The following is a 57,123-nucleotide window of genomic DNA, read 5'->3' on the forward strand; positions in this document are numbered from 1 at the left end:
CACATAGTCTTCAAACAACACGATTCCCGGCCAAAACAACGAGCAGAAACCCAAAGCATGATCTGCTCGGCCTTCGATCCATATCCAATCAGAAGGCGCGATGCCTTGCCCATCGTTCCATTCGGCGAGTTCAGGGATCAAATGTGATACATCCGTCATGAGGCCAGCGTAGCGGCATTGCGAATGTCCGCAAGCGGGCAGACCGATTGCTCCGCGCGCCGTCTAATAATGGTCGATGGCCGACCGGCAGCTTTCCTTTGCCAGATAGGCCGGTCGAATCTGAACGAATGGCCGCTTCTGAGAGATGACGATGGGCCGGTGAGTGACGACAAATGGCGCAGAGCGGACTTCCATGGCCTTTAGTTTGTTTCCGCTGGTCGCCACCACCATCGTAATCGACCCAGCACGGAAGCGCCGACCTGCGCCACCCCACACCCCCTACCAATGTAGGATTATTTCTGATCTACCCTTGCGGATGACGCATTTGCCCGCCCGCGCCAACGCTTTCCGGACGCCTCAATGGCCGCCCGTCCGCCCGGCGCAGAGTGTCGCTTCGTGGTCGCCTCATGGTCGCTTCGTGGTCGCGTCGGGGTCGCTTCGGGCGGAAAATCGCCGACGACACTGTGAACTTCGCCCTGCCGTCAAACTCACCCGGCGACTCGGCAATGCGCCGCCGGGCGACAGGGGGTCAGGCCTTGCCGAACACCCGCTCGAAAATCGTATCAACCTGGCGGAAATGATAATCGAGGTTGAATTTTTCCTCGATCTGGTCGGGCGACAGGGCGGCGGCGACGTCGGCGTCGGCCTTGAGCAATTCCATCAGCGACAATTGCCCGTCCGATTCCCACACTTTCATCGCGTTGCGCTGGACGTAGCGGTAGCTATCCTCGCGGCTCACGCCGGCCTGCGTCAGCGCCAGCAGCACGCGCTGCGAGTGGACCAGGCCGCCCATCTTGTCGAGATTCTTCATCATCCGCTCAGGGTAGACCAGCAGCTTGTCGATCACCCCGGTCAGGCGGCCGAGCGCGAAGTCCAGCGTGATGGTCGCGTCCGGGCCGATATAGCGTTCGACCGACGAATGGCTGATGTCCCGCTCATGCCACAGCGCGACATTCTCCATCGCGGGCAGGGCATAGGCGCGCACCATGCGGGCAAGGCCGGTCAGGTTCTCGGTCAGAACCGGGTTGCGCTTGTGCGGCATCGCGCTCGACCCCTTCTGGCCGGGCGAGAAATATTCCTCCGCCTCCAGCACTTCGGTGCGTTGCAGGTGGCGCACCTCGACCGCCAGCCGCTCGATGGACGATGCGATGACGCCCAGCGTCGCGAAGAACATCGCGTGGCGATCGCGCGGGATGACCTGCGTCGATACCGGCTCGATGGCCAGGCCCAGCTGCTCCGCGACATGCTCCTCGACGCGCGGGTCGATATTGGCAAAGGTGCCGACCGCGCCGGAAATGGCGCAGGTGGCGACTTCGGCCCGCGCCGCGATCAGCCGGGTGCGGCAGCGGCTGAATTCGGCATAGGCTTCCGCCATTTTGAGGCCGAACGTCACCGGCTCGGCATGGATGCCGTGGCTGCGGCCGATGGTCGGGGTCAGCTTATGTTCGAACGCGCGGCGCTTGATGACGTCCAGCAGCCGGTCGAGATCCTCGATCAATATGTCGGCGGCACGGGTCAGTTGCACCGCCAGGCACGTGTCGAGCACGTCCGAACTGGTCATGCCCTGGTGCATGAAGCGCGCCTCGTCGCCCACCTGCTCGGCGACCCAGGTGAGGAAGGCGATGACGTCATGCTTGGTCACGGCCTCGATCGCGTCGATCGCGTCCACGTCGATCGCCGGGTTGGTCGCCCACCAGTCCCACAACGCCTTGGCGGCCGACGGCGGCACCACGCCCAGCTCGCCCAGCTTCTCTGTCGCATGCGCCTCGATCTCGAACCAGATTTTGAAGCGGGCTTCCGGCTCCCAGAGGGCGGTCATCTGCGGGCGGGAATAGCGGGGGATCATGGGCGAATCCTGTCTGGCTGGAAACGGAAAGTCGATGTGCCGCGCCCCCTAGCAGCGTCGCCCGCCGCGGGCAAATCGGCGCGCTTTTTCTCCCGCCTGTGTGGACGGGCGTGCGGACCCATGACGAAGAAGGGACGAATCGAACGATTTTACTGGTCGAATGACGCAAGATGAACGGGGGTTCAGGAACATCCGGGCGGATTAATCTATTCTATCTTCACTAATGGGCAGGCTGGCGTCTTCGCCTTTGCTGGCCCAAGAAGATTAGAAACAGGAGATCATGATGATCCGCGCATTTTTATTGGCAACCGTTCTGACGGCCGCGACCCCGGCTCTGGCGCAGCAGGCCATGACCCCCGGCGCCGCGACGCAGCCCGCCCAGCCGTCGGCCGCCATGCCGGCGCAGCCGTCCGCCGCTACCCCGGCGCAATCGACCCCCGCGCAATCGACTCCGGGCGCATCGGTGGCCTCGATCGTCGACAGCGAATTTCCGGCCTACGACGCCAATGGCGATGGCCAGCTCGACCAGTCGGAATTTTCCCGCTGGATGCTGGCGCTCAAGAATCAAGAGATGAAGGCGACCGGCCAGCAACTCCCCGCCGATCAGGTGACGGCCTGGGCTAACGGCGCGTTCAGCACGGCGGACGCGGACAAGAGCCTGATGGTCAGCAAGCCTGAACTCATCACTTATCTCAGCGCCGGCGCCTGAGCCAAATCATATCCCCGCCAGTCACGAAGGGCGGAAAAAGAACCCGAACGGGTCGCACCAGGGGGCGGCATGGAACGAAGGCCATGCCGCCCTTTGGCATTTCCGCTTATTTCCTGCGCCGCGCATAAAGCAGCGCCGCCACGATCGCGGCAGACCCGATGCCCACCGCCGTGCCCATCCACACGGATTTCCCCGCCGCGGTCCCCGCCGCACCAGCCAGATCCTCGCTGGCCTTGCCATCCTTTTTCGGCGCGCTCTCTCGTTCCAAAATCCCGTTTCCCGGCTCTTTCAATTTGACGCAACGACAATGCCGCAACCCGCGCACCTCGAAAAGAGGCTTTTTGCAGACAGCCTCCCGCATACGCCAAACGTCTCATTCGCATGACAACACTTGACACCAGCCCCGGAAATGTGGTGGTAGCGCTATCAAGAATGGCGCGGTTTTTTTGGAGAGGTAATGATGTCGGGGGCTGTTTCCTTGCTCGATTTTCTGCCGAGCGATTGGCGTAAGGGCCTGTTCCTTGGCCGCGTGCAAACCTCCGACGGCCCAAGCCCGATCCTGGTGCGCGACGGCATCGCCTATGACATGAGCGGCGTCGCCCCGACGGTCGCGCAACTGGCGGACATGCTGCCTCTTGCAGCCGAAACCGGTCAGAGCATGGGGCCGCTGGATAGCCTGTCTGCCCCCCTTCTCAGCCCGATCGACCTGCAATGTGTGAAGGCCTGCGGCGTCACCTTTGCGGTATCCGCGCTGGAACGCGTGATCGAGGAACGCGCGCGGGGCGACGCTGCTGCCGCCAGCGAAATCCGCGCAAGACTGGAGGACAGGGTCGGCGGTTCGATCCGCAACGTTGTCCCCGGAACATCAGAGGCTGCCGCGCTCAAGGCGGCGCTGATCGAGGACGGGCTTTGGTCGCAATATCTGGAAGTCGCCATCGGCCCTGATGCAGAGGTCTTCACCAAGGCCCCGATCCTGTCGTCCGTGGGGCCGGGCGCCCAAATCGGTATCCGATCGGATTCCACTTGGAACAATCCCGAGCCGGAAATCGTGCTGCTCGTCAACGCAGTCGGCATCACCATCGGCGCCACGCTGGGCAACGACGTCAACCTGCGGGATTTTGAGGGGCGGTCAGCGTTGCTGCTGGGCAAGGCAAAGGACAATAACGCCTCCTGTTCGCTCGGCCCGCTGGTGCGCCTGTTCGATGATGATTTCACCATCGACGATGTCCGCAATGCCGAAGTCGCTCTCACCATTGACGGGCCCGAAGGCTATCGGCTGGAGGGCGTCAGCAGCATGAACCAGATCAGCCGCGACCCGCTCGAACTGGTCCGGCAGACCCTGTCGGAACATCACTATCCCGATGGCTTTGCGCTGTTCCTCGGCACGCTGTTCGCGCCGGTTCAGGATCGGGATGAACCCGGTCGCGGCTTTACCCACAGGGTGGGCGACCGCGTCGCCATTTCCACACCGCGCTTGGGCACGCTCGTGAATGAGGTCGTGACATCGAAGGATGCTGCCGCCTGGGATTTCGGTGTCGTTGCCCTGATGACCAATCTTGCCGCTCGCGGCTTGCTGAACACGCAACAGAAAGATCCTGCATGAGCCGCGCCATCTACCCTAGCCTCAAGGGGAAACGGGTTTTCATTTCCGGCGGTGGCAGCGGCATCGGTGAAGGGCTGGTCGAAGCCTTCGCCGGTCAGGGCGCGCATGTCGCATTTTGCGATATTGCAAGGGATGAAAGTCAGGCTTTGGTCGCGCGTCTGGCCGGGAGCGACTTTGCGCCCCTGTTTCACGAGGTCGATCTGCGTGATATCGGCAAGGTGCAGGCGATGATGGCTGAGGTCGAGCAACAGCTTGGCGGCATCGACATCCTCATCAACAATGCCGCCAATGACGACCGTCATGGCATAGAAGAGGTCACGCCGGACTATTGGGACGATCGCATGGCGGTCAATCTGCGGCATCTCTTTTTTGCCGCACAGGCTGCTGCGCCGGCGATGAAGCGCGCGGGCGGCGGCGTAATCCTCAATTTCGGGTCCATCAGCTGGCATCTCGCGCTTCCGGAATTGACGCTATATCAGACGGCGAAGGCCGCCATCGAGGGATTGACCCGCAGCCTGGCGCGCGACCTTGGTCGCGATAACATCCGCGTCAACACGATCATCCCGGGCAATGTGAAGACGCCGCGTCAGGAAAAATGGTATACGCCCGAAGGGGAGGCGGAAATCGTCGCGGCGCAGTGTCTGGATGGCCGCATCCTTCCCGTCGATGTCGCCGCGTTGGCCATGTTCCTCGCTTCGGATGATGCGCGTTATTGCACGGGACACGACTATTTCATCGACGCCGGCTGGCGCTGACATGGGCGTGGCGGAGCCGCAGAGCATTGTCTCCCTAGGCGCGACGCTGGGCGAAGGACCTGTCTGGGTGGCGCGCGACGCGGCGCTCTGGTTCGTGGATATCAAGACGCATCGCATCCACCGCTACGACCCGGTTCAGGACATGGCGCGCAGGTGGACAGCACCCGGGCAAGTGGGATGGATAGTGCCCACCGCGGATGGCAAATTTGCCGTTGGCCTTCAGTCTGGCGTGCATCGCTTCGATCCTGACAGTTCTCGCTTCGATCTGCTGCATGCGCCCGAGACGCATTTGCCCGGCAATCGTCAGAATGACGCCTGCGTGGCGCCTGACGGCGCGCTGTGGTTTGGAACCATGGACGATGCGGAAGTGGACGCCAGCGGGCATTTCTATCGCGTCGACGGCGGTGGATGCGCGGAAAGCGGCCTGCCGCCGGTGTCGATCACCAACGGCCCTGCTTTTTCTCCCGATGGCCGCATCCTCTATCATACCGATACGCTGGGCAAACGGATATGGCGCACCGACGTCGAACCGGACGGCAGTGTGGGCAACACCATGCTCTTTGCCCGGATCGAGGACGATGCCGGCTATCCAGATGGTCCCACCGTGGATGCCGAGGGTTGCGTCTGGACCGGGCTGTTCGGAGGTTGGGCCGTGCGCCGCTACGATCCGGCCGGCAAGCTGATGCGTGAAGTTCGCTTCCCAGTGGCGAATGTGACGAAGATTGCTTTTGGCGGCGAGGATCTTCGCACTGCTTATGCGACCACGGCTCGCAAGGGGCTGGACATGACAGCGTTGACAAAGCAGCCTCTGGCGGGCGATCTCTTCACCTTCGACCCCGGCGTGGCCGGGCTGCCGGGCCAGATAGCAACGATATAGAAGAGCGGGAAGGACAGGATAATGCGTGAGGGGACTGCTGCGAAGGTCAATATGGCCTTCATTGTCGCGATTGTCGCTGTTGCGACGATCGGCGGGTTCATGTTCGGCTATGACAGCGGCGTCATCAACGGGACCCAGAAGGGGCTGGAAAGCGCCTTTGACCTAGGCAGTCTGGGCATCGGCGTCAACGTCGGCGCGATCCTCGTAGGATCGTCGATCGGTGCTTTTGGCGCTGGGCGCATGGCTGACATCATCGGTCGGCGCGGCGTCATGATGCTCTCGGCCATTCTGTTCCTGGCGAGCGCACTGCTGGCTGGCGCGGCCGGCTCCTCGGCGGTGTTCATCATCGCGCGGATCATCGGCGGCCTGGGCGTGGGCGCAGCCAGCGTCATATCTCCCGTCTATATTTCCGAAGTCACGCCAGCGGCCATTCGCGGTCGTTTGTCCTCGGTCCAGCAGGTCATGATCATTTCCGGTCTGACCGGCGCGTTCGTCGCCAATTTCGTGCTCGCCCGCTATGCTGGCGGATCGACGGCCGAACTGTGGATGGGCTTTCCCGCCTGGCGCTGGATGTTCTGGTTGCAGGCGATTCCCGCCGCCATCTACTTCCTGGCTCTGCTCATCATTCCCGAAAGCCCCCGCTACCTCGTCGCGCGCGGACAGGATGAGCGTGCGCATGCCGTGCTGACCCGCCTGTTCGGAGAAGCCGAAGCCACGCGCAAGGTCGCAGACATTCGCGCCAGTCTCGCCGCGGACCATCATCGGCCCAAGCTTAGCGACCTCATCGACAATACCAGTGGCAAGGTGCGTCCGATCGTGTGGACCGGCATCGGCCTTGCCGTCTTTCAGCAGCTGGTCGGTATCAACGTGGTGTTCTATTATGGCGCGACCCTTTGGGAAGCGGTCGGCTTTTCCGAAGATTACGCGCTTCAGACCAACATCCTGTCGGGCGTGCTGTCGATCGGCGCTTGCCTTGCCACCATCGCCATGGTCGACCGCATCGGCCGCAAGCCGTTGCTGCTGATCGGATCGGCCGGGATGGCGGTCACGCTGGCAACAGTCGCCTATGCCTTTTCGACGGCCGTCACCGGCGCGGATGGCGCGGTGTCGCTGCCCGGCAATAATGGCGTCCTGGCGCTGGTCGCGGCCAATCTCTACGTGATCTTCTTCAACATGAGCTGGGGTCCGATCATGTGGGTCATGCTGGGCGAGATGTTCCCGAACCAGATCCGCGGGTCTGGACTGGCGGTCGCCGGCTTCGCGCAGTGGATCGCCAATGCGCTGGTGTCGGTCAGCTTCCCCTCGCTGGTCGTATGGCCGGGTCTGGCCGTGGCCTATGTCGGCTATGCCTTCTTCGCGCTCATCTCCTTCTTCTTCGTACGGGCGATGGTCAACGAAACCAAGGGCCGTGAGCTAGAGGACATGGTCGGCTGAGCGCGCAGATCATCACATTGCGGGCGGGGGCGCTGGAGGCAGCGCTGTCGCCCGCGATCGGCGGATCGCTGACGGGCCTGACGCTGGATGGCGTCGACCTGCTGCGCCAGGCGCCGGAAGGGGCGACCGACCCGCTGGCGATGGCGTGCTTCCCGCTCGTGCCCTATGCAAACCGGATTGCCGAAGGACGCTTCACCTTCGATGGGGAGGAGCATCGGCTTCCCCTGAACTTTGGTGACCATCCGCACAGCATCCACGGTTTTGGCTGGCAGACCAACTGGACAGTGAAGACGACAGCTGTCGACCATATCCTGTTGGAGCATGACCATGGCGGAGACGCCGGCTGGCCTTGGCGCTATCGGGCGCAACAGGATGTTCGGCTCACCCCTGCGCAAGTGTCGCTTTCGCTATCGCTCTTCAACGCGAGCGACCGCCCGATGCCTGCCGGCCTTGGCTTTCATCCTTATTTTGTGGCCGACGAAGACACGAGGCTCAGCTTTGCCGCGCATACGCTGTGGCTTTCGTCCCCTGACATGCTGCCACAGCAAGAGGTGGCGGCAGACAGTCTTGGCGATTGGTCCAGACCAAGCCCGGTGTCGGGCGACAGCCTGATCGACAATGTCTATGGCGGATGGGATGGCGCGGCGACCGTCGTGCGGGGGGATGGCGTGCAGTTGACCGTCACCGCCGCTGGTGCCCAATGGCTTCATGTCTATCGGCCACCGGGGGCCGCGTTCTTCTGCCTGGAGCCTGTGAGCCACATCCCCGACGCGATCCATCGCGGCGGGATGGCGGTGCTGCAATCGGGCGAGACAGCTAGGCTGCATATGACCATCGCGATCGACAGACGCGATCAGGCGCTTCCGAAATCCGGCAGGATCGCCTAAGCTGCCCCAAACGGGCAGTGAGGGTAAACGCCAATGCAATTTCTGCGGACCGCTTTCTGGGTCGTCATCGCCGTGGCGCTCGCCTTCTTCTGCATGGCGAATTACGTCCCGGTCACTGTGCGACTATGGGGCGATCTGGTGATGGAAACCAAGCTGCCGGTGCTGCTGATCGGGGCATTCCTGTTGGGCGCCTTGCCCTTCTGGGTGATGGCGCGGGCCACCCGCTGGCGCCTCAAACGGCGTCTTGATAATACCGAACGGGCACTGGCCGCGGCGACCGCGCCTTCCGCTCCGCCGAGCATCACGCCAGCGCCCGGCATGGCTCCAGTTTCGCTCGAACCCGACGCGCCTGCGCCGACAGCAGCGCAGGCGGATCCCTTGCCCTCCACCTCCAGTTCTACAGGCCCTGCATGACCAGTCCCATTTACGTTGCCATCGACACGCCCGATCTTGCCAAGGCGCAGCATCTGGCGGGGCAGGTGCGGCATCACGTGGGCGGATTGAAGCTCGGTCTCGAATTTTTCTGTGCCAACGGGCACCATGGCGTGCACGAAATGACGAAGTTCGGCCTGCCGATCTTCCTTGACCTCAAGTTGCATGATATTCCCAACACCGTCGCCAAGGCGGTGCAGGCGTTGCACCTGCTCGAGCCGGCTATCCTGACTGTCCATGCCGCAGGCGGCCGGGCCATGCTGGAGGATGCCAAGGCGGCGGCAGGCATTCATACCAAGGTCGTGGCCGTGACCGTGCTGACCAGCCTGGATGATGGCGACCTGAATGATGTCGGCGTGGCTGCCAAAGCGTCTGATCAGGTCCGCCGACTGGCTGATCTGGCGCAGGACGCCGGACTGGACGGCATCGTCTGCTCGGGCGAGGAAGTGGCGATGGCGAAGAAGGCCTGGACGGATGGCTTCTTTGTCGTGCCGGGCGTGCGGCCTGCTGGCGGCGCGATGGGCGACCAGAAGCGCGCTGTGACCCCACGCCAAGCGTTGGACAATGGCGCGTCGATCCTGGTCGTCGGTCGCCCGATCAGCCTTGCCGACGATCCTGATTTTGCGGCGCGCGCGATCGAAGCAACGCTCTAAGGCTGCTTCAATCTACCAGCCCCCGTGGTGACCCGTCAGGCGCGGCCCGCTTCAGGGGGCCAGGCGTTGGCGCGGGCGCGAACGGGGCGCGGCGTCCGACTGACGGCGGATCAGCGCATGATCGCATACCAGATGCGTGGCCTTCTCCACCTGCTGGCTCCGCCTGGTTCTGAGCTGCTTGACCAGCACTTCCACCGCTGCCCGCGCCATAGCGCTGATCGGCTGGCGGATCGTCGTCAATTCTGGCCAGATGGTAGTGGCGAGCGACGTATCGTCGAACCCGCAGACGGTCAGGTCGCCCGGCACGTCCAGACCGGATCGATGCGCGATCGCCACCGTCGCGGCAGCCATATCGTCGTTGCTGGCAAAAATAGCGGTCGGCGGCTCGGCCAGCGACAGGATATGTTCGGCTGCATCCAGGCCCGACCGATAGGTGAAATAGCCTTGCGCGATGAGTTCGTCCTCAACCGGCAAGCCGGCCTCGCCCAGCGCCTGGACATAGCCTTCGAAACGGCGTGCGCTGGCGCTTTGATTGGGATTGCCTTTGACAAATCCGATCCGCGCATGACCCAAGGCAATGAGATGGCAGGTCATTTCATAAGCGGCCTGACGATCGTCGATGCTGACGGCCGCAAGGTCCGAGGGCGGTCGACCCGTGGCAACCGCGATCGCCGGAATGCCGGCACGACCAAGCGCCTGCACCAATTCTTCATGATCGCACAAGGGAGGCGGCAGGACGACGCCGTCGATGCGGCCACGCTCCAGATGGGCGACGACCGAGGCAATGGTCGTTTCCTCGTCCCATTTTTCCACTACCAGGTCGACGCCGCTGCGGCTGGCCTGGTCGAGGCTGCCGACCAGAAATTCGCTCAGATAGGATGATGACGGGTTGGAATAGAGCAGTCCGACACGGGTTTCGTCTCCCCCCGCCAACGTCCTTGCCGCAGCGCTGGGGGCATAATTCAGCGCGGCGATGGCCGCTTCCACCTTTGCGCGCGTTTCGGGCCGAACCACCTGCTCGCTGTTGATGACGCGTGACACCGTCATTGGGGAAACGCCCGCCTGGCGCGCGACATCATTGATCGTAGGGGCATTACGCTGGCGGCGGGAGGAACGGGTGTCGGTCAACGGCGGCGGCTTTCGTGAAACGCTATGGTGAGCCTAGGTAACGACAACCGCTCCCTTTGTAGAATCGAAAATTCAGTTGTGGCCCGGCGCGTAGGGGAAACTGCGCGCCTTGTACCAGTTCAGGTCATGCGCGGGGGCCTGCGCGCCCGCCGGCAGCGGCAGATGATTGATCGATTGAAAATAGGCGATGCTCGCGTCACGCCACCACTGGGCTTCGCGATGCTGGATCGCCAGGAAGGCTTTGGTCTGGGCAAAGCGTTCAGGGTCGACAAGCGGGCGAAGGCTTTCCCAGGTCCGCTGCATGTCCGCGACATAGGCGACGCCGCGATCATAACGATGGACCAGCCCGTCCCAGAGCGTCTCACCGGATTTCAGGCGATAGTCCCAGGGCAAATGGTGAAACCAGAGCAATTCGCTTTCCGGCGTAGTAGCTGGGTCCGCGAGTCGCCGCGCGATGGCGGGCGCATATTTAGAAATCGCATTGCTGCCGCTTTTGGTCCGGTCGAAGCCGATCCCGTCCGCATCGGCCTTGTGATAATACACAGGGTTCCATTCCGGTCGGGCCAATTCCGAAACCCAGGGCGCCGGGCCATAATGATGGCCGGTCGCCATGAGGTGGGCCAGGCCGAGCGGCGTCATATAATCCACCGCCGCTTCGCGCGAACCCATCATCATGGCGACGACCGGATCGATTACGCGCGGGTCGGGCGAGAATGTCATGGCCGTCCATTCGCGGGCGATGGCTTCTGCGGACAGGTCCGGGTTCCATGCGAGGCGGCCAAAGGCATACCAGTCCGCCTGATTAAAGATCGACCCGCTCCAGTCGCGATCGATCCCGATATTGGCGACGCCGGCGATGCCGGTGAGCCTGTGCCCATCCAGCGAGCCATCGATTATTTTGGCGACGGTCGATCCTGTCCCCTTGGCATAGGTGTCAGCGTCGAGCGTTTCTTCAAAAAGAGGGCCGAGATAGGTGAGGTGCGTCGATTGGCCCAGATATTCCTTGGTGATCTGAAATTCCATCATCAACGGGGTCTTGGGCATGGCGCCAAATAAGGGGTGGAATGGCTCGCGCGGCTGAAAGTCGATCGCGCCATTCTTGACCTGCACCATCACATTGTCGGCGAACTTGCCGTCGAGCGGCTTGAAATCATCATAGGCCTGTTTGGCGCGATCGTCCGGATTGTCATGCGCGTAGACGAAGGCGCGCCACATCACGATACCGCCGTGGGGCTTCACGGCGGCTGCCAGCATATTGGCCCCGTCTGCATGGGTGCGTTGATAATCCTGCGGGCCAGGCTGGCCTTCGCTGTTTGCCTTGACGAGGAAGCCGCCGAAATCGGGGATAGCCCGATATATCTCATCGGCCTTGGCCTTCCACCAAGCGGCGACCTTCGGGTCCAGCGGATCGGCCGTCTTGAGACCGTCCAGTTCCATCGGCGCCGTCCACTTGACTGACAGATAGACCTTGATCCCATAGGGCCGGAATATGTCGGCCAGTGCCGCCGCCTTGGCGATATAAGGGGCGCTCAGGCTCTCTGCTTTCGCATTCACATTGTTGAGCACCGTGCCGTTGATTCCGATGGAGGCGTTGGCGCGCGCATAGTCGGTATAGCGCGGTCCTTTATAGTCTGGCAGGCGCCACCAGTCCCAGATCGACTGGCCTGCATAGCCGCGCTCTACAGTGCCATCCAGATTGTCCCAATGGTTGAGCAGGCGCAGGCCGATCCGCGGCGCGCTGCGAATGTCGAGCCGGTCAAGCGACGCGCCGGTTTGCGCAAGGCGAAGCCAATGGAAGACGCCGTGCAGGATACCGATGTCGCTATTGGCAGCGATCAGCGTGACTGGCTGCCCTGCGCGGTCGATGGAGCGGATCGCATAGCCCTCCGCGCCAAGTCCCTTCAGCGGTACAGGGATAGCGGGTGTGGATCCGGGCGTTGCAAGCCAGAGCGATCCCGCAGCCGGTTCGGTAGTGAGGGCTGGCGCGTGGCCCGTCATGCTCGTCACCGCGCGTTGCAATTCCTGCTTTGCGGATGCCATCGTCGCGCTGTCGCCTCGTGCGGAAATGGCGCGGGCGTGCGCGCTGATGTCCGCCCCACGGGCTTGGCCCGCTGGCGCATAGCGCAGCCAAAGATCATAGCCGTCTTCCGCCCGAACGGGCAGGGCCAGTATCGTCAGGGCCATGGCCGTCAGATAGCAGAACAAGCGCGCCATCACTTTTCCTCTCCTCATGGACGTCGGCGGGTCACTGGCAGGAACTGCATTGACAAGCCCGTCTTCTGTCGCGATGGTAGCGTTATCAGTTGACAAGCTGCAAGCGAAAATCGCCTCGAGCGGTAAAAAGGGGAGGGCCAGGTGATCCGTAACTGCAAGATCTTGGGTGCGGCATCCTTGTTGGCAATTGCGATGGTATTACCGCTCACGCCGGTGGAAGTCGCGCGCGCGGCGCAGGATCAGCGGCCAATATATAAGGATGCTTCCCAACCGATTGAGGCGCGGGTCGACGATTTGATCGGTCGGATGACGCTGGATGAAAAGATCGCTCAGATCACGACCGTTTGGGAAAGCAAGACCCAGATTTTTGATGATCGACTGCAGATCGACCCGGCGAAGTTAGCGGCGCGCTATCCACATGGTCTGGGCCATTTTACACGGCCGTCCGACGCCAAGGGCGCGGTCAGCCCTCGCGTCGCCCGCGGGCGCGACCCTCGCCAGACCGTCGCGTTGGTCAATGCCTTGCAGAAATGGGCAGTGACGCAGACGCGCCTTGGCATTCCCATCCTGTTTCATGAAGAGGGCCTGCATGGTTACGCGGCGGTCGGCGCCACGAGCTTTCCGCAGTCGATAGCGCTGGCGTCCTCCTGGGATCCAGGTCTCGTCAGGCAGGTGAACAGCGTGATCGCGCGCGAGATACGCGTGCGCGGCGTGCCGATGGTCCTTTCCCCTGTGGTCGATATCGCTCGCGACCCGCGCTGGGGGCGGATCGAGGAAACCTATGGGGAGGACCCCTATCTGGTGAGCGAAATGGGCGTCGCCGCGGTGGAAGGCTTGCAGGGCGAGGGGCGATCGCATGACCTGCGCCCCGGCAAGGTGTTTGCGACGCTCAAGCATCTTACCGGCCACGGCCAGCCCGAAAGCGGCACCAATGTCGGGCCTGCGCCGATTTCGGAACGCGAACTGCGCGAAAATTTCTTTCCGCCGTTCGAGCAGGTCGTGAAGCGCACCGGCATAAACGCGGTCATGGCCAGCTATAACGAGATTGACGGCGTGCCCAGCCACATGAACCGCTGGCTGTTGGGTGACGTGTTGCGCGGGGAGTGGGGATTTCGCGGTGCGGTCGTGTCCGACTATTCCGGCGTCGATCAGCTTATGAGCATTCATCATGTCGCCGGCAGCCTGGATGAGGCCGCGCGGCGGGCTTTGGATGCGGGCGTGGACGCGGATCTGCCCGATGGCCTGTCCTATGGCACGCTGGGAGAGCAAGTACGCGCGGGCAAGGTAAGCGAGGCTGAGGTTGATCAGGCGGTGCGGCGCATGCTGGCCCTGAAATTTCAAGCTGGGCTGTTCGAACATCCCTATGCCGATGCCGCGCAGGCGGTGGCGCTGACCAATGATGCGGAGGCGCGCGCGCTCGCGCGACGGGCGGCGCAGCGGTCGATCACGCTGCTGAAGAATGACGGCATCCTGCCGTTGAAGCCCGAAGGATCGATCGCGGTAATCGGGCCAAGTGCGGCAGTGGCGCGTCTCGGCGGCTATTATGGCCAGCCGCCGCACGTCGTTTCCATTCTGGATGGTATCAAGGCCAAGGTCGGCGATCGCGCACGGATCGTCTTCGCGCAGGGCGTGAAGATTACGGAAGATGACGACTGGTGGGCGGACAAGGTCGACAAGGCTGATCCGGCGGAAAATCGCCGCTTGATTGCGCAGGCGGTGGAGGCGGCCCGGAACGTGGATCGCATCGTGCTGACGCTTGGCGATACCGAACAATCGAGTCGGGAGGGCTGGGCGGCCAACCATCTGGGCGACCGGCCAAGCCTGGACCTTGTCGGCGAGCAACAGGAGCTTTTTGACGCCCTCAAGGCGCTGGGCAAGCCGATCACCGTCGTCCTCATCAATGGCCGGCCCGCCTCGACCGTCAAGGTGAGCGAAGAGGCCAATGCCTTACTGGAGGGCTGGTATCTGGGCGAGCAGGGCGGCCATGCCGTTGCCGACGTGCTGTTTGGCGATGTCAACCCGGGCGGCAAGTTGCCAGTCACCGTGCCGCGATCGGTCGGGCAATTGCCGGCCTTCTACAATGTGAAGCCCAGCGCGCATCGCGGCTATCTGTTCGATACGAATGCGCCGCTCTATCCCTTTGGTTATGGCCTGAGCTATACAAGCTTCACCTTGTCTCCGCCGCGTCTGGCGCAGGCCAGGATCGGGCCGGGCGGCACGACCAGCGTGACCGTAAGTGTCCGCAACGATGGCGCACGCGAAGGCGACGAGGTCGTCCAGCTTTATATCCATGACAAGGTGAGTTCGGTCACCCGGCCAATCAAGGAATTGAAGGGATTTGAGCGCGTGTCGCTCAAACCCGGCGAAACCCGCACGGTTCAGTTCACCATCACGCCTGAAAGCCTGCAAATGTGGAATGACAAGATGCACCGCGTCGTCGAACCGGGCGAGTTTGAAATCATGACCGGCAACAGTTCGGTCGCGTTGCAGTCGACGACGCTGACGGTGACGCCATGAGCGTCGGTTTTGCGCGCCGACAGGCGCTGGGGCTGATGGCGTCGACATCGCTGGCTGCGGCGGTCCCGGCGGCGGCCAAAAAGTCCGGGCCGCTGTACAAGGACGCAAGCGCACCGGTCGACCTACGCGTGAATGATCTTTTGAGCCGGATGACGCTGGAGGAGAAGGTCGGCCAGATCATCGCGCTCTGGGCGACGAAGGCGGAGATCATGGATGATCTGACTTTCTCACCGGCGAAAGCGAGTGCCGCCTATCCCGCAAGCTTTGGCCAGATCACGCGACCGTCCGACCGGCGCGGCGCGCCCAACGGATCGACGCAGGCCGGGGGCGTGGGCGCGCGCTGGCGCACGCCGAAGGATACGGTCGATTTTATCGAAGCGGTCCAAACCTGGGCGATCAGGGAAACCCGGCTGGGCATCCCGGTCCTGTTTCACGAAGAATCGCTGCATGGCTATATGGCGACCGACGCCACCATGTTCCCCATGGCCATTGGCATGGCGGGCAGCTTTGACCGCGAGCTGATGCGGGACGTCCAATCCGTGATTGCGCGCGAAGTGCGGGCGCGCGGTGTCCATCTGGCGCTGTCGCCAGTGGTGGACATTGCGCGTGATCCGCGTTGGGGGCGGATCGAGGAGACATTTGGCGAGGACCCCTATCTGTGCGGCGAGATGGGCGTGGCCGCGGTGCTGGGCCTGCAAGGTGAGAGCAAGCAGATCGGGCCCGACAAGGTGATGGCCACGCTCAAGCATATGACGGGCCATGGTCAGCCGCAAAGTGGCGAGAATATCGCGCCGGCGCCGATCAGCCAGCGCGAGTTGCGAGAAAATTTCTTCCCGCCTTTCCGCGCGGTGGTGAGGCGCACCGGCATTGCCGCGGTGATGCCCAGCTATAACGAGATAGACGGTGTGCCCTCGCACCAGAACAGGTGGCTGCTAGGCGACATATTGCGCGGCGAGTGGCATTTCGACGGGGCCGTGGTGAGCGACTATGGCGCCGTGCCGGAACTCGACACCATCCATCATGTCCAGCCTGATCTGGAAGCAGCGGCGCGGGCTGCGCTGCGCGCCGGCGTCGATTGCGAATTGCCCGACGGCATCGGTTTTCGCACACTGGTCGAGCAGGTTCGCAGCGGTAAAGTGCCGCTTGAGGCCGTCGATCTTGCCGCGCGGCGCATGTTGACGCTCAAGGTGCGCGCAGGCTTGTTCGAAAATCCCTGGCCGCGGCGGGACTGGGACGCATTGACCGGCAACGCAGAAGCGCGCGCGCTGGCGCTGAAGGCTGCACATCGGTCCATTGCCCTCCTGAAGAATGACGGGACATTGCCGCTGACCGCCGGAGCGCATCGGCGGGTTGCCGTCATCGGGCCGAATGCGGCCATTGCCCGTCTGGGCGGCTATTCCTCCATCCCGCGGCAAACGGTGTCGCTGCTGGATGGCGTGAGAGCCAAGCTCTCTGGCAGGGCAGAGGTGGTCCACGCCCAGGGCGTTTTCATCACGCAAAGCGAGGACCGGTCCGTGGACGAGGTGCTGCTGGCGGATCCGCAGAAGAACCGCGATCTGATTGCCGAGGCGGTCGAGGTCGCCAAGAGCTCGGATGTCATTATCCTGGCGATCGGCGACACCGAACAGACCAGCCGCGAAGGGTTTGCGAAGAACCATCTGGGTGATCGCACCAGCCTGGACCTGGTGGGCGAGCAGAATGACCTGTTCGCCGCCATGAAGGCCACCGGCAAACCCGTGATCGTCTGCGCGATCAATGGCCGCCCGCCAAGCTACCCGGCAGTCGTGGATGGCTGCAATGCCTTGCTGGAATGCTGGTATCCGGGACAAGAGGGCGGCACCGCGATGGCGGACATCCTGTTCGGGGACGTCAATCCCGGCGCGAAGCTGCCCGTGACAGTGGCGCGCGATGCGGGACAGGTGCCTATTTTCTACAACCGCAAGCCAAGCGCCCGGCGCGGCTACGTGTTCGAGGATATATCGCCGCTTTTCCCCTTCGGTTTCGGACTGAGCTATACCCGCTTCACCATTGGAAAGCCCAGGCTTTCGTCGGAGCGGATCGGCACGGGGGGAAGCGTGGTGGTCGAGGTCGATGTGCAAAATGTCGGCGATCGACAGGGCAATGAAGTCGTGCAGGCCTATGTCCATGACCAGACCGCCAGCGTGACGCGTCCGATCAAGGAATTGAAGGGATTTGAGCGCGTCACCCTCGCGCCGGGCGAAAGCAGGACGGTGCGTATCCCCCTAGGCCCCGACGCCTTCGCGCTTTGGAATCTCGACATGGAGGAAGTGGTCGAACCCGGCCTTTTCGACATCATGGTCGGACCTGACAGCGAAACCCTTCAATCCGTAACGCTCGAAATCATCTGAACAGGACTGCCCGCATGCCCAAGATTATCGATGCCAAGGTTATCATCACCTGCCCTGGTCGCAACTTCGTCACGCTCAAGATCATCACGGATGAGGGCATCTACGGCCTTGGCGACGCCACGCTCAACGGCCGTGAACTGGCGGTTGCCAGCTATCTGACCGATCATGTCATTCCCTGCCTGATCGGGCGCGATGCCCACCGGATCGAGGATATATGGCAATATCTCTACAAGGGCGCCTATTGGCGGCGTGGTCCCGTCACCATGACCGCGATCGCGGCGGTCGACATGGCCTTGTGGGATATCAAGGGCAAGATTGCGGGCCTGCCGGTGTATCAATTGCTGGGCGGGGCGAGCCGCGAAGGCGTGATGGTCTATGGTCACGCCAACGGCACCACGGTCGAGGATACCGTCAAGGTCGCGTTGGAATATCAGGCGCAAGGCTATAAGGCGATCCGCCTGCAATGCGGCGTGCCGGGCATGGCGTCGACCTATGGCGTGTCGAAGGACAAATATTTCTATGAGCCGGCCGACGCCGACCTGCCGACCGAAAATGTGTGGAACACCAGCAAATATATGCGGGTGGTGCCGGAACTGTTCAAGGCGGCGCGCGAGGCACTGGGCTGGGACGTGCATTTGCTGCACGACATCCACCACCGCCTGACGCCGATCGAAGCCGGGCGGCTGGGCAGGGACCTGGAGCCTTACCGCCCCTTCTGGCTGGAAGACGCGACCCCGGCCGAAAATCAGGAAGCGTTCCGCCTGATCCGCCAGCATACGACCGCACCGCTGGCCGTGGGGGAAATCTTCAATTCGATCTGGGACGCCAAGGATCTGATCCAGAACCAGTTGATCGACTATATCCGCGCCACCGTGGTCCACGCCGGCGGCATCACTCACCTGCGCCGCATCGCGGCATTGGCGGACCTGTACCAAATCCGCACCGGTTGCCATGGCGCGACGGACCTGTCGCCGGTGTGCATGGCCGCAGCGCTGCATTTTGACCTCAGCGTGCCGAACTTCGGCATCCAGGAATATATGCGCCATACCCCGGAAACCGACGCGGTCTTCCCTCACGCATATACGTTCGCGGACGGCATGATGCATCCGGGCGATCAGCCGGGTCTGGGCGTCGACATCGACGAGGAACTGGCGGCCGGATACGAATATAAGCGCGCGTTTCTGCCGGTAAACCGGCTGGAAGACGGAACCATGTTTAATTGGTGATGCGCCAAGGCGGCGCCGATGCGGGCGGCCTGCACGCCGCCCGCATTCATCGCTCCTGTCATGATCGCACCGCCCAAGGAGAATGAGATGGCCACCATTCCCAAGCCATCGGGGAAAGTCCGCTGGATCGTCTGCGCGTTGCTTTTTGCAGCGGTGGTGCTCAGCTATATCGACCGGCTGGTCCTGCCGACGCTCAAGCCCGATTTACAGGCGCGCTACGGCTGGAGCGAAAGCGGCTATGCTGACTTGGCCATCTGGTTTCAGGCGGGCTATGGCATCGCCTATGTCGCATTCGGGCGATTGATCGACCGCATCGGGGCGCGCGCGGGTTATGCGCTGGCCGTTTCGCTCTGGACCATCGGCCATGTCGCGCATGTCTTTTTCACGTCGACTGCTGGCATGTTGCTGGCGCGTATTCCTTTGGCGATCGGTGAGGCGGGCACCTTTCCCGCCGCGATCGCCGCGACCAATGAATGGTTCCCCAAGAAGGAGCGCGCGCTGGCGATCGGCATCTTCAACGCCGGGTCCAATGTCGGCGCGATCCTGACCCCTCTGGTGGTGCCGGTCATTGCCGTGACCTTGGGGTGGCGCTGGGCCTTCATCCTGACCGGATTGCTGACGGTTATCTGGTTGGCGGCGTGGCTCGGCTTCTACCGTCGGCCGCGCGAGAAGAAGGGCCTCAGCGCACAAGAGCTGGCCTGGATCGAAACTGATCCGGTCGAAGAACAGCGGCCGGTCAAATGGGCGACCCTCTTCAGTCACCGGCAGACCTGGGCCTATATGGCGGGCCGCTTCCTCATCGACCCGGTCTGGTGGACGTTCCTGTTCTGGCTGCCGGACTTTTTCAACAAGCAATATGGCGTCAAGATGCTGGACTTCGGCCCGCCCTTGATCGCCGTCTATTTGCTTGCGGATGTGGGATCGGTCGCGGGGGGTTGGGCCTCATCACGGTTCATGGGCCGGGGCTGGAGCGTCAATCGGTCGCGCAAGACGGCCATGTTCCTCGCCGCGCTTTGCGCAGTGCCGATCGCCTTCGCCGCGCACGCGCCCAGCATGTGGGTGGCGGTCGCGTTGATCGGCCTCGCCTGCGCTGGGCATCAGGGATTTTCGGCCAATCTCTATGCTCTTCCAGGAGATGTCTTTCCGCGGTGGATGGCGGGGTCCGTGGTGGGCCTCGGCGGATTGTCCGGTGCGATCGGCGGCATGCTGATGGCAAAATTCGCCGGCGTCATTCTGGAAACGGTTGGCAGTTACGGCCCGATCTTCCTGGTTGCCTCCTGCGCCTATCTGGTCGCCCTTCTGACCATTCACCTCATCATTCCGCGCTATCAGGTCGTTGTCGCCGATGTCACGCCCGGCCAAGGAGCTTCATCTTGACCAAAACCCTGCGTCTACATCCCGACCGCCTGTTCCCGTCCGACCCTGTGATGCGGGACATTGCGCGGCGGCTTTATGCGTCGGTCAAGGACCTGCCGATCATCAGCCCGCACGGCCACACCGATCCGCGCTGGTTCGCTTATGATCAGCCCTTCGCCAATCCGGCTGAATTGCTGATCATACCTGACCATTATGTATTTCGTATGCTCTACAGCCAGGGGGTGCCGCTGGAGGACCTAGGCGTACCAACGATTGATGGCAGTCCGACTGCGAGTGATCCACGCGCGATCTGGCGTCGCTTTGCCGAGCGCTACCCCCTGTTTCGCGGGACCCCCTCGCGCTTGTGGCTCGACTGGGTGTTCGCCGAGGCATTCGGCATTGACGTGCGGCTGGAGTCGGGGACGGCGGATCATTATTATGATGTGATCGATGCCGCGCTTGCGACCGATGCCTTCCGACCGCGCGCGTTGTTTGAACGCTATAATATCGAAGTGATCGCGACGACCGAGGGGCCGCTCGATCCGCTCGACCATCATCGCGCCATCCGTGAGTCCGGTTGGCGCGGCAAGGTCGTGACCGCCTACCGCCCCGACCCTGTGCTAGATCCCGATGATCCGAAGTTCATCGACAATGTGCGCCACTTTTGCGCGATGACGGGCGAGGATGTCAGCTATGCCGGCTACCTGCGCGCGCATGAAAAACGCCGCGCCGATTTCCGCGCGGCGGGCGCGACATCGACCGACCATGGTCATCCCAGCGCCTTCACCGTGCACCTGTCTCCGCAAGATGCCGAAGCCCTGTTCACCAAGGTGACAAGCGGGCCCGTGAGCGCGCGGGAGGCCGAGCTGTTTCGCGGGCATATGCTGGTACAGATGGCGCGCATGTCGATTGAGGATGGCATGGTGATGCAATTGCATCCCGGCGTGCATCGCAATCATAATGACGCCGTGCGCACGCGATTTGGCCGGGACAAGGGGGCGGACATTCCCACCGCCGGTGAATTTGTCGCCGCTCTCAAACCGCTGCTGGACCTATATGGCAATGATCCGCGCTTGACGCTCATCCTCTTCACACTCGACGAGGACGTCTACTCGCGCGAGTTGGCTCCTTTGGCTGGGCATTATCCCGCGCTGCGTCTGGGGCCGCCATGGTGGTTCAATGACAGCCCCGAAGGCATGCGCCGCTTTCGCGAACGGATGACTGAAACGGCCGGATTTTATAACAGCGTGGGCTTCAACGACGACACGCGCGCTTTTTTGTCGATCCCGGCGCGCCATGACGTTGCCCGACGGATGGATTGCGGCTGGCTGGCGCAACTGGTCGCCGAACATCGTCTGGAGGAGGATGAAGCGTTCGAGGTTGCGCACGCCCTGGCCTATGATCTGGCGAAAAAGGCGTACAAATTATGATGCGGCTGTCGTCTGACAGTCTGGCATCGTTGCCCGTTGATGTGGAGCGCCCGACCTATGACCGTGCGGCAGTCAGGGCGGGCGTGGTCCATCTGGGCATTGGCGCATTCCATCGCGCGCATCAGGCTGCCATATTTGAAGATGCACTCAATGCCGGCGATTTGCGGTGGGGTATCATCGCCGCATCCTTACGATCGCCCGGCGTGCGCGACCAGATGATGCCGCAGGATGGCCTTTATACCATGCTGGTGCGGGATGGACGGGCGGATCTTGCACAGGTGATCGGTGCGGTCCGCCAAGTGATCGTCGCACCGGAGGACCCTCGGGCACTGCTGGCGGCGCTGGTGTCGCCCGATACGCATATCGTCACGCTGACCGTGACCGAGAAGGGGTACAAGCTCGACCCGGCCACTGGCTCCCTTATGGAAGATGACCCGCAGGTTGCCGCCGACCTGCTTTCCTTGCACGCGCCACAGACCGCGCCGGGCTATCTCGTCGCGGCCCTGGCATTGCGCAAGGAGGCTGGGCTCGCGCCCTTCACTGCGATCAGCTGCGACAATTTGCCGCATAATGGGCAGCGCCTGCGCGGTGCGGTCCTTGCGCTGGCGCAACGGCATGACCCCGCGCTGGCGGAATGGATCGAGGCGGAGGGCGCTTTTCCCGAAACGATGGTGGACAGGATTGTGCCCGCCACAACGGCCGACGATATCGCCGCGCTGGCCGAACGTCTGGGTGTCGAGGATCAGGCGATGGTCAAGACCGAGCCGTTCCTGCAATGGGTGATCCAGGACTGGTTTTGCGGCCCGCGTCCAGCCTTCGGGGCGGGCGTTCAGGTCACGGCTGCGGTTGCGCCGTGGGAAGAGGCCAAGCTGCGCCTGTTGAACGGTGCGCATAGCGGTATCGCATATCTGGGTGGATTGGCGGGGATCGAATATGTCCATGACGTGCTGGCGCTGCCCGAAGCCCGCTTTTTTGTCGAAGCCCTGTGGGATGAGGCGGAAACGACGCTGACGCCGCCACCGGAACTGGATGTGGCGGCCTATCGCCGTGCTCTGATGGCGCGGTTTGACAATCCAACGCTGCGCCATCGAACGCGACAAATAGCCATGGATGGCAGCCAGAAACTGCCACAGCGGCTGCTCGCCACGATAGCGCACCGGTTGGAGGCGGGGCAGGGGGTGGACGCCCTGTCACTCGCGGTCGCGGCGTGGATCCGTTGGCAGGCCGGCGTGGATGATCAGGGTTCGAGGCATGAAGTGGATGATCCATTGGCCCATCCTATCGCCGAGGCGCTGTCCGGTGCACATGACAGTGGTGCGCGCGTCGATGCCATTCTGGGGCTTGGCGCGATCGTTCCGTCGACGCTGGCACAGCATGATGTGTGGAGGGAGACGTTGACCCAATGGTTGAGCGTCCTCGAAACCCATGGCGCGCGCGCCGCCTTGGCCAGATTTGCCGGATGAGATGCATCTTGCCCGCCTTCTCCGCCTGATGATGTTGTTGAAAGGTCGATGATGAAACGCTGGTCCGCCCTGTTGCTGCCAATTGCACTGTCGGCGACGTCGATGGCGCATGCCAGGGATTGTTCGCCAAACTGGGTGTCCGCTTGGGCGTCGTCGCAATTCCGTCCGACCGGGGACGCGGAATTGCCGGCCGGCACGTTACGTGATCAGACTTTGCGTCAGATCGTGCGGCCTTCCGTCGCTGGCGATCGGATGCGGGTGCGATTTTCCAATGTCGCCGGGACGCAGCCCTTGCGCATTGCCGGCGCAAGCATTGCGAGGGCGCATTCGTCGCAATCGCCGACAATTGACGCGGCCACATCGACGCCGCTGCTGTTTGATGGTCAGGCGGCCGTAATTATCCCCGCCGGTTCGGACTATCTGACCGACCCGGTGGAGATGCCCGCCAAGGCGCTGGAGACGATCGCCGTCTCGCTCCGTTATGACGGAGAGCCGGAACAGACATCGCATCCTGGTTCGCGCGCGACATCCTGGCATATGGCGGGCGATCATTTGCGCGACGAAAGGATGGAAGGCGCTGCGCATTTCGATCACTGGTTCAACCTGGCCGCGCTGGAGATTGAACGCTGCACGCCGGCGCGGTTGGTCGTGGCGCTTGGGGATTCCATCACCGACGGCAAGGGATCGACAACCAATGGCAACGACCGCTGGACCGATGTGTTGGCGGAGCGGCTACAGGCCGACCCGCAGCGGCGCGGCATCGCCATCGTCAATCAGGGGATTGGCGGCAATCGACTGCTCAATGACGGGCTTGGCCCCAATGCGCTGGCACGGCTCGACCGTGACGTGCTGGCGCAACCGGGGGTCACGCATCTGATCGTGCTGGAAGGAATCAACGATCTGGGAACGCTGACGCGCGAGGCGCCCGTCAGCAAGGCGGACCATGCCGCGCATGTCACCCGGATCATCGGTGCCTATCGCCAGATCATCGCGCGCGCGCGTGCGAAGGGCATAAAGGTGATCGGTGGAACGATCATGCCCTTTGTCGGCAATGGCTATTATCATGCCGACCGCGACAATGAAGCCGACAGGCAGGCGGTCAATGCCTGGATCAGGGCGCCGGGCCATTTCGATGCGGTGGTCGACTTTGACCGGGTCATTCGTGACCCCGCCAGGCCGGAGCGGTTGCTGCCTGCCTATGATGATGGCGACGCCCTGCATCCATCGCCCGCCGGCTATCGCGCCATGGGGGAGGCGGTGCCGCTCACGATGTTCGATTGAAGGGACAGCACGGCACGGCGGGCGGATTGCTATCGCGGATGAGAGACTTCCAGCCACGGCAGGATCATCGCACGGACGTCCACTCGCGCTTTCAGCCTGGCCGCCAGCAAGGCGGTGCCGCTTATCTTGCGCTGGACGAATAATGTGTCGGCCGGCGGTACATGCCAGGTGGACCGATCGGCCGCGATCTCGACGCCCTGTTGGCGCAGAAGGCTGACGAACGCGCGGTCGCCAAAATCGAACGATCCGGCCTTGCCCATTTCCCCGATAATGACCTCGATCATAGCATCCAGCCGGGAACGATGACGGGTGACGACGCCAGCGCCGATGAAGCCTGCGTTGACCAATGCATCGCGGACGGCGGCGCGATCTCCGGCCAGGCCGGCTTTCAGCAAGGTCCGGTAGGCGGCCATGGTTTCGGGTGCGACCGGCCGCGCGGCCCCGAAGTCGAGCAGGATCAAGCGTTCGCTTTCGGGCTGATAGCGATAATTGGCGAAGTTCGGATCAGTCTGCATCACGCCAAATTCGAACAGCTCGCGCAGGACCAGCGTGATCAATATGGTCATGACCCTGTCGCGCGTGGCCTGCGAAGCGGACTGCAATGTTTCGATCGGCTTGCCTGCCAGAAATGTCATGGCCAGCACCCTGTCGGTGCTGAACTCTGGATCGACATGCGGCACGACCACGTCATCCACGTCTGCAAGCAATTCCCCGAACCGGGTCATCTGACGCGCTTCGCGTTCATAGTCTGCTTCCTCGGCCAATTGGCGCTTGGCTTCAGCAAGCAAAGGGGTGATGTCGACTTCGCGCGGGAGCAAGCCTGACAGGCGCAAGAGCGTGGCGACATTGTCCACATCGGCGTCAATGCTTTCACGAACACCGGGATATTGCACCTTGATCGCCAATTCGCGCCCGTCCTGCGTGACGGCGCGATGCACTTGTCCGATCGAAGCGGCGGCGATCGGCCGTGGTTCGAATTGGCGGAACCGGGTGCGCCAAACGGCGCCCCATTCGCGCGCCAGCACCCGTTGCAGCTGCGGCGGAGGCAGATGCTGGGCATTGTCGCGCAGGCGCGCCATGATATCGGCAAGTTCGGGCGGCAAGAAGTCGCCCGCGTCCATGGATATCATCTGGCCCAGCTTCATGGCCGCCCCGCGCAGATGCGCCAGCCGGTCAGCGACCTTTCCGACATTGGCCGGCGTCAGCAACATGTCGCGCAGGCGCGGACGTTCGCCATCAGCCAGCCGCCGTGCGCCTTCGCCGATGATTCCGCCGGCCAGGCCGCCTGCCAGCCGCCCGAATTGTCCAAGCCGTTGCAGCCTGCCGCTGGGCACGGACCGGCCGGAACCCTTGCCCTTGTCATCGCTCATGCGATCACCATCCCTGGCTGCCTGGAATGCCCTTGAACGGCCCGGCGACATGACTGGTGATCCAGCCACCATAGAAATCGCCTGGCTGTGGCGTGACTGTTTCGCCATCGACGGCACAGCGGTCGAATGGCCCCGCATAAAAGGCGACATGATCGCGTAGCATGACGAAGGCGCGGCTGGGATCGGGATAGCTCCAGCCGACGCGGGGAAGCACGATATCGCCGATCACCACGTCCCAATAGACGGCTGCGCCCTTCCACTCACAAAAAGAGCCGCCGCCCGCACGACGCAGGATGCCCGGCGCAATGTCGTCGGGAGGAATATAATAGCTGGGCGGGTGGCTGGTTTCGAGCGTGCGGATGGCCCGGCGGCTATCCGCGACGATGGTGCCGGCATGGTCGATAACGATATGCGCGGTCGAGGGGAGGGAGATTGCAGGACGCGAAAAGTCCCAGACGCTTTGCTGCCCCGGCTGCACAGGGTCGCGCCAGGGCCTCATGCGCACTGTCGCCTTGCGCCCGCCAGCCTGTGCAGGCGAGGGCGGATTCTCAGAAAGACACGATAGCAACGTTCCAGCACGGCCAGGACCGCCTGATTTCGCGCGGCCAGCCCCAATGGTCGTAACAAGGGAATTGCCCGCCACATGGCTGCGAAAGCCGCCGCGCCGGACAGCAGCGTGCCATTTTCCATGGCATGAAAACGCTCCAGCAAGTCTGCGCGATCAATCGGGCATGCCGCACTATCCGCGCTCGTCGCATCGACAAACATAATCGCCCCGCGGCGATCAAGGCGGCGCATGAGGGCAATTTCCTTGCGGCACAAGGGGCAGTCGCCATCATGCCATATGATCAGGTCGGCCATCCCGCCTATATAGGAAACGAAGACCCGATGTCATCGGCGCAGCATAAATCTGGAAGTCCTGCACCCGCGTGAAGGCAGGCGATCCGAACAACGCTCTCAAGTCCGAAGAAACCGCGATGCGGAAGTTGGCGCACCCAAGAGGATTCGAACCTCTGGCCTTTGCCTTCGGAGGGCAACGCTCTATCCAGCTGAGCTATGGGTGCGCAACGCAGGTCAGGAGGGGCGCTTAGCAAAGGCTGGCGCGCTGTGCCAGTGTCAAATCACCGTGCCGTCAGCTTATTTTGCAGGCTTTTCCATCGGCTGGAATTTCCCCAGCCCGCAGCTTGGACCCGGTTGCAGGCCCGGGCCGACATTCCAGAGCACGGTGATGATATCGACCGAGCAGAGCTGCGATATGCTGGTGCTGTAGGAAAAGCGTTTTTCGAAGCCGAGGCTGGGGCAGCTGTTGGGTAGCGTGTTGCGGTAGATTTTGCGGTTGTTCACCTGAAAGTCGATCGTGTGGTCGTCGCGCACCGTTGATGAGCGGATCGACCGGATATTGATGCAATCGACCGGCTCGCCCTTGGCGACATAGGGGTCCGGATTATCCTTGGCGATCGCTGGCTGGGCGAGCGCGACAATGGCAAAAGCCGACAATAGTTGGATCGGGGTGCGGACGGCCATTCTCTCTCTCCTCATCTCACACCGAATCAACGGCGTGGAGCAGGGGCTTCCGTCATGTCTTGGCAGGAGACTCCTGAACGGCACGAGAACGGGCGGGCTTGCTGCCGGTTCCCGTGGGGGTGCCAGGCGGGGGCGTCTTGGGCTTGTACCGGCACAGGTCCGACACGATACAGCGCCAGCATTCCGGCCGCCGCGCCTTGCACACATAGCGACCATGCAGGATCAGCCAGTGATGCGCGTCGCGGCGGAAGGGGGCGGGAACGCGCTTGTCGAGCTTCTGCTCGACGGCCAGCACAGTTTTCCCCGGAGCAAGGCCGGTGCGGTTACCGACGCGGAAAATATGCGTGTCGACGGCAAAGGCTTCCTGGCCAAAGGCCGTGTTCACGACGACATTGGCGGTTTTCCGCCCGACACCGGGCAGGGTCGTCAGCGTATCGCGATCCTGCGGCACCTGGCCGTCGAAATCGCGGACCAATATGTCCGACAGTGCGATGACGTTCTTTGCCTTCGCGTTGAACAGACCGATCGTCTTGATATGCTGCTTAAGGCCGTCTTCGCCGAGGTCGACCATTTGCTGGGGCGTATGGACATCCCGGAATAGCGCGCGGGTCGCCTTGTTGACGCCAACGTCCGTGGCCTGCGCGGACAGCACCACCGCGACCAGCAGCTGAAAATCATTGCCATATTCCAGCTCGGTCTGCGGCGCGGGATTGGCTTCGGCAAGGCGGCTGAAAAAGTCGAAGATCTGCGCCTTGTTCATTCAGAGGCCCAGCACGGCCTTCATGTCGTAGCGTCCGGTAGGCTGGCCGGCGAGCCAGAGCGCGCCCTTCACCGCCCCACGCGCAAAGATGGCGCGATTTTCCGCACGATGGCCAATTTCGATCCGCTCCCCTTCGGTTGCGAAGATGACCTGATGGTCGCCGGCCACCGACCCGCCACGCAGCGCGGCAAAGCCGATAGCCCCCGCCTGGCGCGCGCCCGTGATCCCGTCGCGTCCGCGTTCGCTATGATCCGCCAGGTCAATGCCGCGACCGCGCGCGGCGGCTTCGCCCAGAAGCAGCGCGGTGCCCGACGGGGCATCGACCTTGTGGCGATGGTGCATCTCGACAATTTCAATGTCCCAGTCGTCACCCAGGCCCGCCGCCGCCTGTTCCACCAACGCTGCAAGCAGGTTGACGCCAAGCGATGTATTGCCGGTCTGGAGCACGGGGATGATCGCCGCTGCCTCGTCGATCAGGGCGTGGTGGACCGCCTCCAGCCCGGTCGTGCCGATCAGGATGGGCTTGCGCGCCGCGATGCAGGCGTCGAGATGGGCGGAGAGGGCGCCGGGCGCTGAAAAGTCGATGAGAATGTCTGATCGTTCGGCCAAGGCGAACGGATCATCCGTCATGGCGATGCCCGGCGCGATATCGCCTTCCGCCACGCGGTCCGCTCCCCCGGCCAGGGATAGCCCCGCGTCCACGGCGGCGGCGGCGATCGCGCGACCCATCCGGCCGCCTGCTCCGAAAATTCCGATGCTTGTCATGCCGCTTGCCTTAGTCGGCGAAGCGGCATGGAGTCGAGAGGATGGTTGGGCATGACGCAGCACGGTCGTGCGCCCTCATCGCTCGTTCAGGCGCGGCATCAATTCGACGAAATTGCAGGGGCGAAAACGGCTATCGAGCTGGCTGGCGAGAATACCGTCCCACGCGTCCTTCACCGCTCCGGTCGAGCCGGGCAGGGCGAAGATATAGGTGCCGCGCGCAACACAGGCGGTGGCGCGCGACTGGATGGTGGAGGTGCCGATCGTCTGGAAGCTCAGCCAGCGGAACAGCTCGCCAAAACCGGGTATTTCCTTGTCCTGCACCTGCTGCACGGCCTCGGGCGTCACGTCGCGGCCGGTCACGCCCGTGCCGCCGGTAGTGAGGATCACGTCGACCTGAGAATCGTCGATCCAGGCGTGCAGCCGGGCCACGATGGCTTCCTTGTCATCGCGTTCGATGTGGCGGGCAGCGAGAATATGTCCCGCCTTTTTCAGTCGCTCTACCAGCGTATCGCCCGAACGATCCTCCGCCGGCCCGCGCGTGTCGGAGACGGTCAGGACGGCAATGCGGACAGGCAGGAACGGCCGGCTTTCGTCGATCGGCATCAGTCCGCGCCGCCGCCGATGCTGCCCTGTCCATCGGCCTTGCTGAGACGCACCAGCTTCATGCCCTTGGCGGTGGGGAAGGTCGGCCACAGGCCCTGCGCCATGCCGGTCAGGCATTCGGCCGCGCCCTTGGCCTGGATCTGGTACATCCAGTAATTGCGCATCACGATGTTCACATAAGCGCGGGTTTCATAATAGGGGAGCGATTCCATGAACAGCAGCGGATCGCCCTTGTCATGGACCTGGCTGTTCCAGCGCTCGACTGGTTGCGGCCCCGCATTATAGGCCGCCATCACCTTGGGCAGCAGCCCGCCGGTCGCGCTCATGTCGCGCAGGCTTTCCAGATAGCGCTGGCCAAATTCCATGTTGGTGGACGGGATGAACAGTTGATCGGCCGACGCCAGCCCCATGTCGCTGCCGGTGCCGGGACGAACCTGCATCAGGCCGCGCGCTCCGGCGCTGCTGACGACATTGGTGCGGAAACCCGATTCCTGAAGCGTATGCGCGTAAATGAGCGAGGGATCGACGCGCCAGCCGCCATCGGGCCGCCAGTCGGGTGCGGGGAAGCGGGCAAAGCTGTCGGGCTGCGTGCCGGCCGGGCCGTTATGGGCCAGCCATAGCTGCGTCGCGGGCAGGTTGAGCGTGCTGGCGAGGCGCAGCAAGGCGTCATATTGCGCTGCGCCGCCCAGCTTCGCCTGATAGCGCAGCAATTCGTCAGCTTCATCCTGCTGACCGATCGCCGCGAGGGCGATAGCGGCGCGGGCGTTGGGGCTGTCTTTCAGCTTCTGCCATTCGCTGCTGCCGAAACGCGCGGCAAGCGGCGCGCCACCCAGGGGCATGCCGAGCGATTCGCGCGCAAGAAGGCCGTAAAAGGTTTCATCGGAGCGCGCGGCCAGCTTCAGGTAATTTTCGACCTTGTCCGCTTCGCCGCAAACCATGTAGGCGCGCGACGCCCAATATGCGCCGGCGGCGCGCATGTCGCTATTGCCGGCCAGCGCGGCGACATTGGCGAAGGCGGGTGCTGCGGCGCGGCAGTCATTCTGACGCCAGGCGGCAAGGCCGGTCGTCCAGTGCGCCTGGACGGTCCAGTCGCCGCCGGTCCGCGTTTCGAGTGCGCGGGCGGCCATGCGGCGGGCGTTGCTGTCGTCATTTTCGATATAATAGGCCCAGGCGACGCGCTGCCGCACTTCGGTCAGTCCCTCCGGGGACAGGCCCGCCTCGCCGGTCGCCAGCAGGCCTTCGGCGCCAATCGGATCGTCGGCATTGATGAACCCCTGAATTTTGCCGGTCAGCGCCTGCGCCAGCATGTCGGTCTTGACCGCCGCAACATATTGGCGGCGGGGGGCAGAGCCGAGCCAGACCATCTTCTGAATCTGGGGGAGCGCAGGCAGGATGGTCGCGCCCCGCTTTTGCGCCAGCCGAGACAATTGATCGGCCTTGGGCAGCCAAGCCGCCTTGTTGATGAGGTCCAGCAGGTCGAACAGCTCGACGCGCGGGGAATTGCGGGCGAGATAGAGTTCGGACAAGGCGACCGGGCGCACAGCATCCTGCGGGTCGAGCGCGAGAATCATCGCTTTCGCTTCGGCCCAGCGTTCGGCGTGCAGCGCACTGAAGATCGCGCTGTAGCGAGCCTTGTCACCATCGCGCAGGTCGAAGGGCGACGCCGCCGCGCCAATGGCCCGCATGTCTGGCAGTACCTCCGCCGTTTCGGCGCGCGCAGGCGTGGACATGATCCCCGCAGCGGCGAGCATGGCAAGGCAGGACAGGCGGGTCGCGGCTCGAATCACGGACGATTTTCCTCGATCAGGCTTTGCAGGGCGCGCCAGCATTCCGCCTTGGCCGCAGGCTGGCTGAGCAGCAGGCGCGGGTGGAATGTGGCGACGGCAGGCACGATGCCGCCATCATGATTAAAGTTGCGTAAACTATCCGGCCCAGCCTCACCGCTGGCCGGCATCAGCGCACGGACCGTCCGATCCCCAAGCAGCAGCAAGAGGCGGGGCCTGGCGAGATGAACGTGGGTGCGCATGCGCTGCGCAGCGGCCGCGAGATCGGCCGCCTCCACCATGCCGCCGGGCGGACGACGGAAGAAGAGGGACGCGACATAGATATGGCTTCGATCCAGCCCGATGGCGCGCAACATCGCGTCGCATAATGTCCCGGCGCGATCGGCCAGCAGAGTACCGGCCTCCAGATCGGCGGGATCGGGCATGTCGGTGACAATCATCAGTGGCGCGTCGATCGGGCCGGCCGGGGAAATCACGCGGCCCGGCCAACGCTGTTCGGGATGCGCTGATTCGTCCCGGAGCCAGTGGTGGAACGAATCCAGGTCTTCGGGCTTTTTGCTCGTAACGATGGACGCTGGAGCAGGTGTCCCATGCCCGGAAACCGGCGCAATCGCGGGACGCAGCCAATTGACCGGCTCTTCCGCTACGGCGCTGTCCACGCCGGCCGATTGCCACCAGGTCAGATAGGCCTGGGCGGCAATGTCGCCATGATCCTGTAATATTCCCCGCATCGCATTCATCTAGGGCCAGAGGTTGACGAGGGGGTCAAGCTGCTTCATCGCCATGGATGACAAACTGGTGGACTAACGCGGTGATCGGACAGCCGGGGTGCAGCCCGCCGGTCGCGCCATGGAGGGATGAATGAGCGAACGGGAATCGATGCCCTATGACATCGTGATCGTGGGTGGTGGGCCTGCCGGGCTGTCCGCCGCGATCCGGTTGAAGCAGCTGGCCAATGAGGTTGGCCAGGACCTGGCGGTCTGCGTGCTGGAGAAAGGGTCCGAAATCGGCGCGCATATCCTGTCCGGTGCGGTGATCGATCCCAAGGCGCTTGACGAACTTCTGCCGGACTGGCGCGATCAGGGGTGCAGTCTGGCCGACACGCCTGTGACCGACAATCGGCACTGGTTCCTGACCAAGGGCGGCAAAATCACCATGCCGCACCTCATGACGCCGGGCTGGATGCACAACAAGGGCACCTATACCGGTTCGCTCGGCAATCTGTGCCGCTGGCTCGCGGAACAGGCCGAGGGGCTGGGCGTCGAAATCTTCCCTGGCTTCGCGGCCGCCGAAATCCTCTATCATGAAGATGGCAGCGTGAAGGGCGTGGCGACAGGCGACATGGGGATCGACCGGGAAGGCAATCGCAAGCCCGATTATCAGCCCGGCCTTGAGCTTCACGCCAAATATACCTTCTTTGCCGAAGGCGCGCGCGGTCATCTGACCAAGATCGTGAAGCGCCAGTTCGCGCTGGATGCGGAATGCGAGCCGCAGGTTTACGGCCTTGGCATGAAAGAATTGTGGGACATTGATCCAGACAAGCATCAGCCGGGCCTGGTCATCCACAGCCAGGGTTGGCCCCTGACCGATGCCTATGGCGGCGGGTTTCTGTATCATCAGGCAAATGGGCAGGTGGCTTTGGGCTTCGTCGTCGGGCTGGGCTATCGCAATCCGCATCTCTATCCGTTCGAGGAATTCCAGCGCTGGAAGCAGCATCCGGAAATCCGCCAGTTCCTGGAGGGTGGCCGCCGCGTCTCCTATGGCGCGCGCGTCATCAATGAAGGCGGCTGGCAGTCCATTCCGACGCTCGCCTTTCCGGGCGGCGCGCTGATCGGCTGCTCCGCCGGTTTCGTGAACGTGCCCCGGATCAAGGGCACGCATACCGCGATGAAATCGGGCATGCTGGCGGCCGAAACCGCATTCGAGGCGATCCGGCAGGATCGCGCCAGCGATGTTCTGGCCGCTTATGACGATCGGGTGCGCTCCAGCTGGATCGCCACCGAATTGCAACTGGTCAAGAATGCCGAACCGTTGCTGGCCAAGTTCGGCAATACGATCGGCACCCTACTAGCGGGCATCGACATGTGGATGCGCACGCTCAAGATTGGCCTGCCCTTCACGATGAAGCACAAGCCGGATCATACGAAAATCTGGCGCAAGGAGCAGTGCGCGACCATCGCCTATCCCAAACCCGATGGCGTCATCAGCTTTGACCGGCTGTCATCGGTGTTCCTGAGCAACACCAATCATGAGGAGGATCAGCCGGTTCACCTCCAGCTCAAGGACCCCGCGATCCCCATCAGCTATAATCTGCCCCTCTATGACGAGCCGGCGCAGCGTTATTGCCCAGCGGGCGTCTATGAAGTGGTGGGTGAGGAAGAGGGCGACCCCCGGTTCCAGATCAACGCGCAGAATTGCGTTCACTGCAAGACTTGCGATATCAAGGACCCGACACAGAATATCAACTGGGTCGTACCGGAAGGCGGCGGAGGACCGAACTATCCCAATATGTAAGCGTCTCATCCCCCTGTCGCTGCTGGCCATGCCGGTGCCTGCCGGTGCGGCCGTTGATCCCGACAGTGCACTCCATGCCTATGCGCAGGCGCGGCTGGCCGATGGGGATGGAGCGTTGCAGGCGGCGGTGGCCAATTATCGGGCGGCGATGACGCTGGATCCTGATAGCATTGCCATCGCCCGCCGGTCCTTTGCGCAGGCGCTGGAAAGCGGGGATCACGCGTTGGCGGTGCGCGCGGCGACCATGTTGGATGCCGAAGGGATATTGCCGCGCGACGGGACCTTGCTGTGGATCGGGGAAGCGCTGGAGAAACGGGACTGGGCCGCGGCCGCGAGCGCCACCGACCGGCTGGAGCAGGAGGGGAATTTCGCCTTCCTGGCGCCCATGATCCGCAGTTGGATCGCCCAGGGCGAAGGTCGGACAGCGCCGGCCGTCATTTCCGATGCGGATCCGTTCGCCAATCTCGCCCGCCGCTATGTCGACGAGCATGTTGCGCTGCAAGCGATTGCGCGCGGTGATTTGGAAACAGCGATGCCGGCGGCCCGGCGCGCCTTGGCCTTGCGGGGTGGGAGCGACGGCGCGGCGCTGCGGCTCACTTTCGCCGGTCAGCTGGCCGCGCGCGGTTTTCGCGACGAAGCGCTGACGATGCTGCCGGACGGATCGGCCGATTTCGGAGCCGCGCGCTCCGATCTGAAGCGTGGGAAATATCCGAAGGGCAAGCGGGCGATGCTGTCCCCTGCGCAGGGCTATGCGCGGCTGGTGTCGCGCCTGGCGGCGGACATTGCGACGGATGAGGCGGGCGTGGCTTTGGGCATGCGGCTGGCCCGCATCGCGACCTTTGCCGATCCTGCCAGCGCGGAGGGGCACATCATCGCCGCCCGCTTGCTCACCGCCGCAGGCTATCCGGCCTTTGGCGTGGCGGAGGCCCGCAAGGCGGCCGAGGACAAATGGTATGGGCCGCTGGGCGAGGCGGAACTGATCGTCAGCCTGGCGGAAGCGGGCGATCGCGCGGGCGCGATCAGCTTGGCGCGCAGCCGAGCAGAACAGGCCGGCGCGGATGCGGCGCGGCATGTGCAGCTTGGCCGATTGCTGGCGGACGAAAAGGATTTTGCTGGAGCGGCCGCCGCCTTCCGTGCCGCGCAAGCGGGCTATACCGATGAAACCATGCCATGGTCGTTGCTGCTGTTCGAAGGCAGCGCGCTGGAACAGGGCGAGCAGTGGGACGCCGCGCTCGCGGTGCTGGAGCGGGCAGCAAAGCTTGCCCCCAACGAACCGGTCATCCTCAACTATCTGGGCTATGCGCAGATTGAGCGGCGGCGGAATGTGGATCAGGCGCTGGCGTTGCTCCAACGGGCCAGCGCGTTGAAGCCGCAGGACCCCTCCATCACCGATTCGCTGGGCTGGGCGCAATATGTGACCGGGAATGTGAAAGCGGCCGTCCCGGTGCTAGAGCGCGCTGCGGCCGGAGCGCCGGACGATCCCACGGTCAATGAACATCTGGGCGACGCCTTGTGGAGCGCCGGCCGGCGCTATGAAGCGCGCTATGCCTGGAATGCGGCGGCTATCTTTGCCGAAGGCGACGTGGCCGAACGCTTGGCCGCCAAGAGCCGTGAGGGACTGAAGCCTGAATATGCCGCACCCTGATCTGGAGGCGCCGACCGATCTGCTGGTCGAAACCGCCTATGCCAAGGTCAACCTCGCCCTGCATGTGCGGGCGCGGCGGGGCGATGGCTATCATGCGCTCGAAAGCCTGTTCGTCTTTGCCGAACATGGCGATCGGCTGGAGGGGCAGGCGGATGCCGACGGCGCGATCGACCTGGTGATTGACGGGCCGTTCGCCGACGGGCTGGATGCCGGATCGGGCAATCTGGTCATGCGCGCCGCCAAGGCCTTGCAGGATTATCTGGGCACGGAACGGGGCGCGCGATTGCGGCTGACCAAGAGGCTTCCGGTCGCGTCGGGCATTGGCGGCGGATCGGCCGATGCTGCCGCGACGCTGCGTCTGCTGGCGCGGCTGTGGGACGCGCGGATAGATGCGGGTGAATTGGCGGGGCTGGCTCTGGATCTGGGATCGGATGTTCCCGCCTGCGTTGCCAGCGTGACCCAGATGGTGAGCGGGCGCGGCGAGCATCTGGCGCGGCATGGCGTTGCGGGATTGGAAGGTTTGCCGATGCTGCTGGTCAACCCCGGCGTAGCGGTGTCCACCGCCGCCGTTTTTTCCGGATGGGACGGGCAGGATCGTGGCCCGTTATTCGCCGACAGCCTCGACCAGCTGATTGGGGCGGGGCGCAATGATCTGGAAAGGCCGGCGATTGCGCTGGCGCCCGCCATTGCCGATATATTGGCGGCGCTCGAGGGGCGGGCCGGGCTGACAGTCGCGCGGATGTCGGGATCGGGGGCGACCTGCTTTGCCCTATTCGATGATGACGCGGCCATGGGCCGGGCGGCCGATGCGATCCGCGCCGAGCAACCCGACTGGTGGACAATGGAAACACGGATAAGGAGCGCATGACGCAAGCCTTCACCCGCATCGACGGCGGGTCGCTCGACCTGCTGATCGTCGCCGATCATGCCTCCGCGCATGTGCCGGATGATATCGACCTAGGCATTGAGCCGGCACTGCTGGGCAAGCATATCGCCATCGACATCGGCGTGGCGGAAGTCAGCACCTTGCTGGCCAGGCAATTGGGCTGCACCGCATTGCTGGCCGGCGTGTCGCGCCTGGTGATCGACTTGAACCGTGAAGAGGATGCCCCAGGCCTGTTGCCGGTGATGAGCGATGGCCATGCCATTCCGGGCAATCGCAATGCCGACCTCGCTGAACGGATGATCCGTTTCTACCATCCCTACCATCACGCCATAGGCGTATTGCTGGACGGCATGGCGTCGCCCTTCATCCTGTCGCTGCACAGCTTTACGCCGACGCTGGAGAGCGATCCGGCACAGAAACGCCCCTGGGATATCGGCATATTATATAATGAGGATGATCGCGCCGCCCGCATTGCAATCCCGATGCTGGAGCAGGCTGGGCTGATCGTTGGCGACCAGCTGCCTTATTCGGGGCGACTGCTGAACGCGACGATGAACCGCCATGCCGAAGCCAATGATATTCCCTATCTGGGGATCGAGATGCGGCAGGATCTGGTGGCCGACGCTGCGGGTCAGGAGCGACTTGCGGCGCTGATCGGGCCGGTGCTGCTCGAATGTCGGGGTCGGCTGGTATGAGGGGGGCTTGGCCAGGCATGATTCTGATCGCCCTGCTTTCGGCCTGCGAAAGTGGAGAGCGGACCCAGGCGGAGCAGGACGCCGCCATGGCGCAGGGCGATGACACGCCCATGTGCAGCATCGGCGGCGCGCAGGATTGGTCGCCTGATTGCACGCTGGAGCGCGACGGTGACCTGCTGACGATCCGTCACCCCGATGGCGGGTTTCGTCGTTTCCGGGTCCTGTCGGACGGACGCGGATTGGAAGAGGCTGACGGCGCGGAAAAGGTGCAGCTACGCATCATAGGTGGGCGGATGATCGAAGCCAGTATCGGCGATGATCGCTACCGCCTGCCGGCAAAGGTTGCCGGACAGGCCCGGTGAGCGAGGACGCCATCCTGACGGCGGCGCAAATGCGCGCGGCCGAACAGGCGGCCTCCGACGCGGGGGTGGAACCCTATGCGTTGATGGAAAGGGCGGGGCGGACGGCTGCGGACATCATCTGGCGGGCGGGCCATCGCCGGGACCTGCTGATACTATGCGGGCCGGGCAATAATGGCGGAGACGGCTTTGTCATTGCGCGGGTGATGCGCGAACGCGGCGTTCCTGTCCGCGTGGCGGCGTTGGGCGAAAGCCGGACCGACCCGGCCAAGCAGGCGCGGGCGAATTGGGACGGGCCGGTCGAGGACATGATGACCGCAGCGCCGGCCACGCAGATTGTGGACGCGCTGTTCGGCACGGGCCTAAGCCGGGGGCTGGGCGAAGCGATGGCGGACAGGCTGTGCGCATTAGTGAACAGCGCAGCGGCGTCTTACGCGGTTGACCTGCCCAGCGGTGTGGAAAGTGACGGAGACGCGTTGCTGTCGACCGTGCCCAGCTTCGGCGTCACCATCGCCCTGGGGGCGTGGAAGCCGGCGCATCTGCTCCAACCAGCGGCGGAACTGTGCGGGCGACTGATCCTGGCACCGCTCGATATTCCGCTCACCAGCGATGTGCGGCGGCTATCCGCGCCACATCTGACCATGCCCGCAGTCGACGCGCATAAATATAGCCGGGGCCTGGTGGCCGTTGTCGGCGGCGGCATGGCCGGCGCGAGCCTGCTGGCGAGCGAGGCGGCGGCGCGATCTGGCGCGGGGGCGGTGCGGCGTTTGGCGGCGGACATGCCAAGTGGCGGCGCTCATGCGATCATCCATCGGAAAGTGATGCACGTAGACGCTGTGGCTGGCGAACTGGACGACCAGCGGATCGCCGCGCTGTTGGTGGGCCCTGGTCTCGGCCTTGATGCAGATGCGCGAGCGCGCCTGGGCGCGGCGCTGGACAGCGGACATCCTTTGGTACTGGATGCGGACGCTCTGACATTGCTCGGCAAGGACGACACGCTGTCCATACCCTCCGGAGCCATCCTCACGCCGCATGAAGGCGAGTTCGGTCGAATGTTCGGGAAACTTCCAGGCAGCAAGATCGACCGCGCACGCGCGGCGGCAAAAGCATCGGGGGCGGTCATCGTTTATAAGGGCGCAGATAGCGTCGTGGCCGCACCGGACGGGCGCGTGGCAGTGGAGGGGCGTGCATCGAGCTGGCTGTCGACGGCCGGGACCGGTGATGTGCTGGCGGGGCTGGCGGCGGGACGGCTGGCGGTGACGCGCGATCCATTTCGCGCTGCCTGCGAGGCGGTATGGCTGCATGCCGAGGCGGCGCGGCGATGTCGCCCGGCCTTTGTCGCGGATGATTTGCTTGGCGCGCTGCCAGCCGCTATCGCCGCGCGATTGTGACCGATAGCAAGACAGACAGCGAAGCCGACAGCATCATCCGCATTGCCGCACGTGGCGATGGCGTCACCGGCGATGGCCGGCATGTGCCGCTGGCCGCGCCGGGCGACCGGGTGATGGCCGATGGAACCGTCGTCTTCGGCGTCCATCATGCCGAGCCGCCCTGCGTTCACTTCCCTGCCTGCGGGGGATGCCAGCTTCAGCATCTGGACGATCAGAGCTATGCCGATTTCGTAACCGCGCGCGTGGTCGGCGCCTTGGCGGGCCAGGGCGTGACGGCGGCCACGGTGCTGCCGCCACATCTGTCGCCCCCGATGGCTCGGCGGCGCGCATCGCTGCGGGCGGCGCGTACGGGCAAGCGCGTGACGATCGGCTTTGCCGAGGAAGGCAGCCATCGACTCATCGACCTTCGGATGTGCGCGGTGCTCGACCCGACGCTGTTTGCCTTGATAGAGCCGCTGCGATCCCTGCTGGCGCTGACCCTGCCGGACAAGCGAGCAGCCCATGTGAAAATGTCGGTGATCGATCAGGGCGTCGACTTGCTGCTGGAAGGTGTGCGGGTCGAGGGATTGGCGGCGGATGAGGGGCTGGGGGATTTTGCGCGGACGCACGGTCTGGCGCGGCTGACGATTGACGAAGGCGACGGGCCACAGACGCGGTGGGAGCCTGATGCAGCCACGATCAGCTTCGGTGGCGTGCCGGTCGGTTTTCCGCCCTTTTCCTTTCTCCAGGCCACGCCGGATGGGGAGGCTGCTCTGGTCGGCGCGGTGCGCGCGTCGCTGCCGCCGACGGGGGCGATCGCGGACCTATTCTGCGGGCTGGGCACTTTTGCGCTGGCTTTGGGAGAAGGCAGGCCCGTCTATGCGGCGGAGGCGGCGCGCGACGTAATTCTCCAGCTCAAGATGGCGAGCGGGCGGGCGCAGCGGCGACTGGCCGCTGATCATCGCGACCTGTTTCGGCGGCCCCTGACGCCCCAGGAACTGAACCGCTTCGCCGCCGTCGTTCTCGACCCCCCGCGCGCGGGCGCGCGGGAACAGGTGTTGCAACTGGCGCAGGCGGACGTGCCGACGATCGCCTATATATCGTGCAATCCCGCCAGCTTTGCCCGTGATGCCGCGCATCTGACGGCGGCGGGATATCAGCTGGAAAGCGTCAAGCCCGTCGGCCAGTTTCGCTGGTCCACCCATGTCGAACTGGTTGGCATTTTCCGCAAATGAGAAAGGCCCCCGCTACCGATCGGCAGCGGGGGCCTTTTGACTAGCTGCTTAGAGCGAGGACCCCAACTTCACCACATTGGCGCGGCGGCGGGGCAGCGGATGCTCCGTGTAAAGGCTCGCCATCGGCTCATCCTCCACCTCGATCGTCGATTCCGACGTGAAGCCGTTGAAGCCGGTGCGCATGGCCGCGCCATAGGCGCCGAGCATCCCGATTTCGATATAATCGCCGGCCTTGACGTCAGACGGCAGCATGAAGGGACCGACCATATGGTCCATGTCGTCGCAGGTCGGACCGTAAAAGGAGAAGCCTTCGAGCGATTCGAGGCTCGCTTCTTCACGCAGCAGTTCGACCGGGAAACGCCAGCCGATATGCGCGGCATCGAACAGCGCGCCATAGGCGCCGTCGTTGATATACAGCTCAGTGCCCCGGCGCCGTTCGACGCGCACGACGACCGAGCTATATTCGGCCGATAGCGCGCGGCCGGGTTCGCACCACAATTCCGCCGAATAGCTGATCGGCAGGCTTTCGAAACCGCGATGGATCGCATCGAAATAGCGTTCCAGCGACACCGGCTCCATGCCGGGATACACCGAGGGAAAGCCGCCGCCGACGTCGATGATGTCGACGGTGACGGCCGCATCGACGATTGCGGCGCGCACGCGTTCGATGGCGTCGCTATAAGCCTGCGGGCTCATGGCTTGGCTGCCGACATGGAAGCAGATGCCGAGCGCATCGGCGGCCTGGCGGGTGGCCATCAGCAATTCACGGGTTTCGCCCAGTTCCGCGCCGAATTTGGACGCCAGGCTGAGTTCGGCATGTTCCGATGACACGCGCAGACGCACGCACAATTCCAGATCGGTGGCGTTGCCGGTCGCGCGCATGATCTTGTCCAACTCGTCGATCGTGTCGAGCGAGAAGGTGCGCACGCCATGGACGTGATAGGCCTCGGCAACGGCTTCCTCTGCCTTGACGGGATGCATGAAGCACAGCTTCGCGCCATCCTGTCCGGCGAGCGCTTCGGCAACCAGACGCACTTCGGCGATCGAGGCCACGTCGAAATGCGTGATGCCCGATACAAACAAGGTGCGGATCAGTTCGGGAGACGGATTGGCCTTCACCGCATAGAGCGAGCGACCCGGAAACTTCTCGGCAAAGAAGCGGGCGGCCCGAGCAGCGGCTTCGGGGCGAATCAGCGTTACCGGTGCTGCCGGTTTGAGGGTGGTCGCTACCCCCAGCGCGCTAGGATGCTTGTGCAATTCAAGGGACCTCCAGTGTAGTCGTTGGCAGTAAAAAAGCTGCCTTGCGGTGGAAGTCCCATGGGGCAGCGGACGGCCGATATATGCGGCGGGGTCCCCCCTGTAAAGCGTGGGTGGAAATTTTGTTGCGAGCCCCGCCGTCAGTCGTGCCTCAGGAGAGACGAGCCTTGAAATCGGCATAGGAAAAGGACCGGATTTCCTTGAGTTCCTCCGTGTCGCTGTTCCACAGCCAGATGGATGGCAGCGGCACGCCGTTGAAGGTGTTGGTCTTCACCATCGAATAATGCGCCTGATCCAGGAAGGCGATGCGCGCGCCCGGTTCCGCGCCGCCGGGGACTCGATAGTCGCCGATAATATCGCCCGCCAGGCAGGAGGGGCCACCCAGCCGTGTCACGGGGCCATCCTCGGCCTCATGCAGCATGGCGGGGCGGTAGGGCGCCTCGATCACGTCGGGCATGTGGCAGGTGGCGCTGATATCGGTGATAGCAACAGGCATGCCATTATGGATGACATCCAGTATTTCGCCGACGAGGATGCCGGCGTCCAGAGCCATCGCCTCGCCAGGCTCGATATAGAGTTCCAGCCCGGTTTTCTCCCTGATGGACTGAAGAAAGGCGATGAGGTCGTCGATCTGATAATCGGCGCGGGTGACATGATGGCCACCGCCGACGTTCAACCATTTGAGGCCCGCAACGTGCGGCATGACGCGCGATTCGATCGCCGCCCAAGTGCGCTGGAGCGGCAGGAAATCCTGTTCGCACAGATTGTGGATGTGGAGGCCATCCACGCCGTCGAGATGCTCCGGCCGCAGCTGATCGACCGGAAAGCCGAGGCGGCTGTGCGGCTGCGACGGGTCATATTTGGGCACTTCGCCTTCGGCATGGAGCGGGTTGAGCCGCAGGCCGATGTCGAAGTTCACACCGTCCTTGCGCGCCGCGTCGATGATCGGCTTCATGCGCGCGATCTGGCCGGGGCTGTTAAAGATGACATGATCGGAAATGCGCAGGATTTCCGCGAGATCGTCGGGTTTGTAGGCAGCGCAATAGGTGGCGACTTCACCCCTATATTCTTCACGACCAAGGCGCGCTTCATAGATGCCGGAGGCGCAGACGCCATCGAGATATTCGCCGATGACGGGGCCGAGCGACCACATGGAGAAGGCCTTGAGCGCGCCCAGCACCCTGATGCCGGCGCGGTCGCCGATGTCGCGCAGGACCGACAGGTTGCGGCGTATCGCGGCCTCGTCCACCACGAAGGCGGGCGAGGGGACGCGATAGAGGTCAAAGCGGGCAAAGGCGGCGGGATCGCCGGCGCGGGTTTCCATAACAAAAGCTCCGTCACCCCAGCGAAGGCTGGGGACTCAGGCGAGAGGGCACGGCGACGCCGCATGCGATCCCAGCCTTCGCTGGGATGACGATCCCTTGTGGGGGGCGTTAGAAGGCCAGCGGCGCGTCCAGTTCCTTCACCTGCCAGGGCAGGCCGTGCTTGTTCAGCATGTCCATGAAGGGGTCGGGATCGAACTGTTCGATGTTGAACACGCCTTCGCCGCGCCACGCGCCGGTCAGCATCATGGCAGCACCGATCATTGCGGGAACACCGGTGGTGTAGCTGACCGCCTGGTTGCCGGTTTCGGCATAGGCGTCCTCATGGTCGCAGACATTATAGACATAGACCGTCTTTTCCTGTCCATCCTTCTGGCCGGTCGCGATGTCGCCGATGTTGGTCTTGCCCTTGGTGGTCGAACCCAGGCTCGACGGTTCGGGCAGCACGGCTTTGAGGAACTGGAGCGGGATGATTTCCTGCCCGTTATACATTACCGGATCGATCCGGGTCATGCCGACATTCTGGAGCACTTCCAAGTGCTTGAGGTAAGCGTCGCCAAAGGTCATCCAGAAGCGGATGCGCTTGATCTCGGGATAGTGGGTGGCGAGGCTTTCCAGTTCCTCATGATACATGAGGTACATGTTCTTTTCACCGACCTGATCGAAGTCGAAGACCTGTTTGTAGCTCAAGGCCGGGCCTTCCACCCATTCGCCATTGTTCCAATGGCGCGAGGGCGCGGTCACTTCGCGGATGTTGATTTCCGGGTTGAAGTTGGTGGCGAAATGCTGGCCATGGTCGCCGCCGTTGCAATCGAGAATGTCGAGCGTGTCGATCCGATCGAGCAGATGCTTCTTGATGTAGCTGGCAAAGACGCTGGTGACGCCGGGGTCGAAGCCGGAGCCCAGCAGCGCCATGATACCCGCTTCCTTGAACCGGTCCTGATAGGCCCATTGCCAGCTATATTCGAACTTGGCGGTGTCGCGCGGTTCGTAATTGGCGGTGTCGAGATAGTCGGTCTTCGTCGCGAGGCACGCGTCCATGATCGCCAAGTCTTGATAGGGCAGGGCCAGGTTCACGACCAGTTTGGGCTGCACCTTTTCAATGAGCGCGATGGTTTCGTCCACATTGTCCGCATCGACCTGCGCCACGTCTATGGTGACGCCGGTGCGGGCCTTCACCGATTCGGCGACCTTCTCGCACGAAATCAGGCGACGGCTGGCGAGGGTGATATGGCTGAAAATGTCAGGGTTCATCGCCATCTTGTGAACCGCGACAGAGCCGACGCCGCCCGCGCCAATGACCAGAACCTTGCTCAATTGTGTCTCCATATGCCTGCTGCGCGTGCTCGCGCGAAAGCGCCCATATAGGGTGCGGCCATGACAGCGCAAAGTCAGATGCGTGTGAACGCATCTGACGGCCTGTCCTTTCGGGCAGTCGCGCATCTTCCCGCCGGCTGGCGCGTAATGGGCGCATCCCCCGAAGGCGGGGAGTGACAGAGGAAGGATGACGAAATGAAAGTGTCCACCCTAACGATTGCGCTGGCCGGCGCGCTGCTTTCCGTCAGTGGCGGGGCTATTGCCCAGGCCGCGACCGACCCCATGGTCGGGGGCGCGGCGATGTCGCCGAGCAAAGATATCATCGACAATGCGGTCAATTCCAAGGACCACACGACGCTGGTCGCCGCGGTGAAGGCCGCAGGCCTGGTCGATACGCTGAAGGGTCCTGGTCCCTTCACCGTATTTGCGCCGACCAATGCCGCCTTTGCCAAGCTGCCTGCGGGCACGGTCGACACCTTGCTGAAGCCGGAGAACAAGGCCGATCTCACCAAGATCCTGACCTATCATGTGGTGCCCGGTAAACTGAATGCGGCCGACCTCATCGCGCAGGCGAAGGCCAATGGCGGCAAGGCGATGCTGACCACGGTCGAAGGCGAGCCTCTGACCGCGTGGGTGAACGGCGACTCGGTATATTTGCAGGACGCCAAGGGCGGTAAGGCGATGGTCACCATTGCGGACGTCAACCAGTCGAACGGCGTCATTCATGTCATCGATACGGTCTTGATGCCCTGATCCTGTCGATGATGTGAGGAAGCGGCTGGCCCGACTGCACGCGGGCCGGCCGCTTTTTCATACGACCAGTTTTTTCAATCCCTCGACCGTATCCGCCTCATGCGCGGGCTTGTCCTTGCGGATGCGGGCAATGCGGGGGAAACGCATGGCGAGGCCGGATTTGTGGCGCTTGCTATCGTGGATGGAATCGAACGCAACCTCCAGTACCAGCGTCTTTTCCACTTCCCGCACCGGGCCGAAGCGGTTGACCGTATTCTGGCGGACGAAGCGGTCGAGCCATTTCAGTTCCTCGTCGGTGAAGCCACTATAGGCCTTGCCCACGGGGAGCAATTCGCCGTCGGGCGTCCAGCATCCGAAGGTGTAATCCGAATAGAAGGATGAGCGTTTCCCGTGGCCGCGCTGCGCATACATCATGACGCAGTCGGCGGTCAGCGGGTCGCGCTTCCATTTATACCAGAGCGCGGCCTTGCGCCCGGCGACATAGGGGCTGTCGCGGCGTTTCAGCATCACGCCTTCAATCGCGGCATCGCGGGCCCCGGCGCGGATGTCGGCGAGGGCGGCAAAATCGTCGGCCTTGATCACCTGCGACAGGTCGAAGCGCTTCGGGTCGAGCGTCGGCACGAAAGCCTCCAGCCTGGCACGGCGCTGATGCCAGGGCTGGGCGCGCAAATCCTGATCGCCCTCGATCAACAGGTCGTAGAGGCGCACGAAGGCAGGATAGTCCTCCATCATCTTCGTAGTGACGGCCTTGCGCCCCAGACGCTGCTGGAGCGCGTTGAAGCTGGCGGCCTCGCCACCCTGAAACTCGCCCTTCACCAGCAATTCGCCATCCAGCACGGCATGGCCCGTGAAGGCAGCGGCGATTTCGGGGAAGCTGCCGCTGATGTCGTCGCCCGCGCGGCTGTAGAGGCGGGTTTCGGAGCCTGTGCCGACAATCTGGATGCGAATACCGTCCCATTTCCATTCGGCGGCATAGTCGGTGAGGTCCACGCTTTCGGCCTCCAGCGGGTGGGCGAGCATGAAGGGCCGGAAATAGGGCGTGCCTTCGGGGTCCGGGCGACCGCTGCGTCCCTCCGCCCAATCGAACAGTGCGGCGTAGGGCGGAGAGAGGGCGTGCCACACCTGCTCGACATCGTCGACGTCGAGATCGAAGGCCTGGGCGAAGCCGGTCTTGGCCAGACGGGCGGAAATGCCGACGCGCAGTCCCCCGGTCGCCAGCTTCAACAGCGCGAACCGACCGGAGGAATCGAGATGATCCATCATCTGCGCCAGCGTGTCGGGGGCGGCGGCGCGGGTCACATTCTGGAGACGACCGATGACGGCGGAGAGGCTGAGCGATCCATCATCCAGTTCAGCCGGCTGATCGGTGCGCTTGGGCCAGAGCAGGGCCACGGTTTCGGCAAGGTCGCCGACATAGTCGCGGCTCATTTCGTAGAGGATGGGATCGGTGCGGGCACGGATCATGTCGCCGATGGCGGAGGATTTGACTGCTTTGAGGTCAAGGCTGCCAGTGAGCGCGGCCAGTGCCCAGCCACGGTCGGGATCGGGCGCGGCCCGCATATAGGCGGCGATCAGGCCGAGCTTCCCGTTGCGTGACCGGGTATAGACGAGGCCGTCGAGCAGCTGGGAAAAGGCGCGCATCAGCCAGCCCCATTCGTTTCTAGCATGGTCGAGCAATCATATCCAAGCGACATCTGCTTCTCGACGTCGCTCGAAGCGAACGGATGTTGGGGGAGGAATTGCATCACCCTTCATCCTCATCTTCGCGACCGACCAGCGCGAGGGCACGAGCGCGGATCTGGTGGGTCATGCACCAGTGCAGCAGCGCCTCTTCTCGACCATGGGTGATCCAGGTTTCGGTTGGCGCGACTTCGCGGATCGTGTCGGTAAGCTCGTCCCAGTCGGCATGGTCGGAAATGACGAGAGGAAGCTCGACATTCTTCTGCCGGGCACGCTGGCGCACGCGCATCCAGCCTGAGGCCATGGCGTTGATCGGATCGGGCAGGCGGCGGCTCCAGCGATCGTTGAGCGCGGAAGGGGGAGAGAGGATGATGTGGCCGCGCATATCCTTGGCCGCGACGCCGGTGGCGGGGCGCAGTTCGCCAAGGTCTACGCCAAAATCCTGATAAAGCGAGCACATGCGTTCCAGCGCGCCATGGATATAGATGGCGTCATGATGGCCGCGGCCGCGCAATTCGCTGATGACCCGCTGCGCCTTCCCCAGGGCATAGGCGCCGACGAGGACGCAACGATCGGGATTGGCGTGGAGCGCGGCGAGCAGGCGATCCATCTCGCTGCCGGTGTCGGGATGACGAAAGACTGGGAGGCCGAACGTCGCTTCGGTGACGAAAATGTCGCAGGGGACGGGTTCGAATGGCAGGCAGGTGGGGTCGGGTCGGCGTTTATAGTCGCCGGTCACGACCACGCGTTCGCCGGCATGTTCCAACAGGATCTGCGCTGATCCCAGCACATGGCCGGCGGGCACATAGCGGATGCGCACGCCGCCCAGCCGCACCTCTTCGCCATAGTCCACCGCCGTGCCGCTGGCCGTGCCATAGCGCAGGCCCATGATCGCCAGCGTTTCGCGCGTCGCCCAGACATGGCCGTGCCCGCCGCGCGCATGATCGGCATGGCCGTGCGTCACCAAGGCGCGCTCCTGCGGCAGGGACGGGTCGATCCACGCATCGGCGGGGCGGACATAAATGCCGGTCGGGTGCGGTTCGATCCAATGCGCCATGGGGCAAGAAGATGGGAAGGGGCATGGCGGTTCCGCAAGGCCAGGCGGAAAAGGCGAGTCATCGCGCGGTAACGCGCGCGTCACCGCGCCGACACGCCATTGCCCTATCGCGCGCGGATAGGAACGCGCAGCGGGGAGTCGCGATCATGGCCTTTTCAGCCCACCGGACCATTACCAAGGCGGTGCACCGGCATCGCCATTTGTCGAAGCAGGGCCTGCTGGAGCGCGCCTTCACCTTCGCCTTTCGCGGACTGGTCTATGCCCAGATATGGGAAGACCCGGCGGTCGACATGGAGGCGCTGGCGATCCAGCCCGACAGCCATGTGGTGACGATCGCGTCGGGCGGTTGCAACGTGCTGTCCTATCTGACTGCGGATCCGGCAAAGATCACGGCGGTGGATTTGAACACCGCGCATATCGCGCTCAACCGGCTGAAACTGGTGGCGGCGCGGACTCTGCCCGACCATGCGACTTTCCACCGCTTTTTCGCGCAGGCCGACGATCGCGCCAATATCGCGGCCTATCGCGACCTTGTGGCGCCGCATCTGGACGAGGCGACGCGGCGCTATTGGGAGGGGCGCGACCTGATCGGGCGGCGGCGCATCGGCGGGTTCGCGCGTGGGATATACAAGCATGGCCTGCTGGGTCGCTTCATCGGCGCGGCGCACCTGCTGGCGCGTTTGCATGGCGTCAACCCCAGGCGGATGCTGGATGCGCGGTCGCGCGAGGAGCAACTGGAGATTTTCGAGCGCGAATTGGCACCGATCTTCGACAGGGGCTTTGTGCGCTGGCTGACCAGCCAGCCGGCATCGCTGTTCGGCCTCGGCATCCCGCCCGCGCAGTTCGAGGCGCTGGCCGGGGACGCGCGCATGGATGCGGTGTTGAAAGCGCGGCTGAAGAAACTGGCCTGTGACTTTGATCTGAAAGACAATTATTTTGCGGTGCAGGCTTTCGGGCGCGGCTATGCAGGGGGTGAGGGGCCATTGCCGCCCTATCTTCAGGCGGGAAACCATGAGGCGATACGGGAGCGGGCCGGGCGCGTGGACGTGCGGCATGTCAATTTCACCGACTTCCTCGCGAGCCAGCCGGCCGCGTCCTGCGACCGCTATATCCTGCTTGATGCGCAGGACTGGATGGACGACGCGCAATTGAATGCGCTCTGGGCGCAGATTACGCGAACGGCGAAGCCGGGCGCGCGGGTTCTGTTCCGCACCGCGGGTGAGCCGAGCATCCTGCCGGGCCGGGTGAGCGAGGCGGTGCTGGGGCGCTGGAAATATCGCGCCGACGCGTCGCGCGACTATACCGCGCGCGACCGGTCGGCCATTTATGGCGGCGTGCACCTCTATGTGCTGAAGGACGATGCGTGAGCGACCATCGGGGGCTGATGGACGGGGTCTATCGCTACCAGCGGCACATTTATGACCTGACGCGCAAATATTATCTGCTGGGCCGGGACGGGCTGATCGCTGATCTCGACATGCCTGATGGCGGGGCGGTGCTGGAGATTGGCTGCGGCACCGGGCGCAATCTGATCGCGGCGGGAAAGGCGTGGCCAAACGCTGCGCTCCATGGCGTAGACATATCGGGAGCGATGCTGGAGACGGCGCGCGCAGCCGTGACAAAGGCCGGCATGGCAAGGCGCGTGATCCTGGCGCAAGGCGACGCCTGCGGTTTCGATGCAAAGGCGCTGTTCGGGCGCGCGACCTTCGACCGGGTGTTCATCAGCTATGCGCTCTCCATGATCCCGGACTGGGAAGCGGCATTGGCCCAAGCGGCGCATTGCGTGGCGCCGGGCGGCAGGCTGGAGATCGTCGATTTCGGGCAACAGGAGCGCTTGCCCGCAGTCTGGAAGCGGGCGCTTTTCGGCTGGTTGGCGCGCTTCCACGTTGCGCCGCGGGGCGATCTGGCATCGGCCCTGGCGAACGCTGCCGATGCGACGCGAGGCCGATCCTATGTCCGGGTGCTGTACCGGGGCTATGCGATCCGCGCTGGCCTGTGTCGGGCCTGAACGCCTCCCGACAAAGTTTATAGTCGTAGATAATCCTTCCTTAGTCCTTTGCATTTGTGTTTCGGTGGATTGCAGTTACGGTTCGCCCCGATCGGCTAACAGGCCGGCGATCAGGAGGGGATATCGTGGGGCAGCCGGTCGGCGTGATCATGGACGAGCGGAATCCGGCCATTCTGGCGTCCGTTGGATCAACGGGCGTCGAATTTGCCTTGCCCTCATCTCGGGCTGGGGACGTGCATGGGATCGAACGGATCGATGCCAAGGAATGTCCGACATTTACCGACGCCTTGATGCGCTTTGCACGGCAGCATGGCTTGGCGCTCCGCGATTGCCGATTGTTCATGTCGATCGCCGGCGCGATCAACGGCAGCACATTTCGGCCAACCAATGGACGCTGGTTCATCACTTTGTCGGGTCTTCGCGCAGTGACGGCGGGCGAGCCCATGATCGTGAATGATGTGGCGGCCATTGCCTGGGCGACCGCCGACCGCCCAGCCGGGGTGGCCTTTGGATCAGGAAGTGGCATAGCGTCCGCGCGGGAAGGGAGGCATGCCATCGCCTCTGCCTGGCGGGGTGGCCTTGGCGCTGCCTGCGTCGATCGGACGGGCGATCGCGCCACGGTCATTTCCAGCGAGGCCGGCCATACGCCTTTTGCAATTCATGATGAGGATGACTGGAGCATGGCCCAGGCCTGCATCGCGCGCCATGGCGATGCGTCCTATGAACGCATCCTGTTTGACATGATGGATGGCCAGATGCTGCATCGGCGGCTGGAAGGCGCGGAATTGCTCGATCGCTTCGCCGTCGTGCTGGGCCGCTATGTTGCCGAGGTGGCGTTGACCTTTGCAGCCTTTGACGGCGTCTATCTATCCGGGTCGCTATTCGAGCGGATCGTCCAGGCAGGGTTGGGTGACACTTTCCGTATCGCATTCGAAGGGCGCGGAAAGCTCAAGCCGATCCTGCAACAGGTGCCGACTCTCTATTTCGCCCTGACCAACGGCTCGCTCAACGGACTGTCGATCCTGTATAATCGCTCAAGCCGTCGATGACCTTCGCTCAGGCCGCCTGGCGCTCCAGCAGTTCCAGGTCCAGCCGGTCCCAGATTTCCACGAGCGCCGCCACCAGGTCGCGCATCATCTCTTCGGTATGCGCGGGGCCGGGGGTGAAGCGCAGCCGTTCGGTGCCGCGGGGGACGGTGGGATAATTGATGGGCTGCACATAGGCGCCATATTCGGCGAGCAATATGTCGCTGATTCGCTTGGCCTTTACCGGGTCGCCGACCATCAGCGGGACGATATGGGTAACGGACGGCATGACCGGCAGGCCAGCGTCGCCCATCAGTTGCTTGAGGAGAGCGGCCGACGCCTGCTGCCCCTCGCGCTCTCCGCTGGAGGCTTTCAAGTGCCGCACGCTGGCCAACACGCCCGCAACCAGCACCGGCGACAGCGAAGTGGTGAAGATGAAGCCGGGCGCATAGCTGCGGATCACGTCGACGATCATCTGGTCGGCCGCGATATAGCCGCCCATGACGCCGAACGCCTTGCCCAGCGTGCCTTCGATGATGGTGACGCGGTCGGCGACGTCATCACGTTCCGAAATGCCGCCGCCGCGTGCGCCATACATGCCCACGGCATGGACTTCGTCGAGATAGGTGAGCGCATTATATTCGTCGGCCAGATCGCAGATCGCGGCGATGGGGGCGATGTCCCCATCCATCGAATAGACGCTTTCGAACGCGATCAGCTTGGGGGTGTCGGGGTCTTCGGCCGCCAGCAGCTCGCGCAGGTGATCGACGTCATTGTGGCGGAACACGCGCTTTTCGCAGCCCGAATTGCGGATACCCGCGATCATCGAGGCGTGGTTGAGTTCGTCGGAAAAGATGATGCAGCCGGGCAGCAGCTTGGCGAGCGTGGAGAGCGTCGCTTCGTTCGAGACATAGCCCGAGGTGAAGAGCAGCGCGCCTTCCTTGCTATGCAGGTCGGCGAGTTCGGCTTCCAGATCGACATGATAATGCGTGTTGCCGCCAATGTTGCGGGTGCCGCCCGAACCTGCGCCAACGTCGTGCAGCGCTTCTTCCATGGCAGCGACGACCTTGGGATGCTGGCCCATGGCGAGATAGTCGTTGGAGCACCAGACGGTGATTGGCTTCGGGCCATTATGACCGTGGAAGCAGCGCGCGTTGGGGAAAGCGCCCTTGTTTCGCAGGATGTCGATGAAGACGCGATAGCGGCCTTCGCTGTGGAGCCGGTCGATCGCCTGCGAAAAGATGTGCTTGTAATTCACTACGCTTCTTCCCGTTCATTCGCGCGCATATTGTCGTTCTGGGCGCGCCCTTCCTCTGCCCTTGAGGTCGCATTTACCCGCGTGGTTCGTCCATTACCAGCGATAACCATTCGCAGCCTTAGGGAGAAATAGCTATCACACTGATCGGGAGCGCGGCATTGGACAAATGGCCTACCCCGTCAGAGTTGATCGATCTGGTCGAGGCCATAGCGGGCCAAAGCCGGGCGCAACCTTTGCTGCTGATCGTCAAGACGGGTGAAGACGGCGGTTCCGGGCGTTGGCGCTGCCGGCCAGCTCTGCCCCTGGGTCAGGAAGGCGATGCGGCGGGCGATGCCGTCCCCGCCATGGACGAAGCCCATGGGATGGGGCGCGGCGGCGGCAAGCTCTGCCTCCACCAGCGGGAAATGGGTGCAGGCCAAAACCACCATGTCCATGCGCTCGCCACCCGGCTGGCTCGTAAGCCCCGCAAGCGCCGCGCGGGCGACCTGCGGATCGAGCGGCTCGCCGCGCAGCTTGGTTTCGGCCAGTTGCACCAGCGCAGCCGATCCATGGCGCAGGACGGTGCAGTCGGCGCCATGTTCGGCGGCGAGCCGGTCGACATAAGGCTGGCGCACCGTCGCGTCGGTGCCGAGCACGCCGAAGACGCGGCTTTTCGACAGGAGCGCGGCGGGCTTGATCGCCGGGACCGTGCCAACGACCGGTATGTCGAGCGCCGCGCGAACGGCCGCAAGCGCGATGGTCGAGGCGGTATTGCAGGCGATGACGGCCAGGCGGGGGCGATAGCGCTCGACCAGGCGGCCGAGCAAGGCGGGCACGCGCGCGGCGATTTCCGCCTCGCTTTTGGTGCCATAGGGAAAGCCTGCGCTGTCGGCGGCATAGATGATGGGTGCGGTGGGCAGTATGTTCCGGACGGGGGCAAGGATCGAAAGACCGCCCACGCCGGAATCGAAAAAGAGAAGGGGAGCTTCGGGGGCGACCGTCATGCCCGCTTCTGTTGCGGGCCGGCGCTGACCTGTCAACGCCCCCGCGCCATGTCAGCGGGTGACGGCGAGTCCGCCGGCCAGGACCACGGCGTCCTCGATCGCGCCGGTCGGGACCTGGCCATAAGCGCGCATCGCCTTCTTGCGGAGGGCTAGGCCCGCATAGGCGCTGGCGATGGCGGCGGTGACGGCCGTGGCGGCGCCCAGCGCGCCTTTGCCGCGTGGGGCGAGGACGGCGCCGGCAAAGGCCGACGTCATGACACGTACCGCCAGGCCGCGCTTGACCGTGCGGTCGGGCGCGCTTTCCATCTTGTCGCCCGCCATCTCCAAGCCCGCGAGCGCGACCGCGCCCGATGCGATCAGCGGATTGGAAAGCAGCGCGGTCGCACGCGGCGCATTGGGCAGCAGCCCGTCGCGCGCCGCGCCTGCCAGCACGGCCAGCGGGGTGAGCGAGCGCTGGCCGGCAACAAGGCCGATGAGGGCGGATCGAAGCATAGGGGCAGTCTCCATCATGTCGGGCAGGACTGGCATAAGCGTCTGAACGATCAAAAGGATGCTTGTGACGAGAGGCTTCATCAGGATGCGGCGCAGCTTCGCCATTGCTCCGTGCGGCTGTCACGCTATGGTCGCGGGCACCTTCTACCGGCGATGTTCATGACACCTTATTGGCTGCTCCCCTCCCTTGTCCTCATTCTTGGCTATCTGCTTGGCTCCATCCCCTTTGGCCTGCTGCTGACGCGCATCACCGGCGCGGGCGACCTGCGGCAGATCGGGTCGGGGAATATCGGCGCGACCAATGTTCTGCGTACCGGTCGCAAGGGGCTGGCGGCCGCGACCTTGCTGCTCGATTTGCTGAAGGGCGTTGCGGCGGTGCTGGTCGGCGCGGCGATTGTCGACGGGGGCGGGCCGATGGCTGGCGCCATGGCTTTCATCGGCCATTGCTATCCGGTCTGGTTGCGTTTTGCCGGGGGCAAGGGCGTGGCGACGATGATGGGGGTCGTGACCGCGCTTTACTGGCCTGCGGGCATCGTTTTTGCGCTGGTGTGGCTCGGTCTGTTGTTCGGCACGCGCTGGTCATCGGTCGGCGGCATGGCGGCGGGGATCAGTGCGCCGGTTGCGATGTGGGCGTTCGGGCGGATGGAGCTGGTGCCCGTCGCCCTGGCCATGGCGCTGATCCTGCTGTGGCGGCATCGCGCCAATATCGCGCGGCTGATGAAGGGCGAGGAGCCAAAGGTCGGCGCATCCAAGTCGGCTGCGCCTGAATGACCGAGCGGGAGCGGTTTGAGCGGTTGCGACTGATACGCTCGCCGCGAATCGGGCCGGTCAGCTATCGGCAACTGCTCGCGCGCTTCGGCAGCGCGGGGGAGGCGTTGCGCGCCATCCCCATGCTGGCGGAGCGAGGCGGTGGCCGCGCGAGCGTTGCGGACGCGGGCGCTGTGGAGCGCGAAATCGCGACGACGCGCGCGCTGGGCGGCCGCTATCTGTTGATGGGAGACGCCGACTATCCCGTCTTGCTCGACCAGATGGAGGGCGCGCCGCCGGCGCTGATCGTGCGCGGGGATGCGGCGCTGGCCGCGCGGCCCTGTGTCGCCATCGTGGGCGCGCGCAATGCATCGGCGGCGGCTTGCCGCTTTGCGCGCAGCCTGGCGCAGGACTTGGGGCAGCGGGAGGCCGTGGTCGTATCGGGACTGGCGCGCGGGATCGATACCGAAGCGCATCGCGGGTCGATCGACAGCGGGACGATCGGCGTCATCGCCTGCGGCATCGACATGGTGTTCCCACCCGAAAATGCGGGATTGCAGGAGGAGGTGGCGCAACGCGGCCTGCTTGTCACCGAGCATCCGCCCGGCGTTCAGCCTCTTGCCCGGCATTTCCCGGCCCGCAACCGGATCATTGCGGGCCTGGCGCTGGGAACCGTCGTGGTGGAGGCCGCGCCCAAGTCCGGGTCGCTCATCACCGCGCGGCTGGCGGGCGAAGCCGGGCGGGAGGTGATGGCGGTGCCGGGATCGCCCATCGATCCGCGTGCGCAGGGGTGCAATTTGCTGATCCGCGAGGGCGCGACGCTGATCCAGACTGGCGCGGATGTGATGGAGGCGATTGGCGGTTTCGATCCGCGCATGGTGCGGCAGGAGAGTTTCGACTTCGTCGGCGAACCGGTGTCGAGCGATGTGGCGGAGCAGGAACGCGCGGTGGTTATCGGTTTGCTGGGCCCGTCTGCGGTGCCGGTGGACGAGCTGATCCGTCTCTCGGGCCTGTCGCCCGCCGTGGTGCAGACGGTGCTGCTGGAACTGGAGCTTGCCGGTTCTCTGGAGCGCCATGCGGGCGGCCGGGTGAGCCTGCGCTGAAAGAGGCTGGCCTTGTGTCGCGCCCGTGCCTACATCAGCGGCGCTTGACGGGGGGCGTCATCCCTTTCCACACTCGCGCGTATACGTAAGAGATTTCTAACCGGGGCATCCATGCAGCTTGTCATCGTCGAATCGCCGGCCAAGGCGAAGACCATCGAGAAATATCTGGGCGGCGATTTCCATGTCCTCGCCAGCTATGGCCATATCCGCGACCTGCCACCCAAGGATGGGTCGGTCGATCCCGACAACGGCTTTGCGATGTCGTGGGAAAATTATGGCGACAAGGGCAAGCAGCTGAAAGCCATCGCCGACGAGGCGAAGAAGGCCGACCGATTGATCCTGGCGACTGACCCTGATCGCGAGGGAGAAGCGATCAGCTGGCATGTGCAGGAGGTGCTGCGCGCCAAGAAGGCGTTGCCGCAGAAGGTGGACCGGGTGACGTTCAACGCCATCACCAAGGCGGCGGTGACGGAGGCGATGGCGCAGCCGCGCGCGCTGGACGAGGATCTGATCGACGCCTATCGCGCGCGCCGGGCGCTCGACTATCTTGTGGGCTTCACTTTGTCGCCGGTGCTGTGGCGCAAGCTGCCGGGCGCCAAGTCGGCCGGGCGTGTGCAGTCGGTGGCGCTGCGGCTGGTGGTCGAGCGCGAGCGCGAGATCGAGAGCTTTACGCCCCAGGAATATTGGTCGGTCGCAGCCGAGATGGAGCAGGGTGGGCAGGGCTTTACCGCCCGGCTCGTGCGCTGGAAGGGCGAGAAGATCGACCGGCTGACCATCGGCAAGGAAGGCGACGCCATGGCCGCCAAGGCCGATGTGGAGGCCGGGCGCTTCACCGTTGAGAAGGTCGAGACAAAGCCGCTCACCCGCAATCCCCCGCCGCCCTTCACCACGTCGACCCTGCAACAGGAAGCCGCGCGCAAGCTGGGCTTTTCGGCCAGCCACACGATGCGGATCGCGCAGCAACTCTATGAGGATGGCGCGATCACCTATATGCGGACCGACGGCGTGCAGATGGATGGCAGCGCCATTTCCGCTGCGCGCAAGGCAATCGCGGACCGATATGATGGCGGCTATCTGCCCGAAAAGCCGCGCCAATATCAGACCAAGGCCAAGAATGCGCAGGAAGCGCATGAGGCGATCCGCCCGACCGAGTTTGGTCGTGACAAGGCCGGGTCGGGCGACCATGCGCGGCTTTATGACCTGATCTTCAAGCGTGCGCTGGCGAGCCAGATGGCAAGCGCGCGGTTGGAGCGCACGACGATCGACATGGTCGATGGCAGCGGCAGCCATACGCTGCGCGCGACCGGGCAGGTGGTGATTTTCCCGGGTTTCCTGGCGCTTTATGAGGAAGGGCGGGACGACAGCGAGGATGATGATTCAAAACTGCTGCCGCGCCTGAGCGAGGGCGATGCGCCCGCCAAGAAGAAGGTGAGCGCCGAACAGCATTTCACCCAGCCCCCGCCGCGCTATTCCGAAGCATCGCTGGTTAAGCGGCTGGAGGAACTGGGGATCGGGCGCCCGTCCACTTATGCCTCGACCTTGCAGGTGCTCAAGGACCGCGACTATGTTCGGGTGGAAAAGAACCGGTTTTTTGCCGAGGAAAGCGGGCGGCTGGTCACGGCCTTTCTGGAGCGGTTTTTCGAACGCTACGTCTCCTACGACTTCACCGCGGGGCTGGAGGACGAGTTGGATGATATCTCCGGCGGCCGGGCGCAGTGGCAGGCGGTGCTCGAAGCCTTCTGGCGCGATTTCAAGCCCAAGACCGCCGAAGTGATGGAGCAGAAGCCTTCCGACATCACGGCGGAACTCGACAAGTTTCTGGAGCCGATGCTGTTCCCGCCCAAGGCTGACGGCAGCAACCCGCGCGCCTGCCCCATGTGTGGCGACGGGCAATTGGCGCTGCGCGGTGGGCGGTTCGGGGCGTTCATCGCCTGTTCCAACTATCCCGACTGCAAATATACCCGCAAATTCGGCCAGCCCGGCGGCAAGGATGGCGAGGACACCGGGCCGGAAGTGCTGGGCCAGCATCCCGAAACCGGGCAGGACATCATGCGCAAGTCCGGACGCTTTGGCCCTTATATCGAAATGGGCGAGGGGAAGGAGGCCAAGCGCGGGTCCATACCCAAGGATCTGCCCGATGGCGAATTGACGCTGGATTGGGCGGTCAAGCTGCTGAGCCTGCCGCGCGAGGTGGGGCTGCATCCTGAAACCGGCAAGCCTATCGTTGCTAATATCGGCCGCTTTGGTCCCTATTTGCTGCACGACGGCAAAT

The 57,123-nt window shown here is 63.8% G+C and carries 50 protein-coding genes and 1 tRNA gene (1 of these 51 only partly in view); 29 read left to right on the forward strand and 22 right to left on the reverse strand.

Annotation, left to right across the window (positions count from 1 at the left end; all coding sequences use genetic code 11):
- Positions 1-688: 688 nt before the first annotated feature.
- Positions 689-2,005, reverse strand: a complete 1,317-nt coding sequence (gene purB, locus SAB01S_RS14790; protein WP_062733905.1) for an adenylosuccinate lyase — start codon at positions 2,003-2,005, stop codon at positions 689-691.
- A 283-nt stretch (positions 2,006-2,288) separates the two neighbouring features.
- Here purB and SAB01S_RS14795 point away from each other — a divergent pair, with 283 nt between their 5' ends.
- Complete coding sequence (locus SAB01S_RS14795; RefSeq protein ID WP_062734002.1) at positions 2,289-2,714, forward strand: calcium-binding protein; 426 nt, start codon at positions 2,289-2,291, stop codon at positions 2,712-2,714.
- Positions 2,715-2,820: 106 nt separating this feature from the next.
- Here SAB01S_RS14795 and SAB01S_RS14800 read toward each other — a convergent pair whose 3' ends face one another.
- Positions 2,821-3,075: a hypothetical protein gene (locus SAB01S_RS14800; protein WP_157078365.1), complete on the reverse strand. Its 255-nt coding sequence runs from the start codon at positions 3,073-3,075 to the stop codon at positions 2,821-2,823.
- A 99-nt stretch (positions 3,076-3,174) separates the two neighbouring features.
- Between SAB01S_RS14800 and SAB01S_RS14805 the strand changes: the two genes are divergently transcribed.
- Genes SAB01S_RS14805 through pyrF form a run of 7 tightly spaced genes read left to right on the forward strand, consistent with a single transcriptional unit; the run spans position 3,175 to position 9,355 of the window.
- A complete protein-coding gene (locus tag SAB01S_RS14805) occupies positions 3,175-4,317 on the forward strand; it encodes a fumarylacetoacetate hydrolase family protein (protein WP_062734004.1) in 1,143 nt (380 codons plus the stop codon).
- Complete coding sequence (xylB, locus tag SAB01S_RS14810) at positions 4,314-5,072, forward strand: D-xylose 1-dehydrogenase (RefSeq protein ID WP_062733911.1); 759 nt, start codon at positions 4,314-4,316, stop codon at positions 5,070-5,072. The genes SAB01S_RS14805 and xylB overlap by 4 nt, the downstream gene beginning before the upstream one ends.
- Before the next feature lies 1 nt (position 5,073).
- A complete protein-coding gene (locus SAB01S_RS14815) occupies positions 5,074-5,949 on the forward strand; it encodes an SMP-30/gluconolactonase/LRE family protein (protein WP_062733913.1) in 876 nt (291 codons plus the stop codon).
- A 21-nt stretch (positions 5,950-5,970) separates the two neighbouring features.
- On the forward strand, positions 5,971-7,383 hold the full coding sequence (locus tag SAB01S_RS14820) for a sugar porter family MFS transporter (protein ID WP_062733914.1): 1,413 nt from the start codon (positions 5,971-5,973) through the stop codon (positions 7,381-7,383).
- Between the two features lie 17 nt (positions 7,384-7,400).
- Positions 7,401-8,270 carry an aldose 1-epimerase gene (locus SAB01S_RS14825; protein WP_083951371.1) on the forward strand — a complete coding sequence of 290 codons (870 nt, stop codon included), beginning with the start codon at positions 7,401-7,403 and terminating at the stop codon, positions 8,268-8,270.
- Positions 8,271-8,303: 33 nt separating this feature from the next.
- Positions 8,304-8,684 (forward strand): lipopolysaccharide assembly protein LapA domain-containing protein, encoded by a 381-nt coding sequence (locus SAB01S_RS14830; RefSeq protein ID WP_062733916.1) that lies wholly within the window; start codon positions 8,304-8,306, stop codon positions 8,682-8,684.
- Positions 8,681-9,355 (forward strand): orotidine-5'-phosphate decarboxylase, encoded by a 675-nt coding sequence (gene pyrF, locus SAB01S_RS14835; RefSeq protein WP_062733918.1) that lies wholly within the window; start codon positions 8,681-8,683, stop codon positions 9,353-9,355. The genes SAB01S_RS14830 and pyrF overlap by 4 nt, the downstream gene beginning before the upstream one ends.
- Before the next feature lie 51 nt (positions 9,356-9,406).
- Here pyrF and SAB01S_RS14840 read toward each other — a convergent pair whose 3' ends face one another.
- Both SAB01S_RS14840 and SAB01S_RS14845 read right to left on the reverse strand, forming a co-directional pair.
- Complete coding sequence (locus SAB01S_RS14840) at positions 9,407-10,483, reverse strand: LacI family DNA-binding transcriptional regulator (RefSeq protein ID WP_062733920.1); 1,077 nt, start codon at positions 10,481-10,483, stop codon at positions 9,407-9,409.
- A 72-nt stretch (positions 10,484-10,555) separates the two neighbouring features.
- Positions 10,556-12,697 carry an alpha-glucuronidase family glycosyl hydrolase gene (locus tag SAB01S_RS14845; RefSeq protein WP_439646689.1) on the reverse strand — a complete coding sequence of 714 codons (2,142 nt, stop codon included), beginning with the start codon at positions 12,695-12,697 and terminating at the stop codon, positions 10,556-10,558.
- Positions 12,698-12,889: 192 nt separating this feature from the next.
- Between SAB01S_RS14845 and SAB01S_RS14850 the strand changes: the two genes are divergently transcribed.
- From SAB01S_RS14850 to SAB01S_RS14880, 7 genes are all read left to right on the forward strand, one after another.
- Positions 12,890-15,214, forward strand: a complete 2,325-nt coding sequence (locus tag SAB01S_RS14850; RefSeq protein WP_245646497.1) for a glycoside hydrolase family 3 N-terminal domain-containing protein — start codon at positions 12,890-12,892, stop codon at positions 15,212-15,214.
- The gene (locus SAB01S_RS14855) at positions 15,211-17,583 is read left to right on the forward strand and encodes a glycoside hydrolase family 3 N-terminal domain-containing protein (protein WP_062733927.1); all 2,373 of its coding nucleotides are present in this window, start codon (positions 15,211-15,213) and stop codon (positions 17,581-17,583) included. Before SAB01S_RS14850 ends, SAB01S_RS14855 begins: the two co-directional genes overlap by 4 nt.
- 14 nt (positions 17,584-17,597) lie before the next feature.
- A complete protein-coding gene (gene manD / locus SAB01S_RS14860; RefSeq protein WP_062733929.1) occupies positions 17,598-18,809 on the forward strand; it encodes a D-mannonate dehydratase ManD in 1,212 nt (403 codons plus the stop codon).
- Positions 18,810-18,896: 87 nt separating this feature from the next.
- A complete protein-coding gene (locus tag SAB01S_RS14865; protein WP_062734008.1) occupies positions 18,897-20,186 on the forward strand; it encodes an MFS transporter in 1,290 nt (429 codons plus the stop codon).
- The gene (uxaC, locus tag SAB01S_RS14870) at positions 20,183-21,595 is read left to right on the forward strand and encodes a glucuronate isomerase (RefSeq protein WP_083951373.1); all 1,413 of its coding nucleotides are present in this window, start codon (positions 20,183-20,185) and stop codon (positions 21,593-21,595) included. The genes SAB01S_RS14865 and uxaC overlap by 4 nt, the downstream gene beginning before the upstream one ends.
- Positions 21,592-23,058: a mannitol dehydrogenase family protein gene (locus SAB01S_RS14875; RefSeq protein WP_062733933.1), complete on the forward strand. Its 1,467-nt coding sequence runs from the start codon at positions 21,592-21,594 to the stop codon at positions 23,056-23,058. The genes uxaC and SAB01S_RS14875 overlap by 4 nt, the downstream gene beginning before the upstream one ends.
- 48 nt (positions 23,059-23,106) lie before the next feature.
- A complete protein-coding gene (locus SAB01S_RS14880) occupies positions 23,107-24,339 on the forward strand; it encodes an SGNH/GDSL hydrolase family protein (protein ID WP_062733935.1) in 1,233 nt (410 codons plus the stop codon).
- 29 nt (positions 24,340-24,368) lie between these two features.
- On the opposite strand, the gene SAB01S_RS14885 is transcribed toward SAB01S_RS14880, so the two are convergent.
- The 10 genes from SAB01S_RS14885 to SAB01S_RS14930 form a co-directional block, all read right to left on the reverse strand.
- On the reverse strand, positions 24,369-25,709 hold the full coding sequence (locus SAB01S_RS14885; protein ID WP_062733937.1) for an ABC1 kinase family protein: 1,341 nt from the start codon (positions 25,707-25,709) through the stop codon (positions 24,369-24,371).
- 4 nt (positions 25,710-25,713) lie between these two features.
- Positions 25,714-26,208: a DUF427 domain-containing protein gene (locus SAB01S_RS14890; protein WP_062733939.1), complete on the reverse strand. Its 495-nt coding sequence runs from the start codon at positions 26,206-26,208 to the stop codon at positions 25,714-25,716.
- Positions 26,205-26,570, reverse strand: coding sequence for a thiol-disulfide oxidoreductase DCC family protein (locus SAB01S_RS14895; protein WP_062733940.1), 366 nt, complete (start codon positions 26,568-26,570; stop codon positions 26,205-26,207). The genes SAB01S_RS14890 and SAB01S_RS14895 overlap by 4 nt, the downstream gene beginning before the upstream one ends.
- Before the next feature lie 126 nt (positions 26,571-26,696).
- A tRNA-Arg gene (locus SAB01S_RS14900) sits at positions 26,697-26,773 on the reverse strand.
- A 73-nt stretch (positions 26,774-26,846) separates the two neighbouring features.
- Entirely contained in the window at positions 26,847-27,233 is a 387-nt protein-coding gene (locus tag SAB01S_RS14905) for a hypothetical protein (protein WP_062733942.1), read from the reverse strand.
- A gap of 52 nt (positions 27,234-27,285) precedes the next feature.
- Positions 27,286-27,993: an endonuclease III gene (gene nth, locus SAB01S_RS14910; protein ID WP_062733944.1), complete on the reverse strand. Its 708-nt coding sequence runs from the start codon at positions 27,991-27,993 to the stop codon at positions 27,286-27,288.
- Positions 27,994-28,758 carry a 4-hydroxy-tetrahydrodipicolinate reductase gene (gene dapB / locus SAB01S_RS14915; protein WP_062733946.1) on the reverse strand — a complete coding sequence of 255 codons (765 nt, stop codon included), beginning with the start codon at positions 28,756-28,758 and terminating at the stop codon, positions 27,994-27,996.
- A 75-nt stretch (positions 28,759-28,833) separates the two neighbouring features.
- A complete protein-coding gene (gene moaB / locus SAB01S_RS14920; protein WP_062733948.1) occupies positions 28,834-29,361 on the reverse strand; it encodes a molybdenum cofactor biosynthesis protein B in 528 nt (175 codons plus the stop codon).
- Positions 29,361-31,148, reverse strand: coding sequence for a lytic transglycosylase domain-containing protein (locus SAB01S_RS14925; protein WP_062733950.1), 1,788 nt, complete (start codon positions 31,146-31,148; stop codon positions 29,361-29,363). The genes moaB and SAB01S_RS14925 overlap by 1 nt, the downstream gene beginning before the upstream one ends.
- The gene (locus tag SAB01S_RS14930) at positions 31,145-31,876 is read right to left on the reverse strand and encodes a uracil-DNA glycosylase family protein (protein ID WP_062734010.1); all 732 of its coding nucleotides are present in this window, start codon (positions 31,874-31,876) and stop codon (positions 31,145-31,147) included. Before SAB01S_RS14930 ends, SAB01S_RS14925 begins: the two co-directional genes overlap by 4 nt.
- Before the next feature lie 130 nt (positions 31,877-32,006).
- On the opposite strand from SAB01S_RS14930, the gene SAB01S_RS14935 reads away from it, so the two are divergent.
- Genes SAB01S_RS14935 through SAB01S_RS14965 form a run of 7 tightly spaced genes read left to right on the forward strand, consistent with a single transcriptional unit; the run spans position 32,007 to position 39,849 of the window.
- Positions 32,007-33,659 (forward strand): electron transfer flavoprotein-ubiquinone oxidoreductase, encoded by a 1,653-nt coding sequence (locus SAB01S_RS14935; RefSeq protein ID WP_062733951.1) that lies wholly within the window; start codon positions 32,007-32,009, stop codon positions 33,657-33,659.
- Positions 33,660-33,687: 28 nt separating this feature from the next.
- Complete coding sequence (locus tag SAB01S_RS14940; protein WP_245646498.1) at positions 33,688-35,304, forward strand: tetratricopeptide repeat protein; 1,617 nt, start codon at positions 33,688-33,690, stop codon at positions 35,302-35,304.
- Positions 35,291-36,172, forward strand: coding sequence for a 4-(cytidine 5'-diphospho)-2-C-methyl-D-erythritol kinase (locus tag SAB01S_RS14945; protein WP_062733953.1), 882 nt, complete (start codon positions 35,291-35,293; stop codon positions 36,170-36,172). Before SAB01S_RS14940 ends, SAB01S_RS14945 begins: the two co-directional genes overlap by 14 nt.
- Positions 36,169-36,885 carry an N-formylglutamate amidohydrolase gene (locus SAB01S_RS14950; RefSeq protein WP_062733954.1) on the forward strand — a complete coding sequence of 239 codons (717 nt, stop codon included), beginning with the start codon at positions 36,169-36,171 and terminating at the stop codon, positions 36,883-36,885. Before SAB01S_RS14945 ends, SAB01S_RS14950 begins: the two co-directional genes overlap by 4 nt.
- A 17-nt stretch (positions 36,886-36,902) precedes the next feature.
- Positions 36,903-37,247 (forward strand): hypothetical protein, encoded by a 345-nt coding sequence (locus SAB01S_RS14955; RefSeq protein WP_245646499.1) that lies wholly within the window; start codon positions 36,903-36,905, stop codon positions 37,245-37,247.
- Positions 37,244-38,635: an NAD(P)H-hydrate dehydratase gene (locus SAB01S_RS14960; RefSeq protein WP_083951375.1), complete on the forward strand. Its 1,392-nt coding sequence runs from the start codon at positions 37,244-37,246 to the stop codon at positions 38,633-38,635. The genes SAB01S_RS14955 and SAB01S_RS14960 overlap by 4 nt, the downstream gene beginning before the upstream one ends.
- A complete protein-coding gene (locus SAB01S_RS14965; RefSeq protein ID WP_062733959.1) occupies positions 38,632-39,849 on the forward strand; it encodes a class I SAM-dependent RNA methyltransferase in 1,218 nt (405 codons plus the stop codon). The genes SAB01S_RS14960 and SAB01S_RS14965 overlap by 4 nt, the downstream gene beginning before the upstream one ends.
- Positions 39,850-39,897: 48 nt before the next feature.
- On the opposite strand, the gene SAB01S_RS14970 is transcribed toward SAB01S_RS14965, so the two are convergent.
- The 3 genes from SAB01S_RS14970 to SAB01S_RS14980 form a co-directional block, all read right to left on the reverse strand.
- On the reverse strand, positions 39,898-41,106 hold the full coding sequence (locus tag SAB01S_RS14970; protein WP_062733961.1) for a type III PLP-dependent enzyme: 1,209 nt from the start codon (positions 41,104-41,106) through the stop codon (positions 39,898-39,900).
- Between the two features lie 151 nt (positions 41,107-41,257).
- The gene (locus SAB01S_RS14975; protein WP_062733963.1) at positions 41,258-42,430 is read right to left on the reverse strand and encodes a carboxynorspermidine decarboxylase; all 1,173 of its coding nucleotides are present in this window, start codon (positions 42,428-42,430) and stop codon (positions 41,258-41,260) included.
- A gap of 109 nt (positions 42,431-42,539) precedes the next feature.
- The gene (locus tag SAB01S_RS14980) at positions 42,540-43,745 is read right to left on the reverse strand and encodes a saccharopine dehydrogenase family protein (protein ID WP_062734015.1); all 1,206 of its coding nucleotides are present in this window, start codon (positions 43,743-43,745) and stop codon (positions 42,540-42,542) included.
- 195 nt (positions 43,746-43,940) lie between these two features.
- Here SAB01S_RS14980 and SAB01S_RS14985 point away from each other — a divergent pair, with 195 nt between their 5' ends.
- The gene (locus tag SAB01S_RS14985; protein WP_062733965.1) at positions 43,941-44,498 is read left to right on the forward strand and encodes a fasciclin domain-containing protein; all 558 of its coding nucleotides are present in this window, start codon (positions 43,941-43,943) and stop codon (positions 44,496-44,498) included.
- Between the two features lie 57 nt (positions 44,499-44,555).
- Here SAB01S_RS14985 and SAB01S_RS14990 read toward each other — a convergent pair whose 3' ends face one another.
- Positions 44,556-46,139, reverse strand: a complete 1,584-nt coding sequence (locus SAB01S_RS14990; RefSeq protein WP_062733966.1) for a cisplatin damage response ATP-dependent DNA ligase — start codon at positions 46,137-46,139, stop codon at positions 44,556-44,558.
- 103 nt (positions 46,140-46,242) lie between these two features.
- Positions 46,243-47,235: a ligase-associated DNA damage response exonuclease gene (locus SAB01S_RS14995; RefSeq protein ID WP_062733968.1), complete on the reverse strand. Its 993-nt coding sequence runs from the start codon at positions 47,233-47,235 to the stop codon at positions 46,243-46,245.
- Positions 47,236-47,381: 146 nt separating this feature from the next.
- On the opposite strand from SAB01S_RS14995, the gene SAB01S_RS15000 reads away from it, so the two are divergent.
- The 3 genes from SAB01S_RS15000 to SAB01S_RS15010 all read left to right on the forward strand — a co-directional run bounded on the left by SAB01S_RS15000 (position 47,382) and on the right by SAB01S_RS15010 (position 50,292).
- Entirely contained in the window at positions 47,382-48,602 is a 1,221-nt protein-coding gene (locus SAB01S_RS15000) for a BtaA family protein (RefSeq protein WP_062734017.1), read from the forward strand.
- Positions 48,599-49,243, forward strand: a complete 645-nt coding sequence (locus tag SAB01S_RS15005; protein WP_062733969.1) for a class I SAM-dependent methyltransferase — start codon at positions 48,599-48,601, stop codon at positions 49,241-49,243. The genes SAB01S_RS15000 and SAB01S_RS15005 overlap by 4 nt, the downstream gene beginning before the upstream one ends.
- A gap of 125 nt (positions 49,244-49,368) precedes the next feature.
- The gene (locus tag SAB01S_RS15010) at positions 49,369-50,292 is read left to right on the forward strand and encodes a glucokinase (protein WP_062733971.1); all 924 of its coding nucleotides are present in this window, start codon (positions 49,369-49,371) and stop codon (positions 50,290-50,292) included.
- A 7-nt stretch (positions 50,293-50,299) separates the two neighbouring features.
- Here the strand turns inward: SAB01S_RS15010 and hemA are convergent, their stop codons facing one another.
- The 3 genes from hemA to SAB01S_RS15025 form a co-directional block, all read right to left on the reverse strand.
- Positions 50,300-51,526 (reverse strand): 5-aminolevulinate synthase, encoded by a 1,227-nt coding sequence (gene hemA, locus SAB01S_RS15015; protein WP_062733973.1) that lies wholly within the window; start codon positions 51,524-51,526, stop codon positions 50,300-50,302.
- Positions 51,527-51,705: 179 nt separating this feature from the next.
- The gene (gene murI, locus SAB01S_RS15020) at positions 51,706-52,509 is read right to left on the reverse strand and encodes a glutamate racemase (protein WP_062733975.1); all 804 of its coding nucleotides are present in this window, start codon (positions 52,507-52,509) and stop codon (positions 51,706-51,708) included.
- 51 nt (positions 52,510-52,560) lie between these two features.
- Positions 52,561-53,001 carry a DUF4126 domain-containing protein gene (locus SAB01S_RS15025; RefSeq protein ID WP_245646500.1) on the reverse strand — a complete coding sequence of 147 codons (441 nt, stop codon included), beginning with the start codon at positions 52,999-53,001 and terminating at the stop codon, positions 52,561-52,563.
- 159 nt (positions 53,002-53,160) lie between these two features.
- Here SAB01S_RS15025 and plsY point away from each other — a divergent pair, with 159 nt between their 5' ends.
- From plsY to topA, 3 genes are all read left to right on the forward strand, one after another.
- Positions 53,161-53,772, forward strand: coding sequence for a glycerol-3-phosphate 1-O-acyltransferase PlsY (gene plsY / locus SAB01S_RS15030; RefSeq protein ID WP_062734020.1), 612 nt, complete (start codon positions 53,161-53,163; stop codon positions 53,770-53,772).
- Positions 53,769-54,851, forward strand: a complete 1,083-nt coding sequence (gene dprA / locus SAB01S_RS15035; protein ID WP_062733976.1) for a DNA-processing protein DprA — start codon at positions 53,769-53,771, stop codon at positions 54,849-54,851. Before plsY ends, dprA begins: the two co-directional genes overlap by 4 nt.
- Positions 54,852-54,962: 111 nt before the next feature.
- Positions 54,963-57,123, forward strand: the 5' portion of a protein-coding gene (gene topA / locus SAB01S_RS15040) for a type I DNA topoisomerase (protein WP_062733978.1). 419 nt of this gene lie beyond the right edge of the window; 2,161 of the gene's 2,580 nt are visible here — the first part of the coding sequence; the start codon lies at positions 54,963-54,965; its stop codon lies off the right edge, out of view.

The sequence above is a fragment of the Sphingobium abikonense NBRC 16140 genome (assembly GCF_001598335.1).
GTDB classification, from domain to species: Bacteria; Pseudomonadota; Alphaproteobacteria; order Sphingomonadales; family Sphingomonadaceae; genus Sphingobium; species Sphingobium abikonense.

What these genes read in the sequence shown, in the direction of transcription:
- purB (WP_062733905.1), bottom strand. Translation starts at nt 2,005, where the DNA reads ATGATCCCCCGCTATTCCCGCCCGCAGATGACCGCCCTCTGGGAGCCG.
- SAB01S_RS14795 (WP_062734002.1), top strand. Translation starts at nt 2,289, where the DNA reads ATGATCCGCGCATTTTTATTGGCAACCGTTCTGACGGCCGCGACCCCG.
- SAB01S_RS14800 (WP_157078365.1), bottom strand. Translation starts at nt 3,075, where the DNA reads ATGCGGGAGGCTGTCTGCAAAAAGCCTCTTTTCGAGGTGCGCGGGTTG.
- SAB01S_RS14805 (WP_062734004.1), top strand. Translation starts at nt 3,175, where the DNA reads ATGTCGGGGGCTGTTTCCTTGCTCGATTTTCTGCCGAGCGATTGGCGT.
- xylB (WP_062733911.1), top strand. Translation starts at nt 4,314, where the DNA reads ATGAGCCGCGCCATCTACCCTAGCCTCAAGGGGAAACGGGTTTTCATT.
- SAB01S_RS14815 (WP_062733913.1), top strand. Translation starts at nt 5,074, where the DNA reads ATGGGCGTGGCGGAGCCGCAGAGCATTGTCTCCCTAGGCGCGACGCTG.
- SAB01S_RS14820 (WP_062733914.1), top strand. Translation starts at nt 5,971, where the DNA reads ATGCGTGAGGGGACTGCTGCGAAGGTCAATATGGCCTTCATTGTCGCG.
- SAB01S_RS14830 (WP_062733916.1), top strand. Translation starts at nt 8,304, where the DNA reads ATGCAATTTCTGCGGACCGCTTTCTGGGTCGTCATCGCCGTGGCGCTC.
- pyrF (WP_062733918.1), top strand. Translation starts at nt 8,681, where the DNA reads ATGACCAGTCCCATTTACGTTGCCATCGACACGCCCGATCTTGCCAAG.
- SAB01S_RS14845 (WP_439646689.1), bottom strand. Translation starts at nt 12,697, where the DNA reads ATGGCGCGCTTGTTCTGCTATCTGACGGCCATGGCCCTGACGATACTG.
- SAB01S_RS14850 (WP_245646497.1), top strand. Translation starts at nt 12,890, where the DNA reads ATGGTATTACCGCTCACGCCGGTGGAAGTCGCGCGCGCGGCGCAGGAT.
- SAB01S_RS14855 (WP_062733927.1), top strand. Translation starts at nt 15,211, where the DNA reads ATGAGCGTCGGTTTTGCGCGCCGACAGGCGCTGGGGCTGATGGCGTCG.
- manD (WP_062733929.1), top strand. Translation starts at nt 17,598, where the DNA reads ATGCCCAAGATTATCGATGCCAAGGTTATCATCACCTGCCCTGGTCGC.
- SAB01S_RS14865 (WP_062734008.1), top strand. Translation starts at nt 18,897, where the DNA reads ATGGCCACCATTCCCAAGCCATCGGGGAAAGTCCGCTGGATCGTCTGC.
- SAB01S_RS14875 (WP_062733933.1), top strand. Translation starts at nt 21,592, where the DNA reads ATGATGCGGCTGTCGTCTGACAGTCTGGCATCGTTGCCCGTTGATGTG.
- SAB01S_RS14880 (WP_062733935.1), top strand. Translation starts at nt 23,107, where the DNA reads ATGATGAAACGCTGGTCCGCCCTGTTGCTGCCAATTGCACTGTCGGCG.
- SAB01S_RS14885 (WP_062733937.1), bottom strand. Translation starts at nt 25,709, where the DNA reads ATGAGCGATGACAAGGGCAAGGGTTCCGGCCGGTCCGTGCCCAGCGGC.
- SAB01S_RS14890 (WP_062733939.1), bottom strand. Translation starts at nt 26,208, where the DNA reads ATGAGGCCCTGGCGCGACCCTGTGCAGCCGGGGCAGCAAAGCGTCTGG.
- SAB01S_RS14895 (WP_062733940.1), bottom strand. Translation starts at nt 26,570, where the DNA reads ATGGCCGACCTGATCATATGGCATGATGGCGACTGCCCCTTGTGCCGC.
- SAB01S_RS14905 (WP_062733942.1), bottom strand. Translation starts at nt 27,233, where the DNA reads ATGGCCGTCCGCACCCCGATCCAACTATTGTCGGCTTTTGCCATTGTC.
- nth (WP_062733944.1), bottom strand. Translation starts at nt 27,993, where the DNA reads ATGAACAAGGCGCAGATCTTCGACTTTTTCAGCCGCCTTGCCGAAGCC.
- dapB (WP_062733946.1), bottom strand. Translation starts at nt 28,758, where the DNA reads ATGACAAGCATCGGAATTTTCGGAGCAGGCGGCCGGATGGGTCGCGCG.
- moaB (WP_062733948.1), bottom strand. Translation starts at nt 29,361, where the DNA reads ATGCCGATCGACGAAAGCCGGCCGTTCCTGCCTGTCCGCATTGCCGTC.
- SAB01S_RS14930 (WP_062734010.1), bottom strand. Translation starts at nt 31,876, where the DNA reads ATGCGGGGAATATTACAGGATCATGGCGACATTGCCGCCCAGGCCTAT.
- SAB01S_RS14935 (WP_062733951.1), top strand. Translation starts at nt 32,007, where the DNA reads ATGAGCGAACGGGAATCGATGCCCTATGACATCGTGATCGTGGGTGGT.
- SAB01S_RS14940 (WP_245646498.1), top strand. Translation starts at nt 33,688, where the DNA reads ATGCCGGTGCCTGCCGGTGCGGCCGTTGATCCCGACAGTGCACTCCAT.
- SAB01S_RS14945 (WP_062733953.1), top strand. Translation starts at nt 35,291, where the DNA reads ATGCCGCACCCTGATCTGGAGGCGCCGACCGATCTGCTGGTCGAAACC.
- SAB01S_RS14950 (WP_062733954.1), top strand. Translation starts at nt 36,169, where the DNA reads ATGACGCAAGCCTTCACCCGCATCGACGGCGGGTCGCTCGACCTGCTG.
- SAB01S_RS14955 (WP_245646499.1), top strand. Translation starts at nt 36,903, where the DNA reads ATGATTCTGATCGCCCTGCTTTCGGCCTGCGAAAGTGGAGAGCGGACC.
- SAB01S_RS14975 (WP_062733963.1), bottom strand. Translation starts at nt 42,430, where the DNA reads ATGGAAACCCGCGCCGGCGATCCCGCCGCCTTTGCCCGCTTTGACCTC.
- SAB01S_RS14985 (WP_062733965.1), top strand. Translation starts at nt 43,941, where the DNA reads ATGAAAGTGTCCACCCTAACGATTGCGCTGGCCGGCGCGCTGCTTTCC.
- SAB01S_RS14990 (WP_062733966.1), bottom strand. Translation starts at nt 46,139, where the DNA reads ATGCGCGCCTTTTCCCAGCTGCTCGACGGCCTCGTCTATACCCGGTCA.
- SAB01S_RS14995 (WP_062733968.1), bottom strand. Translation starts at nt 47,235, where the DNA reads ATGGCGCATTGGATCGAACCGCACCCGACCGGCATTTATGTCCGCCCC.
- SAB01S_RS15000 (WP_062734017.1), top strand. Translation starts at nt 47,382, where the DNA reads ATGGCCTTTTCAGCCCACCGGACCATTACCAAGGCGGTGCACCGGCAT.
- murI (WP_062733975.1), bottom strand. Translation starts at nt 52,509, where the DNA reads ATGACGGTCGCCCCCGAAGCTCCCCTTCTCTTTTTCGATTCCGGCGTG.
- SAB01S_RS15025 (WP_245646500.1), bottom strand. Translation starts at nt 53,001, where the DNA reads ATGCTTCGATCCGCCCTCATCGGCCTTGTTGCCGGCCAGCGCTCGCTC.
- plsY (WP_062734020.1), top strand. Translation starts at nt 53,161, where the DNA reads ATGACACCTTATTGGCTGCTCCCCTCCCTTGTCCTCATTCTTGGCTAT.
- dprA (WP_062733976.1), top strand. Translation starts at nt 53,769, where the DNA reads ATGACCGAGCGGGAGCGGTTTGAGCGGTTGCGACTGATACGCTCGCCG.